The sequence below is a fragment of the Halopseudomonas sp. genome, assembly GCF_038130085.1.
Taxonomy (GTDB): domain Bacteria; phylum Pseudomonadota; class Gammaproteobacteria; order Pseudomonadales; family Pseudomonadaceae; genus Halopseudomonas.
On sequence record NZ_JAYPMU010000020.1, the window covers coordinates 1 to 53,876 of the forward strand.

The window sequence follows — 53,876 nt, forward strand, 5'->3', positions numbered from 1 at the left end:
TATACTCGGGGCTGGGTACTCAGGCAGATGGCTGATTTGTGCAGCGTTTCCTTAGCGCTTTGGGTGTGTGAGCCCTTTGACGGGCAGCCGGCGTCGGTCGGCAACGGGGTGATGGTGGCCCTTGCCGCGCCCGACTGGAAGTCGGTTCGTGCCTTTCATGCCGCTGCGCTGGCAAACGGTGGCAGCAGTGAAGGCGAGCCGGCGTTGCGCGAGCACTACAACCCGGATTTCTACAGCACCTACGTGCGCGACCCGGACGGTAACAAGCTCGCGGTGGTGTGCCGAGGATTTGTCCACGATCCGGACTGAGGGTGGGGTCACCAGACTGGACAACGCAGAGCGTTGCGTGTCGACTTGGGAAGGGATGATGCCCAAGGAGCCCTCTTCATGCACCACGCTCAGCTGATAGCCTTCGCGCGCTACAACCAATGGATGAACCAGCGGCTCTACGGCCTTTGCGAGGGGCTGGGGGAGGCCGAACGGCGCGCGCCCCGAGGCGCCTTCTTCAGTTCAATTCACGGCACCCTTAACCACCTGTTGCTCGCCGACCACCTGTGGATGGGGCGCTTCACCGATGAGCCTTTTGCCGCGACGGCGCTGGACGCAGAGTTGTATGCCGACTTCTCCGACCTGCGCAGCGAGTGTGACGCGTTGGATGCGCGGATCATCGACTGAGTCGACAACCTGCCACCGAGCCGCCTGACGGCCGAGTTGCGCTACACCAGTCTGGTGAATCCAGAGCCACGTAGCTACCCGCTGTGGCTGGCGCTGACCCACTTCTTCAATCATCAGACCCATCACCGCGGGCAGCTCACGACGCTGCTATCGCAATTGGGAACCGATCCGGGTGTAACTGATCTGATCCAGATGCCGGGGCTTGCCGCGGTTACTCAGAAGATTGATCAGGAGACGGTGATGTCTGCAGCTGATGAAGTACTGGCATTCTGGTTCAGTGAACTGCAGCCCGCCCAGTGGTGGAAAAAGGACCCGGAGCTGGACGGTCTGATTCGCAACCGTTTCGGTGAGGTGCATGAACGGGCGGTACGCGGCGAGTTGATGAACTGGCGCGGCACGGCGTTGGGCAGGTTGGCCGAGATCATTGTGCTCGATCAGTTTTCACGCAACATCTGGCGCGATACGCCGCGGGCGTTTGCCAGTGACGGGATGGCCCTGGTGCTGGCGCAGGAGGCGGTTGCCGAGGGTGCCGATCAGCAGCTACCGGTAGCGTGGCGTGCCTTCCTGTACATGCCGTTTATGCACAGCGAATCGTTGCCGATGCATGAGCAGGCGCTGAAGTTGTTCAGCACGCCCGGCCTGGAAGATAACCTGCGCTTCGAGCTGCGGCACAAGGAGATTATCGAGCGCTTCGGCCGCTACCCGCATCGCAATGCGATTCTGGGCCGGCCCAGCAGCGCGGAGGAAGCGGCCTTTCTGCGTACCAAGGGCAGCTCTTTCTAGAAACTGTACCGGTGGTCGTGCGGCAAATTGTGCCGCGACGAACCTGCGCGGGCTGACGTAAGTTGGAGTTTTTGCCGGAGAAACGCCATGCAACTGCCGATCTATCAGGTCGACGCCTTTACCGACACCCTGTTTGGTGGCAACTACGCTGCCGTTGTGCCCTTGGCAGACTGGCTGCCGGTTGCGCAGATGCAGGCGATTGCCGCCGAGAACAATGTTTCGGAAACCGCCTTTGTGATCGCTCTGGGCGATGGCGCCTATGCGATCCGCTGGTTTTCGCCGCTGGCTGAAATCGACTTCTGCGGTCACGCCACGCTGGCCGCCGCGTTTGTGTTGTTCCGACTGAACCCGAACGCGCAGCTTCTGCGCTTCCGAGCCCCGGCGGTGGGCGAGCTGAGCCTCAGCCGCGAGGCCGACGGACTGATCCACATGGATGCGCCGCGACTGGCGCCGGAGCCGGTACAGGAGCCCCCCGCGCTGCTGTTCGACGGGCTGTCGATGAGGCCTGAAGCGGTATTGGTCAACCGCCAGGCCTGGTTTGCGGTCTACGCTGACGAGGAGCAGGTGCGTGCGGTCGAACAGGATCCGGAGCTGATCCGTCAGTTGGCTCCGCGCGATGTTGTGGTTACCGCGCCCGGGCACGACTGTGACTTTGTCTCGCGTTATTTTTGGCCCGCCAATGGTGGGCTGGAAGATATGGTAACCGGGTCTATTCATGCCGGGCTGGCGCCCTACTGGGCCGAGCGGCTCGGGCGTACCGAGTTGAAAGCGTTGCAGGCTTCCGCCCGCGGCGGCGTGCTGTATTGCAAGGTGGAGACCGAGCGGGTCCGCATCAGCGGCTACGCAGTGCTCTATCTCGAGGGCTGCATTCATTTGCCGGATTGAGACCCAGGCAACCATGCTGGGCCTGGTGAACGGCTATGCTTGCAGCATTGAACTGGACATGGAGATGCAGGATGAAAGCAAGACAGGCGGCTCTGGCGGCCGGCATGATCAGCGCCGCGTTGCTGGCAGGGTGCAGTAACCTTGAGTCAACCGAGCCGGAGGTGGTCGCGCCCGAGCAGGGCATTCCGCAGCGTGGGGTCATGATTCTGCAGTGTGGTGGCGCACCGGTGCGGGTCACCCTGACCGGTGAGCAAGCACTGATCGAGGCGATGCAGGGCCGGTTTCTACTGGAGCGAGTGGTAACGGCATCTGGCGCGCGCTACGAAGCGCCGAGCGACAGTTCGACCAGTTTCTGGAACAAGGGCGACAAGGGCCTGCTGACTATCCGCGGCGAAAGTCTGCCGGAATGTGAGCCGGCCGGTGCGCTGGTGTTGCAGGCGGGTGAGTGGGTGGTCGAGGACATCAACCGAGGCGGCATCATTGACAGCTCGAGGGTGACCCTCAATTTCGGCAACGATGGCCGCGTTACCGGCCGCGCGAGCTGCAACAACTACGTCGGAGCCTATCAGGTCGATGGTCGCAATCTGCAGTTGAGCCAGCTGGCAACCACGCGCCGTGCCTGCGCGCCAGCGCTGGACCAGCAGGAAAGCCGCTTTGTGCAGACCCTTGAGCAGATTGACCGCTTCCACCTCGACGAAACCGGCGCCTTGCTGCTGGAGAGCGACGAGGGCGGTTCCCTGAAAGCGCGGCTGGAGTAAGATGGCAGCGCCGCTATCGGGCGGCGCACCATAACCATAACAACGGAGTACCGTGATGCTGCTGCTGATTCTGGGCCTGATTCTCTTTCTGGGCATGCACTCCGCCCGCCTGTTCGCCGCTGAAAAGCGCGCGTCCTTCATTGCCGCCAAGGGACCGCTGGCCTGGAAAGGCATCTACGCTCTGGTCTCGATCGTCGGTTTCGTCCTGATCATTTACGGTTATGGTCAGGCGCGGATGAGTCCGACCTGGCTGTGGATCTCGCCGGTCTGGACACGCCATTTGGCCGCGTTGCTGACCATTCCTGCTTTTATCCTCATCGTCGCGACCTATATCCCGGGCTCTTGCATCAAGGCGCGGGTAGGCCATCCGATGCTGCTGGGGGTCAAGTTCTGGGCGTTGGCGCACTTGATCGCCAATGGCTCGCTGGCCGACCTGCTGCTGTTCGGCGGCTTCCTCGCTTGGGCGACCGCGCTGTTTGTGGTCTCGCGCAAACGTGATCGTGTTGCCGGTGTCAGCTACGGCAAGGGCAAACCGATGATGGATGCGGTGGTTGTGGTGGTTGGCCTGGTCGCTTGGGCAGCCTTCGCGTTCTATCTGCATGGGGCCTGGATCGGGGTGAAACCGATGGGTGTGTGATCTAGGCAGGCACAAAAAACCCGCAGTGATGCGGGTTTTTTGTTGGTTGATCGGGGTTGTCGAGGTGATCGTCACTTTCGGTTGACCGCTTTCTGCACCGGGCTGTTGTCGAGCCTGATTTTCGCCTTCCCGGCGAGCCAAGGGGGGCTGCTTGCCCAGCCCCCCTTAGCGATCCCCCGGGGCACCCGGCTACGCGGCCCTGCGGGTTCGCTGTGTTGCTCGGCCTGACGGGGAGTCATAAAACTCGTCGCTGCGCTCCTCAGACATCCTATGACTCTTTTTCCCGTCAGGCCTGCGCTACTCGCCCGCGCAGACGGGAGGAACCCCGGTGCCCACTTCACCATTCGAGCATTTGGCAAATCGCCCCGGATATATACTCCGGCGTATCTCCCGGGCCTGATCGAAAAAGCGATAAAAACCCGCATCGCTGCGGGTTTTTAGTTTGCTCAAATCAGACTGACATTACTGCCCGGTCTTGATCCGGTTCCAGGCGCGGGTGCGCACACGCTCGGCGGCCAATGGCAGCGGTTTGAGCGTGAACAGGCGGGCCTGTACCTCTGCTGGCGGGTAGGCGCCGGGGTTGTTGCGCAGGCTTTCGTTAACCAGTTCGGTTGCCGCTGCGTTGGGGTTGGCGTAGCCCACCAGGTTGCTGATTTCGGCAACCACGTCGGGTTTGAGCAGGTAGTTGATGAAGGCGTGGGCTGCAGCCGGGTTGGGTGCGTCCTTCGGAATCGCCATCAAATCGAACCAGACCTGTGCGCCTTCCTTGGGAATCCGGTATTCCAGGTGAACGCCGTTGTTCGCTTCCTGAGCACGCGAGTTGGCCTGCAGGATGCTGCCCGACCAGGCTACTGCAACGCAGATTTCACCGTTGGCGATGTCGTTGAGAAAGCGCGAGGAGTTGAAGTAGCGCACGTAGGGCTGGATCTTGCTCATCATCGCGACCGCGGCGTCGTAGTCTTCGCTCTTGGTGCTGTTCGGGTCCAGACCCAGATAGTGCAGGGCGCCCGGCAGGATTTCTGATGGTGAGTCAAGGAAGGCCACGCCGCACTCGGCCAGCTTCTCCATGTTCTTTGGATCAAACACCAGTGCCCAGGAGTCGACCGGGGCGTCATCGCCGAGCACTGCGCGGACCTTCTCCGGGTTGTAGCCGATACCGTTGGTACCCCACATGTAGGGCACGGCGTACTGGTTGCCGGGGTCGCTGCCTTCGAGCACTTTCATCAGGTCGGCATTGAGGTTGCCAAGGTTCGGCAGCAGGTTTTTGTCCAGCGGCTGGAAGGCGCCGGCCTGACGCTGTTTGGCGAGAAAACTGTCGCTCGGGACGACCACATCATAGCCTGACTGGCCCGACAGCAACTTGGCTTCCAGCACCTCGTTGGAGTCGAAGGTGTCGAGGGTCGGGGTGATGCCGGTTGCGGCCTGGAAGCCGTCCAGGGTGGTCTGCGGGGTGTAGTCGAACCAGTTGTAGATCTTCACCTGATCGGCGGCCATGGCACTGAATGACAGCGCCGCCAGCGGGGCGATTAGCCCCAGTTTGCTTGCCAGTTTCATTGTGCTGCTCCTTGAGTCGATACAGTAGCGTCAAAAGCGGTGAGGACGTTGACGGCGTTGATGCCGATCTCTTCGACGGCGTAGCCGCCCTCCATGACAAACAGTGTTGGCAGCCCCAGCCCGGCAATCAGCTCGCCCATCTTCAGATAGTCGGGGCTGTCGAGTTTGAAGCTGGAGATCGGGTCGGCCAGGTAGGTGTCCACGCCGAGCGAGACGATCAGATAATCGGCGCCAAACCCGGCGATCTGCCGCAGCGCATCGCGCAGTGCCTGCGACCAGACCGTCCAATCGCTGCCGGCGGGCAGCGGGTAGTTGTGGTTGTAGCCAAGCCCGGTGCCTTCGCCGCGCTCGTCGGCGTAGCCGGCAAAACAGGGGTACTCGTTGCGCGGGTCGCCGTGAATCGAGGTGAACAGCACGTCCGGGCGCTGGTAGAAAATGTCCTGGGTGCCGTTGCCGTGGTGGAAGTCGACATCGAGGATGGCGACCTTGCTGGCGCCCTGATCGAGCATGGCCTGCGCGGCAATGGCGGCGTTGTTCAGGTAGCAGTAGCCGCCCATGTAGTCGATACCGGCGTGGTGCCCCGGTGGGCGGCACAGGGCGAAGGCGCTGTGGGCACCGGCGCACAGGTGAGCCTGGGCGCTGAGCGCGACCTGAGCGCTGCTGTAGATGGCCTGCCAACTGCCCGCCGTCAGCGGCGCGCCGACGTCAAAGCTGTAGTAGCCAAGCTGACCGTCGATGTCTTCCGGGCAGCGTGATGGCATGCGCCGCGGCGGCCAGGCCAGTGGCAGCATGTCGTGGCTGCGGCCGATAGCGCTCCAGCGCGGCCAGGCGCTTTGGATAAAGTCGACAAAATCCTGGCTGTGCACCCGCTTGATCGGCCCCAGACCAAAGTCCTGCGGCTCGCTGATCGGCCCTAAACCGGTTCGTTTCACCTGTTCCAGCACCATATCGGCGCGTGAGGGCATCTCGAAGCAGGGCATCAGCTGGCCGTTGTTCAGTTCGGCGTTGGCGTGGTGCAGTCGATGGTCGTCACTGTAGAACGTCTGCATGGTAAATCCTGTGGCTGGTGACTCGGTTGCCATTGATCATGGCGCGCACCGTGGCCGCAGGAAATGCTGCAGAGGGACAGAAAAGGGATCGAAACGGACAGCAATGTGGCCGGCGAAATCCGTTTTGATCGCGTCAGAGTTGGCCGTAAGCGTGGGGGTGGTTCTGCCGCCAGGCACGAGGCGTGGTGCCGGACCAACGCTGGAAGGCATGGCGGAAACTGGCGGTTTCGCTGAAACCGAGTTGTTCGGCAATCGCGTAGATGGGCATCTGCTCGTGGTTGAGCAGCAGCTTGGCGCGCTGGAAGCGCAGTTGGTCAAGCAACTGCTGATAGCCGCAGCCAGCACGCTGCAGGTGCCGACGCAGGGTGCGGGTGGTGCAGTGCATCTGATTGGCCAGCTGCTCCAGCGTTGGCGGTGCTTCGAGCTGTTGCGCGAGCTGCGCGCTGAGCTGGCTGACCAAGGCCGAGGGTTCCGGACGGAAGCTGTCCTGTACGGTCTGGCAGTGGCGTTTGGCTTCAAAGTGGGTAACCGGTTCTGCCAGCGGCAAGACCGCATCCAGCGAGCCCGGCGCAAACACCAGCCGCTCAGCATCCTGGCCGGTATGCAGTGGGCAAGAACCGAAATAGAGCGGGTAATGATCACCGTGGGCGGGCTGATTACTGCTCAGGTGCACCGCGCTCAGTTGCAACTGGGCGCCAAGGGCGTCATCCAGCATCGCCTTGATTGACGACAGACACAGCTCGACGTTGAACAGGCGCAGGCTGGGCGACTCGTGATAGTGGTCGGCCCGCAAGGCCAGTTGGCCATCGGCCAGAGTTTCCAGTTGCAGGCGGAAGTAGCTGCCGAGCAGCACCGGAAACGCCAGCATGACCTGCAGGGCATCGAGCAGTGTGGGTGCCGAGAGCATCGCGTAGCCCAGCTGACCATAGGCCGAGACGCGCATGCGTTGGCCGAGCTTCAGGCCGATCAGCGGGTCGGCCGTCAGCGCGACTGTATTGGCAAATACGATCTGTTCCTGTTCCGGGGTGATCAGCAGGGCAGGGGTTTGCAGGTCCGCCTGGCTCAGGCCGCTGCCTTCCAGCACCGGCTCGACCGGCAGGCCGTGTTCTGCCAGCCAGCAGGCAATCAGACAGGTGCTTTGCAAGCTGATCAGTCGCAGGTCTGGTGCCTGACAGGAAATGTCGTGATGGGTCATGGTGACTCTCTTGCTGCTCTGCTGCTTTCAGTGAAGCACAAAGGGTGCCAGTCCACCGGCCAGCGCTGACCGTGCAGCGACCGGGTGGATGTGCTATGACTCCTCAGGCTTGCTACACCGCTGACAAGGACACCTGCATGCGACTGACTGCGATTCCCTCACGTTATCTGACCTGGCTGCTGTGTGCGCTGGGCGCCCTGATCAGCCTCGGCCTGACTTTACTCTCGCCGCTCTGGTGGTTGCTGGCGGCGCCGCTGCTGGCGTTGGCACTGCTCGGGGTGTGGGATGTGGTGCAGCGCAAGCGCACGGTCAGTCGCAATTACCCGGTGGTCGCGCACTTCCGCTACCTGCTCGAATCCATCGGGCCAGAGCTGCGCCAGTACTTCATTCAGTCCGACACCGATGAGCTACCGTTCTCCCGTGAGCAGCGCAGCGTGGTCTACCAGCGCGCCAAGAATGTGCTGGATAAAAAGCCGTTCGGCTCCTTGGTGCACATGAACGAAGACGGCTACGAGTGGCTGAACCATTCGCTGGCGCCGGTGCACATTGCCGACAGCAACTTCCGGGTGCGGGTTGGCAGCCACCCGAAAACCACCCAGCCCTACGACGTCAGTGTGTTCAATATCTCGGCGATGAGCTTTGGCTCGCTGTCGGCCAACGCGATTCTGGCGCTCAACACCGGGGCGAAGAAGGGCGGCTTTTATCACGACACCGGCGAGGGCTCGATCTCGCGCTACCATCTGCGGCCCGGTGGTGATCTGGTCTGGGAAATCGGCTCGGGATACTTCGGCTGTCGCGCGCCGGACGGCAGCTTTGACGCGGAGCTGTTCGAGCGCAACGCGCGGCTGCCACAGGTGAAGATGATTGAAATCAAGCTGTCGCAGGGCGCCAAACCCGGGCACGGCGGTATTCTCCCGGGCGCCAAGGTGTCGGCAGAAATCGCCGAGGCGCGCGGAGTGCCGCAGGGGCAGGACGTGGTCTCGCCGGCCGCCCACTCGGCCTTCCGCACGCCGCTGGAGTTGATGGCGTTTATCGCCAGACTGCGTGAGCTGTCCGGCGGTAAACCGGTCGGCTTCAAGCTGGCGATCGGGCACCCGTGGGAATGGTTCGGTATCGTCAAGGCGATGATCGAGACGGGCGAGCACCCGGACTTTATCGTGGTCGACGGCGGTGAGGGTGGCACCGGGGCAGCGCCACTGGAGTTCATCAACCGTCTCGGTACGCCGATGACCGATGGTTTGCTGCTGGTGCACAACACCCTGGTCGGAGCCAATCTGCGGGAAAAGATTCATATCGGTGCCGCCGGCAAGATCACCACGGCGTTCAATATCGCTCGCACCCTGGCTATCGGCGCTGACTGGTGCAACGCGGCGCGTGGCTATATGTTTGCGCTGGGCTGCATTCAGAGCCTGAGCTGTCACAGCGGCAAGTGCCCGAGCGGTGTGGCAACGCAGGACCCTGACCGCAGCGCCCGGCTGGATGTGGCCGACAAGAGTGAGCGGGTCTATCACTTCCATCGCAATACCGTGCTGGCGCTGGCGCACATGCTGGAGGCCGCGGGTCTGAATCACCCGAGCGAGCTGGGGCCGGAGCATATGATCCGGCGAGTCTCACGGGCAGAGGTGCGGCCTTACAGCGAGCTGTTCGAGTTTCTTGAACCCGGCGTGCTGCTGGACGGGCGGGCGGAAATTCACCTGTTCAAGAAGTACTGGGCCCAGGCCCGGTCCGACAGCTTTGCGCCGCCGGACTACATGCTCAAGCTGCGCGAAACCAAAGTGCGCTGATCTGACAGGTTTATTTCGTCGCGGCTTCCTGTGCCAGCAGGGCAAAGGTCGCCAGCCAATGGCTGCCCATATAGTCGTCCTGCAGATGGTCAATTGCGGCAGCCAAGTGGGCGTCGGCCGCAGCGCGCAGGGATGGACGTGTTGCTGAGAGTTGGAACCAGCACCAGGCGCGGCTGAGGTTGAGTCCGTCCAAATGGGCGAGCTTGCCGTCGCTGCGCTCACCTGCATTGACTGGCTGGAACAGGGTGGCCGGTTGCTGCTTGGCAAGCTCTGGCAGAAACGCTGCCAGCCAGTCGTCGAAGGCCTTTCCCTCGAGCAACTGCTGCATCAGCACCGCCTGCTGCAGCGCTGGGGACAGAAAGTCCTCACCACCCGGTTCACCCCAGGCCGTGCAGTGGGTGTCGGCAGCAAACCAGTCGAGAGCGCGCTGGCGCAGCAGCGCATCGAGTGCCGTGTCGCCCGTTGTCGCGGCGTAGTCCAGTGCCAGCAACAGGGCAAAAGCGGTGTTGTTGTGCTGGCCGCTGCGGATGGGGTAGGGCAGGCGCGGAAGGTAGTCCAGCAGGCGCTTGCGCAACAGCTCAGCCAGCGGTTGCAGCCGCTTGGCGGCCTGCCCGGCGACTGGCTCATTGCTGCGCAACAATTCGGCCTGCAACTGCAGCAGCCAGGCCCAGCCGTAGGGGCGCTCAAACCCGGCGCCCTGGCGCTCGAAGGTGGCCATTTCGGTGGCGACAGCGTGGTCGCTGATGCAGGCGAGACGCTGGCGGATGGCATCGGCTTCCGGCAGCGCAGCCGCGCGGTTCAGCACCCGAACCAGCAGCCAGTGGCTATGCACGCAGGAGTGCCAGTCGTAGCTGCCGCAGAACACTGGGTGGGCTTGCTCGGGTGGTTGCCAGTCGGCAGCGCGCAGCAGGCGTTGCGGCCCGCTATGCGGATAAGTGCGGGTGATGTGTCCGAGAGCGATGTGCGCCAGTGAGGCGTAGGCCGGCGCCGCGGTCATCTCAGCGTACCGGCTGCCAGTCGATGTCGCGCAGCAGCCAGCGGCCGTCCGTGTCTTCCCACAGCAGACGAATATCGTACTGGCCTGCGCTGTTGGGGATCAGACGCTCGGCACCGGTCAGGGTGACGCGGGCCTGGCTTTCGGCGCGTTGGCTGTAGGTTGGATCTATCTCTGTTTGCTGGCGCGTGACCAGCACGTTGATGCGTTGGTTGCGCAGAAACATCAGCCGCAGGGTGCGGTCGGCCCAGTCTTGGTCGTACTGGCTCTGGGCAATGAACTCGGGGTGCAGCAGGTCCATGACTGCGCGCCGGTCGCGCTCTTCTATGCCGTTCTGCAGTTGGTCGATGGCCTGATTCAGGCGTTCGTCCGGGCTGGACGCGCCGCAACCGAAGAGGCTCAGGGCAAGCAGGGCGGCAAGCAAAAAACGCATAGGTGACAGCGGCCTCGCGGGTCAGTAATGTTGGGGCTTCCAACGTGAGGCGCGCGGCGATGGTGCCGGCGCAGGCCAGGGAGCCCATCATGCAGCTGTTGTATCCGGAGATCAAACCTTACGCCCGCCATGAGCTGGCAGTAACACCACCCCATGTGCTTTACGCGGATGAAAGCGGTCAGCCCGATGGCCTGCCGGTGGTGTTCATTCATGGTGGTCCCGGAGCTGGCTGTGATGCGCTGAGCCGCCGCTTCTTCGACCCTTCGGTCTACCGCATTGTGACCTTCGATCAGCGCGGCTGTGGCCGCTCCACGCCGCACGGCAGCCTGGAAAACAATACCACCGCGGATCTGGTCGCCGACATGGAAGCGCTGCGTGAGCAGCTGGGCATCGAAAAGTGGGTGTTGTTCGGCGGCTCCTGGGGCTCGACGCTGGCGCTGGCTTACGCTCAGGCGCACCCTGATCGGGTACTCGGCATGGTGCTGCGCGGCATCTTCCTGTGCCGTGAGCAGGACATCCGATGGTTTTATCAGGATGGCGCCAGCCATGTGTTCCCCGATTACTGGGAAGACTATTTGAGTCTGATTCCTGAGGAAGAGCGCGCCGACATGGTCGCCGCCTACTATCGTCGGCTGACCGGTGACGATGAAATCTGCCGCATGCACGCGGCCAAGGCGTGGTCGGTCTGGGAGGGGCGCTGCGCTACTCTGCGCCCCAGCCCGCAGGTGATCGAGCGCTTCAGCGATGCCCGCCGTGCCTACGCGATTGCCCGCATCGAGTGTCATTACTTCGCCAACAAGACCTTCCTTGCTCCCAATCAGTTGCTCGACAACATGGACCGCATCGCCCATATCCCGGGCATCATCGTGCACGGCCGTTATGACATGGTCTGCCCGCTGGATAACGCCCACGCGCTGCATCAGCGCTGGCCCGGCAGTGAGCTGAACATTATCCGTGATGCCGGTCATGCCGCCTCCGAACCGGGTATTGCCGATGCGCTGGTGCGGGCTACCGGCGATATGGCCCGTCGGCTGCTTAATCTGACACCGCAGGCCGAGTGATATGAAGGGATTGCTGCAACGGGTGCGTCAGGCCCGGGTTGAAGTCGACAGCGAGATTGTCGGGGCAATTGATCAAGGGCTGCTGGTGCTGGTTGGTATCGAGCCGCAGGATACCGAGGCCAGTGCCGACAAGCTGCTCAAGCGCCTGCTTGAGTATCGCGTCTTCACCGATGCAGACGGACGCATGAACGATTCGCTGACCGACGTGCAGGGCGGCCTGCTGCTGGTGTCTCAGTTCACCCTGGCGGCGGATACCCGCAAGGGGCGTCGCCCCGGCTTCTCCACCGCTGCGCCGCCGGATCGGGCCGAGGCGCTGTTCAATTATCTGGTAACGCAGGCGTGCGCCCTGCACCCGCAGGTGGCGACCGGGCGTTTCGGGGCCGACATGCAGGTGCATCTGGTCAACGACGGGCCGGTAACCTTCATGCTGGAGATCTGAACGCCTTTGGTTCAGGCAACCGGGTACACCCGGGTCCAGACAGTCAGCAGCATGGCTGCGGCCAGCGCCCATGCCAGCGCGCCCAATGCCAGGGTCACGGCCAGTGTAAAGCGTTCACTCAGCAGCACGATTGAGCACAGGTAAGCCGCGTAGGGCAGCAGCGACCAGAGGCCGAAGATCGCCGTACTGCGCAGGTCACTGGCCAGTCGCTCGCTGCCGACAATGTAGTGGGCAATGATCGCGAAGGTCGGAAACAGCGGCACCAGGCCGGCTACATAAAAGCTCTTTGTCTTCGCCAGCAGGGCAATCAGCAGCACTGCGAGCGCACCCAGCACACATTTGAGGGCAAGGGACAGCATGTGGATAGATCCGGGACAGTAGGGACAGGGAATCCCTGAGCAGGGGCAGGACGCCAGAACGCTGCTCATCGGTGGCGAATGTATGCCGCGCCGAGATCGCCGTCAATCAGCTGCAGAGCGGGTGCTGACGGCAGGCGACCAACGGCAGCCCCGCGGCCACCGTCGGTGTGTTGGGTCAGCTGCGGGCGGCCGCTTCGATCCAGTCCAGGCGGTCTTGGCCGAAGAACATTTCACCATCCACAAAGCAGGTCGGTGCACCGAACACGCCGCGACTAATCGCTTCCTCGGTCGCGCTCTTGAGCTGTTCCTTAACGGCCGGGGCGCTGGCCTTGGCCATCACCTCGGCAGGGTCAAACCCGGCCTCGATCAGCACCTTGCCGACCACCTCGGGCTCACCCATGTTCAGCTCGTTGACCCACATGGCGTTGAAGGTTGCCGTCAGCAGACGGTCGAACTCCGGCGTGCCCTGATAAGCCGTGATCGCGCGCATCAGTTGCAGGGTGTTGATCGGGAAGAAGGGATTCTGGTTCAGAGTCACGCCATAGCGTTTGGCGTAGCGCTGCATATCAATGCGCGAATACGCGCCCTTGGCTGCGACGGTCGCCGGCGAGCTGTTGCCGGTGGCCATGAACACACCGCCGAGCAGCATGGGCTTCAGGACCAGGTTGGCACCGGTACGTTCGGCAATCGCCGGGAGCTGGGTCCAGGCCAAATAGCTGGCCGGGCTGCCGACGTCAAAATAAAACTCGATGGTCTTGCTCATGTGTCTCTCTCCGGAGCGGGATTAAAAGGTTTCCATCCACGGACGCAGGTCCAGCTCGTGGGTCCAGCTGTCACGCGGTTGCGCGTGAATGGCCCAGTACTGGTCGGCGATATGATCGGGGTTGAGGATGCCACCCTGATCTTTCAGCGCATACCGCTCGGGGAAGTTGTCGCGGATGAAGGCGGTATCGATGGCGCCGTCGATGATCGGGTGGGCGACGTGGATGCCCTGCGGCCCCAGCTCGCGGGCCATGCTCTGGGCCAGCGCACGCAGGGCGAACTTGGCGCCGGCGAACGCGGAGAAACCCGACCCGCCGCGCAGTGAGGCGGTGGCACCGGTGAAAATGATCGTGCCCTTGCCGCGCGGCAGCATGACCTTGGCGGCTTCACGGCCGGTAAGGAAACCGGCGAAGCCAGCCATCTCCCAGACCTTGCGATACACCCGGGCGGTGGTGTCAGTGATGCCAAAGCGGACGTTGGCACCGATGTTGAAAATTGCCACTTCAATAGGGCCGATCTCTCGTTCTATGTGCTCGAACAAGCCAACCATTTCTTCTTCGCTGCGGGCGTCGCAGCCGAACGCGTGGGCCTTGCCGCCGTCCGCCTCGATCTGGCTGACCAGTTCGCTCAGGCTGTCGGCATTGCGGCGGGTCACACAGAGGGTAAAGCCTTCTCGAGCAAAGCGGCGAGCGATAGCGCCACCGGTGGCATCACCGGCACCGATCACTACCGCTACGGGTGTGGCTGCAGTCATGAGAGATTCCTCGATTATCTATGGTTCTTTTTTGGAACTGACTTGATAGTGGGTTTCATTTTGGAACTTGTCAAGCTACGCTGCAGACAGTAACCGGAGGAGATACTCATGCGCTGGGAAGAACTGGGCGAGCAGCCCTGCTCGATGTCACGCACGCTCGCCGTGGTTGGCGACCGCTGGACGCTGCTAATTCTGCGCGACTGCTTTCTCGGCGTGCGCCGCTTTGATGCCTTCGAGCGGCGCATTGGCCTGACCCGCCACCTGCTGGCTGATCGGCTGAAGAAACTGGTCGAGCATGAGGTACTGGTCAAGGTGCCGTATCAGCAGCGCCCGCTGCGTGAAGAGTATCGATTGACCGACAAGGGGCTGGCCCTGCATCCGGTGATTCTGTCGCTGGTCAGCTGGGGTGATACCTGGATGGCCGATGAGCGCGGCGCGCCGATCGAGCACTACCACAAGGGCTGCGGCCAGCGCATGAAACCGGTGATGGTCTGCTCCGAATGTGCTGAGCCGGTTGGCCCGCGGGATGTCGAGGTGCGTGCCGGTGCGGCCTTTGGCGAGGACGTGGAAAAGCTGCTGGCGGGCTGAGCGTCACGCAGCCCTACCTTGCGCTGCTATAGCTCGTTTGCGAATTTCCTCCTCAAGCTGTTGTGCGCTGATTTTCAGGCCGTTGAGCGCGATTTGAAAAGGCGGGGCTGGTTTGTTTTTTCGCTCGCCCAGTAGCCAGCGTCTGGCGGGAGAAAGCCGCTGCAGATAGTCTTGGGGATTGCGCACCCAGACCATTACAAGCTTGATGTTATGGCCTTCGACAGCGCGAGCGAAAATGATGTCGCTCCAGTAGATCGTACCGACCTTCAGATATTTATAGGTCAATCCCCTGTTGTCGAGAACCAGTTCCGGACCGGCGTTAAGAAGACGGTACAGCGACCCAAAAAACATGAGCAGAACCGCCAGCAGACTGACCCAGAACAGGGGATCGGATCGTTGCTCCTGGCTTGCGGACATGAACAGAACGATACCTCCCAGGCTGGCGAGGTTGATAAGTGAGAACTGTAGTTTTGAGACATGGATGTTGAGCGTGTCCATCGGGCGCTTCCTGTGCCGTGATTGGATTCCCTGCCGCGAATGCGACTGACGACTATACCCGATCTGGTTTGCAGCAGGTTGCGGTGGGTGTAGATGGCTCTGGGTTGTGCGAGGAAGGACTTGGAAAGAGCGTCCGGTCGACAGGCGTCGACCGGAGCGCGGGGCATCAAGGCATGCGGTACATCGCGCACAGCTTGTTGCCGGACGGGTCGCGCAGGTAGGCCAGATACAGCTTCATGCCGTTGCCTTCGCGTACGCCCGGCGGATCTTCACAGTCGGTACCGCCCGCAGCCAGACCAGCAGCGTGCCAGGCGTCGGCCTGTTCCGGGCTCTCCATGGCAAAGCCGATGGTGCTGCCGTTGCCGCAGCAGGCCGGCTCACCATTGATCGGTTTGGTGATGGCAAAGACGCCGGTGGGAGTCATGTAGAAGATGCGGCCCTTGGGGTCGGCAAAGCCGGGCTTGCAGCCGACAACGCCGAGGGTGGCATCGTAGAACGCCTTGGATTTTTCCAGATCATTGGCGCCAAGCATGATGTGACTGAACATCGGGTGGTCCCTTCTTGTTGGTGTTGTTTTGGTGCTACTTCGCCTCAAGCCTCCGCGTAAGCCGCGTTGGCGTCAATGCCTCCGTAGGGGGAGATTGATCGGCCATAAGGCGCATTTATTGATCAGTCACTGCTGTGCAGCGCGAACAGTTCTTCGCCGGTGAGCTGCTCGGTGCGCTGGGCGAAGCAATAGAACGCAGGCTTCTGATCAATGAAAACTTCACGGTTAAGCTGCCAGCCCTCCTGCTCGTCGAACAGACCGACCGGAATGGCGTAGAAGGCGTGCTCGCGCAGACGGTAAAACAGGTGGGTGCCGCACTCCTTGCAGAAGCCGCGCTCGGCCCAGTCCGATGAGGCATACACGCCGATATGCTGCTCTCCGCTGCAGTCGACTGGCTGATCGCTTTCGACCGCGAGCAGCGGGCCGCCGCCCCAGCGTCGACAGGTCGAGCAGTGGCAGGCACCTACCTGATCGTGGTTGATGGAGGCGCGCAGGGTAACCGCGCCACACAGGCAATGCCCTTCGAGGGTTTTGATCGGTGACATGGCTTGGCTCCCAGTGATGATGCCGGACTCACGTCAGCATAGCTGAGCCAGCCCCGTGGCGGGGCTGGCGGGCGCACCTGGTTCTGGGATGGGGCGTCAGGCGATCAGGTCGGCGAACGGGGTGTCGCCCTGATACAGCTCGTAGATGGTGTTGCGGCTTTGCCCGGTCTTGACCACGTGGGCGATGATGCGTGCGGTATCGGCGCGGCTGATGTGCTGGCGCTCGGCATCTTCAGGTCGACGGGTGGTAATGCAACCGGTGGCCGTGTTGTCGGTCAATCGGCCCGGACGCAGAATGGTGTAAGGCACGCCTGAGCGTTGCAGGTATTCATCGGCAAAGCACTTGGCAATCAGATAGGGCTTGATTGGCGAATTGCCGCGGTCGGGGTTGTCGGCTCCTCGTGAGCTGACCATGACGAAGTGCTTGAGGTGGTGTTTGAGGGCGTAGTCGACGGCCTTGCGCGCAGCCCAGAGATCGACCAGCAGGGTCTTGTCTGCGCCGGTGCTGGCGCCGGAACCCGCAGTAAAAATGACGCGATCACAGCCGGCAAAGGCGTGTTCGAAGTCGCTTTCCAGATCGCCCTCGATGATCTCCAGCCCGTCGATACCAGCCAACTTGCCGGGATTGCGGGTCAGGGCGACGACGTTCAGGCCTGCCTGCTGCAGCAGCGGCAGCAACTGCAGCCCAATTTGACCGGTACTGCCGATAACCAGTGTCTTGCTCATGGAGCGACATCCTCACCTGTGTTTCACACCCTCGGGGAGTGCGTTTGTTGTTATTGGCGCATCGTCGACGGTGATGGTCAGCGGATGCGGGTAATGCGTACCAGGCGGTTCCCTTCGAACTCAAGGCTTTGGTAGTTGCCGCGAATCTGGTAGATCCATTCCTCAATGTTCATGACTCGTATGCGGTCATTCAACTGCACACTGTCGACGTAGCCGATGACCTCGCGCGATATGGGCTCGCCGCAGGACTGCAGCACCTCGAACTTGAGATCGCCCTCGTCGACGATATCGGTACCACAGCGTAGCGCGTGGGCAGGCAGGTTGAAAAGGGTTGTCAGCAACGCGGCCAACAGGGCCGTTCGGCGTGATCTGGTTAGCATCCCGGGGTCCTCCGGTCGATGGCTGTGCCTGTCCCGATAGTCCCACCGGCTCCGGCCCCGTGCAAGGGCCGGAGTCGAGCACAGTGATGGCGCAGAGCGCTCTTCAGAGCGCCGCGGCTTCTGCCTCGTAGTTGGCGTAGGAGTGCTTGAGGGTGGCGTGGTTGAGCAGCATTTCGGCTTTGAGTACCTCGCCGCTGGCGTCATAGATGCGCGACAGCACCCAATAGGACTCGGTGCGCTTGCTCTCGGACAGGGCGACGATTTCGCGGCGAATCAGGTAGTCCTCGCCGACCAGCAGCGGGCCGTCGATCATGCGGATTTCCTGATCGGCGAACAGACCGATAACCGGTTGTTTGACGGGAAACTCGGCTTCCTTGCTGGTGTACTCGGCGAGCACGCTGACCATTTCGGTGGGGATCACCGCTCGGCCCCAGGGCGTGCTGCTGGCGTCGGAATACCAGGGCGAGTTTTCGGTGATGCCGGCCAGCTTCTGGTTCAGTGAGAACGGATAGAGTTTGCCCATGTGCTGATCGGGGTCCATGCGTACTTTCTCGTCTGCGGCGCCTTTCATGCCAACGTGCAGATCCGCCAGGATCACCAGCTTCTCTGGCGCTCGCAGCTTGGCCATGCGCTCGTACAGCAGGCTTTCGCCCGGCGCAGCGCCGATACTCGCACTGGCTTCCAGAACCGGCGTGCCGTCGGCCTTCTCGGCCCAGCAGCGCACGCGGGTCTGGCCCGGGGCGGGGCGCTCGACGAAGGCACGTACCTGTTCGCCTTCGACCACCATGTTCTGGAAGTGCGAGGAGAAGCAGCCGCGCTCAAACCACGCCTGGCCCCAGATTTCTACCAACAGCGGGGTGAACTGGCTGAAGTGGGTCGGACCTTCGATCGGGCCGGCGCGAAAGCCCAGCTTCTCGGCCATGCTGTCGTCGTGGATCGAAGAGTGACCGCTGTATTCCTGGTCGGCCAGCATCTGCTTGGGCTCGCGCAGCGGGCCGCAGAGGTAGAGGGGAGTATCGAAGCTCATGAGGCTGTCTTCCTGAAAGGGTGGATAGCTGCACGGCCATTGGCACGTGCCTGAATGAACGATCGAGTTTAGGCGGCAGCTCGGGATGGCGGCAAATGCTCTGTGGCGCGCTATTCATCGGGGTTATCGACATGCTCGGGAGAGCGCAGGTCAGGGTTTGGACGGTCGCACTATCGGGTTATGATGTCCGGCACGCCGCCGCTGCGGTATTGCTCAAGGAGCTTCACATGAAACTGTTCAAGTACAGTGCCCTGCTGGTTGCGGCCGCACTCCTCAGCGCCTGCGGCGGTCACGACTTCGAGGGCGTCTACGAGAGCCGGGCCGGCTCCAGCAACGAGGTGCTCAACGCCTTTGCTGAGATGGCTGGGGCGGATCGTCTGGTGATTGGTGACGACTACATCGAGTCCGAAGGTAAGCGCACGACCTTCGATGATATCTTCGAGCGCGAGTCGGCGGGCAAACGCTATCTGGTGTTCAAGAGCGGCGAGACCGAAGAAGTCTGGACCATCGTCGATGACAAGACCCTGATGCAGGGTAACGAGCTGGTCAACATCAAGCTGGTGCGAGTGGAATAGTCCCTCGCCTCAGCAGGCCGGACGGCTTGGTAAAAAGGGTTCCGTAGTATGGCGACTCAAAGCGCTGATTTGACCTTCCCGGCACTCAGCGGGGAGATGTTGCAGGCCTATAACAACCTGGTTGGCACGCTCTACCGCTGCCTGCACGACAGCTCTGGTTTTGAGCCCTTCTTCAACGCCTTTCGGGAGCATTTCAAAGCCCTGCAGGGCGGCATTCTCGGTGTTTCCAGCAAACCTCAGCGGCTGATCTACGGCTGGACCTTCGGTTATCCGGAGGGCTTTGAGGCCTGGTATATGAACAGTGATCTGCCGGAACGGGACGAAGCGCTGAGTCGCTACGTGCAGTTGCCTCCACGTCAGTTTGATTCGTTCATGCGTGGCAGCACCGAGGGCACCATTCTCGACATCCTTGGCCCCGAGAGCCGCGTCTGGGCTGAGCAGGTCGGCATGGGTGATAGCGCCGGGATGCTGGTTGCCCGTGACCCCGGCAGTAATGTTGTATTCATGGCCAATCGGCACCGGGATCATGGACCCTACACCCATGACGAGTTGATGCAGATGAACTTGCTGGCGCCGCATATCGAGAACGCGGTGGCGCTGCATCTGAAGCTCTATCAGTCGAGCAACAACAATGAAAATCTTGCGCTGGCGATGAATCACGTTAACAAGCCGTTAATCGTATTCAACGCCCTGGCCAGCGTCGCACAGGCGAATGACGCCGCCCGAGCGCTGCTCGAGCGCAGCGGCACACTGTACATTGACGATCATCAGCGGTTGCAGAGCCGGAACCCACAGGTGGCGCGCAAGTTGGGTGCCGCGCTGAGCACCTGCATCCTTCACTCGCATCAGGGCACGCTGGATACCCGCACTCTGTTTGTTGAAACCGGCGAGGAGCGGATTGCACTTTGCCTGACGCCCCTGGTGGCCGAGAGTGTCGAGAATAACGGCGTGCTGGTCGAACTGTTCAGTTTCAGCAACCATCAGGCGCCGGATCTGCAGCGACTGCAGCAACTGTTTGACTGTACCCCGGCAGAAGCGGGGGTAGCGGGCGACCTGATTCAGGGGCTGAGTGCCAACGATATCGCCGAGAAACGTTTCATCTCGGTCCACACCGCGCGGCAGCACATCAAGAACCTGCTCGGCAAAAACGGCTACCGCAAGCAAACCGAGCTGGTTTCCATGCTGGTTCGGGCATTGGGCTAGTTGTAGTCGAGCAGAATCTCGCTACCTTGCAGGTCGTCAGCCGATGCCGCTGGCTGCAGCGACGGGTTGAGCGGATAGCCTTCGGCGGTCGCCTTGAGCACCACATTGCCCTGACCCTTGGCGTGCACTATCAGGTCCCGCCAGCCCGCACTGTGCTGCGTGGACACCGACAGCGGTAGCTGCACGACCGTGCTTCTGGACAGCAGCGAGAAACCCTCGGGACTGCCCTTGAACACGAACAGCGTGCAGCCGGCCGACCCGCACCAGTCAGAACCCAGCGCATAGACCAGAGCATCATCGAAGCCGTCGGCGTTGAGGTCGATGACTGCACGCTGATGCGCCGGCACGTCCTCACCGAACTGATCAGCAAGCGCACTTTCTAGAGGCGGCGGTGATTCCGCTGAAGCGCAGGCGGACAGCGCAGCAACGATGACGAATAGAGCAGCTTTCATATCTTCTGGCTCTCTAGGAAGGAGCTATAAGCATAATCCGGCGCCTTGCAGTGTCAACGCGGCTCTGCTGTCACCAGCGGATGACTGCAAGGCTCAGCAATCGGTAATCAGCGCGTCGCCAAAGCTCCAGCCCAATCGGTATTTGATATGCCCCGAGCGCGCGTGGAAACCGTCTCGCTCTGTGCGGCCGGGGGCGGCGGACTCGCGGCCGTTCCAGTTGGCACCACTGGTGTGGGTGTAGCAGTAGCTGACGTACACGGTTTGGCTGCAGCTGTTGTTGAGGGTTAATTCAAAACGATCCCCTTCATCGTGCTCAACGCTGATTCGAGCGCAGTTGTCAGGGCCGGCCTGCGCCGCTGCTGAGGCGAGTAGGAGTGTGGTAAATACCAGAGCCTTTTTCATGCTGGTGTTCCTTGATGTGATGTAGTCGTAGGCACAGTCAAGGTACGAAGCAGGCTGCGACTGGCGCATCCCTAAAATGCGGTGTTTTGCGGATCCATCCCTGCTCGTTGCTACAGGCGGATGCCACACAGGCTCAGCAGCCAGAGTAGCATCAGATAGCAGATGACGGTGGCGCAGGTTGCTGCGGCCAGACTGAGGTAGAAGCCCCATCCGGCCTTGAGCATGACCGGCAGCAGTGCGAACAGCGCCAAAGATGGCAGCACCAGCCAGAACACGCCGCTCGCCAGTTTGCTGATGCGCTCAATGTCGTGGGTGTCGATGTAGAGCCAGATCATGGCCAGCACAGACACCAGAGGGATGGAGGCGAGGGTGGCTGCGGCGAGCGAATTGCGCTTTGCCAGCTCGGCAACAGCGACCACCAATACGCTGGTAAACAGCACCTTGAGCAGGTAAATCATGCGCAGCCCTCACGTTTGCTCTACAGACTATAGCTGGCGGGGGAGCTGCGTCGGTGTCAGAACAGTCGGGAGATCAGCGCGGTGACCGCGGTTTCCACGCGCAGGATGCGATCGCCTAACTGCACGGGTTGCATGCCGGCTTCGATCAGCTTGTCCACTTCGTAGGGAATCCAGCCGCCCTCGGGGCCGATGGCCAGAGTCAGTGGCTGGTCGATGCCGCGCGGGCAAGTGGGGTAGGCGCCGGGGTGCGCAACCAGCGCCAGGCGGTCGTCAATGATGCCCGGCAGGCAATCTTCGACGAAGGGTTTGAAGCGCTTCTCGATGCGCACGGTCGGCAGTACTGTGTCGCGCGCCTGCTCCAGGCCCAGCAGCAGATTTTCGCGTACCACTTCCGGCTGCAGAAAGGGCGTCTGCCAGAAGCTTTTTTCCACCCGCACGCTGTTGAGCAGGATGATTTCCGGTACACCGAGGGTGGCGCAGTGCTGCAGGATGCGGCGGAACATCTTGGGGCGCGGCATGGCCAGCAGCAGGGTCAGCGGCAGTTTGGCTGGCGGCTGTTCGCTAAGCTCGACCTTGAGCAGTGCGCTGCTCTTGTCTAATTCCAGCACCGAGCCTTGACCCATCAGGCCGTTGATGCGGCCAACGCGCAGGCTGTCGCCGACGCTGACCTGCTGGATTTCCAGCATGTGAGCAAGGCGCCGCCCGCTCAGGCGCACATGATCAGCGTCGATGAAATCGGCGTCGTCGAGCAGCAGCAGGTTCATGCCTGCGGGCTGTCCTGCTGCTCTTCTGGTGTGCGCGGGCGAACCAGTCGACTGAACAGGATGCCGACTTCATACAGCAGCCACATCGGCAGCGCGAGCAGGGTCTGGGAGATCACGTCCGGCGGGGTCAGGACCATACCGACGGTAAAGCAGCCGACCACCACGTAGGGGCGAGCCTTGCTCAGGCTCTGCACATCGACGATGCCGACCAGTACCAGCAGCACGGTGGCGACCGGAATCTCGAACGACAGGCCGAAGGCCATGAACAGGGTGAGCACGAAGTCGAGGTAGCTGTTGATATCGGTCATCACCGCGACGCCGTCCGGTGCGGCGCTGGTGAAGAAGCCGAATACCAGCGGAAAGACCACGAAGTAGGCGAAGGCCATGCCGCCATAGAACAGCAGGATGCTCGATACCAGCAGCGGGATGGCGATGCGCTTCTCATGCTTGTACAGCCCGGGTGCGATAAAGCCCCAGATCTGGTGCAGCACGAACGGCATGGCGATAAACAGCGCGCTGACCAGGGTCAGTTTGAACGGGGTCAGAAACGGCGAGGCGACATCGGTGGCAATCATGCTGGTGCCGGGCGGCATCAGGGCGCGCAGTGGCTCGGAGATGAAGGCGTAGATGTCGTTGGCGAAGTAGAACAGGCCGGCAAAGATCAGCAGCCAGATCAGCACGATGCGCAACAGACGTGAGCGCAGCTCGGTCAGGTGGGCGACCAGCGGCATGTCACCGGCAGGCTTCACGGGTGGCTGTTCAGGGTTGCTCATGGCGGGTGTCTTGCTGCTCATTGACGGGCTCGGCGCTGGGTTTATCGGCGGTCGGGCCAGTTTGCGACGGCTGTGTGACGGGCTTGTTACCGGCGGGGCTGTGCTGCTGATTGCTCGGGCTGTTGGCGTTCAGGCCCTGTTTTTCCAGCTCCGCGAGGATGCGCTCGTTGTGCAGCTGCTGACGAATCTCGTCGGCACCTATCTCACGCTCGACCTGACTGCGCACCTCGGAAAAGCCGCGCTTGATGCGGCCCACGGTCAGGCTGACGGTGCGGATGGCACCGGGCAGCCGTTCGGGGCCAAGTACCAGCAGGGCGATGATCGCCACCACCAGCATTTCCATAAAGCCGATGTCGAACATGAGACGGAACCTGTCGGCGGGTTACTGCTTGTTGGACGGGGTGTCCTGCTTGTGCTCTTCGGCCTTGGCGTCGAGTGTTTCGCCCGGCTTGTTCTCGACCGATGGCTTGTCTTCATCGTTCATTGCCTTGCGGAAGCCCTTGATCGCGCCGCCCAGATCGCCGCCGATATTCTTCAGCCGCTTGGTGCCGAACAGCAGAATGACGATGACCAGGACGATCAGCAGTTGCCACAGACTAATGCCACCAAAACCCATGTTTGCCTCCGGGGCCTATTGCCCAGTTTATTTGCTGCGAGACGCCTTTTCTTCCAGACCGGAAAGGTCGAAGCGGCGCGCCAGTTCTTGCAGGATGTCGTCTGGACCGAGCCCGAGATGACTGAGCATGACCAGTGAGTGGAACCACAGATCAGCGGTCTCGTAGATCAGGTCGGACTTGTCCTCGCTGTGCTGACAGTCCTTGGCGGCTAGCAGTGTCTCAGTGCACTCTTCACCGACCTTCTCGAGAATCTTGTTCAGGCCCTTGGCGTGCAGGCTGGCAACGTAGGAGGTGTCGGCAGACGCCTGCTTGCGTTGCTCCAGTACGGCGGCCAGTTGGCTCAGGATGTCAGACATGTTTTGGGTGCTCGTATAACTCTTTGGGGTCCTTGATGACGGCGTCGACGGTCTGCCACTGGCCATCCTTCAGTACCCGGTAGAAACAGCTCTGCCGGCCAGTGTGGCAGGCAATCCCGCCAATCTGCTCGACCTGCAGAATGATGACGTCCGCGTCACAGTCCAGACGCAGCTCGTGCAGCTTTTGCACGTTGCCGGACTCTTCGCCCTTGCGCCACAGGCGCTGACGTGAGCGCGACCAGTAGATGCCGCGGCCTTCCTGCACGGTGAGCTGGAGGGATTCGCGATTCATCCAGGCCATCATCAGGATGCGCTGAGTGTGCACATCCTGCGCAATGGCGGGAACCAGGCCGTCAGCATCCCAATTGATGCTGTCGAGCCAATCGCTGGCGGGGATCGAGTCAGTCATGGCGGGTCGTCGTTCGTTGAATGTCGCAAGTGTGCCAGTTATGTCCGGTGCTGACTATCCGCGGTGCAGAATCAGCCAGCCACCGAGAGTAATCAGGCCCCACTGTGTCGGTGCTGCGTTGAGCCACAGTTGCGGGTCGCTGCCGCCGAGGGCACTGGCGCCAAATATCACCAGCGCTATGCCGGCCAGTTGCAGCGGCCAGCGGGACCGTCGCTGTGGCTCGCCAGTAGCGGGAGCCTTGGCGATGTTGTCCAGCGCCTGATGGGCGGTGTCGATCAGAGCAGGCACCCGCTCCAGGTGCTGCTGCCAGTTCTTGACCTGATTCTGTGGCAGCATACGCTCGCGCATCCAGCGCTCCAGATACGGTTGGCCGGTGTTCCACAGGTCCAGATCGGGAGATAGCTGCCGGCCCAGGCCTTCGATGTTGAGCAGGGTCTTCTGCAGCAGCACCAGTTGCGGCTGGACTTCCATGTTGAAGCGGCGGGCTGTCTGGAACAGACGCAGCAGCAGTTGGCCGAAGGAAATGTCTTTCAGCGGGCGCTCGAAGATCGGTTCGCAGACACTGCGGATCGCTGCTTCGAATTCGTTGACCCGGGTGTCGGCCGGAACCCAGCCCGAGTCGATATGCAATTGCGCCACGCGGCGGTAATCGCGCTTGAAGAAGGCCATCAGGTTGCGTGCCAGATAGCTCTGATCTTCCGGCGTCAGGCTGCCGACGATACCGAAGTCGATGGCGATGTACTGCGGCTCCCACGGGTGCTTGCGGGAAATGAAGATGTTGCCCGGGTGCATGTCGGCGTGGAAGAAGCTGTCGCGGAACACCTGGGTGAAGAAGATCTCGACACCGCGCTCGGCCAGCTTCTTCATGTCGGTACGCTGGTCGGCCAGGGTGTCCAGGTCGGTCACCGGAATGCCGTCGATGCGCTCCATCACCAGTACCTTGTGACGGCACCAGTCCCAGTAGATGCGCGGAATGTAGAGTAGCTCCGAGCCCTCGAAGTTGCGCCGCAGCTGCGAGGCGTTCGCGGCTTCGCGGTACAGGTCCAACTCGTCGAAGATGGTGCGCTCGTAGTCCTCGACTACTTCGACCGGGCGCAACCGGCGGCCTTCGGTCGACAGCCGCTCCAGCGTGCGTGCCGCGAGGAACAGCCACTGGATGTCCTGATTGATGGTTTCGCCGATGCCGGGGCGAATGACTTTAACCACTACCTCGGTACCGTCCTTCAGCCGCGCGGCGTGCACCTGCGCGACCGAGGCGGAAGCCAGCGGCTGGTCGCTGAACTCGGCAAAGACGTCTTCGATGCGCTCGCCCAGCTGTTCCTCGATGCGGGCGCGGGCCTTGGGGCCTGGGAACGGCGGAACCTTGTCCTGCAGGTGAGCCAGTTCCAGGGCGATGTCGTCCGGCAGCAGGTCGCGGCGGGTCGACAGAATCTGACCGAACTTGATGAACACCGGGCCGAGGTCTTCGCAGGCTTTGCGCAGCCGTGCGCCACGGCTGAGGTCGCGCGGGGCCGGGCGCAGTCGCCACGGGCCGAGCTGCAGGGCTAGGCGCGCGAGCCAGGGCAGCGGCAGCGCCAGCAGGATCTGGTCCAGGCGGTAGCGGGCGAAGATGTGCAGAATGCGCAGCAGGCGCGAAAAGGCGGTGAGTCTCATGCGTTGGGTGAGTCCGGTGCGGTAGGAGTGAGCAGCGCGACCCGGGCTTCCAGACGGTCGAGCTGCAGGCGCAGTTCGTGCAGCTGTTCGGCGCGGGCGCGGGCTTCGGCCTGGCCGACTAGCTGGCGGCTTTCTTCGGTGAGATACTCGGCCAGGGTCTGGCGCAGACTGGCGCGGCTTTCACGGCCCCACTGATGACTGCGACGCAGGACGCTGCCGATGGCGTGACCGGCAACCGGGCCGAGCCAGCGGGCCAGTTCGGCTTCGCCGTCAAGCTGCAGGTCGGCCATGATGTTCTGCAGGGTCACCAGCAGCTGGCTGTCGCCGACCAGCTCGACCTCTGGCTCTTGCAGCAGCGCCTTGCGGTCACTGCTGACCAGCAGGCGGGCGAGCAGGGCGCTGGTTGCGTGCAGCTCGCAATCGGCGGGCTGGTCGCAGCTGGCGCGCAGGGCAATCTCACCCTCGGCGGGCAGCAGCCAGACCTGCCAGTCGGGATCGCGGGCTGAAATCAGCAGGCATTTGCCCTGCAGTGCGGCGAGCCGTCTGGCGGTCACACTGTCACGGGCCAGCGCCGCAGCGATGCTGCGTTCGGCGGCCTTGAGCAGCGCAGCGGTCAGCATCAGGGCTTGATGCCGCGGTGCAGGGCGACGATGCCGCCGGTCATGTTGTGGTAGGTCACCCGGGCAAAGCCGACTTCTTCCATCATCGCCTTGAGGGTTTCCTGATCCGGGTGCATGCGGATCGACTCGGCCAGATAGCGGTAGCTCTCGGCATCGTTGGCGACCAGCTTGCCCATCAGCGGCAGGAACTTGAAGCTGTACTGATCGTAGACCTTGGACAGCAGTTCGCTCTTGGGCTTGGAGAACTCCAGCACCAGCAGGCGGCCGCCCGGCTTGAGGACGCGCAGCATCGAGGCGATGGCGGTGTCCTTGTGGGTCACGTTGCGCAGGCCGAAGGCGATGGTGATGCAGTCGAAGTAGTTATCGGGGAACGGCAGGGCTTCGGCATCCGCCTGAACAAAGCGCACGTTGCCGGCAACACCCAGATCCAGCAGGCGATCGCGGCCCACCTTGAGCATCGAGGCGTTGATGTCGGCCAGTACCACTTCACCGGTCGGGCCCACGCGTTTGGCGAAGCGGCGGGTCAGGTCGCCGGTGCCGCCGGCGATGTCGAGTACCCGGTTGCCGGTGCGTACGCCGGACAGCTCGATGGTGAATCGTTTCCAGAGGCGGTGAATGCCGCCAGACATCAGGTCGTTCATGATGTCGTATTTGGCGGCTACCGAGTGAAAGACCTCGGCGACGCGCTGGGCTTTCTCGGACTCGGCTACCGTCTGGTAACCGAAGTGGGTGGTTTTTTCGCTGTCGTGTCGGTCGCTCATGGATTCCGTCTGCGCTGGCAAATTCGGCCCATTCTAACCATTTTTTGCCCTCGGGAGCGCAGCTCAATTGCCGCGGTCTGCTGTTCGGCGGCATCGGGCGACCGCTGGCAGCGCGGGTGATGACGTACAGCTGTATTTGCGGCATTCTGGCGGGCCCTGATAACAACACTGGATGGAACAGCCGATGCCGACAGTAGACATTACCCGCGAACACAGCCTGGGCAAGGAAGAGGCGCGTCAGCGCGCGCAGCAGCTCGCCGACAAGCTGGTTCAGAAGCTGGATGTGAAGTGCAGCTGGCAGGGTGATCAATTGACCTTCAAGCGCAGCGGCGCGGACGGGTGCATCACCGTCTCCGACGCCGACGTACGGGTACAGGTCAATCTGGGCATGATGCTCACCCCGATGGCCGGGATGGTGAAGAGCGAAGTGCAAAAGGCACTGGAAAAATACCTGGCCTGATCACTGCGTCAGCGTGTCGCAGGCTCGGACTGCAACTGCTGCCCCAGAGCCTGCGCATTTACCCTCGCGGACAGGCTGTTCTGCCCGGTCCCGGTTTTTAGTATGTGTTTTCTAATTTTGCCGCGTAATTTCGTCTCCAAGGATCGGTAACCGGTCCATTGCAGTATCCCAATCTACTGAACTGGAGTTACGAACATGGCCAAGAACACCGCAAAGAAAATCGAAGAAAGCACCGCTGGTTTTGCTGCTGACGTGAAGAAGTATGCCCATCAGATCTGGCTGGCAGGCCTGGGTGCCTATGCCAAAGCCGGCAAGGAAGGCGCCGACTACTTCAAGGCGCTGGTGAGCGAAGGCGAAGCTGTCGAGAAGCAGGGCAAGGAGTTGGTTGCCGGTCAGGTTGAAGCTGCTAACAGCCGCATCGAAAGCTTCAAGGAAAAGGTCCAGGAAAAGACTGGCGGTCGCTTCAGCAAGGTCGAAGAAGTATTCGACGAGCGCGTTGCTTCCACCCTCGGCCGCATGGGCATTCCGAGCAAGAAAGACATTGATCAGCTGTCTGCTAAGCTGGATGATCTGAGTGCTGCACTCAAGTCGCTGCAAAGCAAGTAAGGTCACAGAGGAGTTGCTCCATGGCGGGTAAGAAGAAGGACAAGGATCCAAGTTGGGTTGCGGATATCGAAAGCTATTCGCGACAGATCTGGCTGGCAGGTCTGGGTGCCTACGCCAAGGTCGGGAAGGAGGGCGTGAAGCTCTTTGAAACCCTGATCAAGGACGGTGAGGTTGCCGAGAAGAAAGCCAAGGCCGAGATCGACAAGCAGGTCGAAACCCTCAAGGGTAAGGCCAAGGCCAGCAAGAATCCGCTTGATGAAGCCAAGACCAAGGCCGAGAAGGCCAAGGGTAAGCTGACCGGCAAGTGGAACGAGCTGGAAGAAGCCTTCGACAAGCGTCTCAACAGTGCTGTTTCCCGCCTTGGGGTGCCCTCACGCGATGAAGTGAAGGCGCTGAACGACAAGGTCGACGAGTTGACCAAGCTGATTCAGGGCATGGCCTCTGGCAAGGCTCCGGCTGCCAAGGTTGCGCCCAAGGCCAGCCCGGCTGCGGCCAAACCGGCTGCCAAGCCGACGGCGGCTGCGGCGAAACCCGCAGCTAAGACAGCGGCCAAACCGGCTGCTGCCAAGCCTGCGGCGAAACCGGCAGCCAAGCCGGCTGCGAAGCCTGCTGCGGCCAAGCCCAAGGCACCGGCTAAGCCGAAAGCGCCGGCCAAGCCGAAGGCAACGCCCGCTGTGAAGGCGCCTGCCGCGGCGGCACCTGCTCCGGCGCCTGCAGCACCAGCTGCGGCACCGGCGGCAGACAAGCCCACCGACGCCTGATCACGCTCAGTCGTACCCGACCCCGCACTGCTTCGGCAGTGCGGGGTTTTTTATTGCCTGCGTGAGAGTGGACGATCAGTTGTAGCGGTCGATCAGCAGCTGCATCCACTCGGCGGTTTCCTCGTCGAGGCAGGGGCGCAGCAGCCCAAGCATCTGCTGCACGCCGCTGGCGGCATCAAGGTCGTCGCCGGCGACGCGTTGGTAGTCGAGCCAGAACAGGGTGGTTTGGCACAGTGCGTCGAGCAGGCGCTGCTCGGCGTCCTCGTCGCAGGTCAGGTGGCCACTGTCTCGCAGGGCCTGCAGCACCTGATCAAGACGCAGACGCAGCGCCGCCAGCCAAGGGCGCATGGCCTGACGCAGAAACGGGTAGCGGCCCATCAGATTGGACAGATCCTGAAACAGGAAGCGGTGCGTGGCGATGGCTTCGAACAGCAGGTGCAGCAGCAGCCACAGGTCTTCCGGAGTTGCCGCTTCGGGCTCCTCGGCGCTGATCAGCAGGCCGCGGGTGGTCAGCAGAAAGTCGTCGACCAGCGATTCCAGCAACGCTTCCTTGCCCTTGAAGTGGTAGTAGAGATTACCCGGGCTGATCTCCAGCTCATTGGCGATGTCCAGTGTGGTGACGTTTGGCTCACCGTGGGTGTTGTACAGCTCAAGGGTGCAGAGCAGGATGCGATCGCGGGTTTTCATCGGGCACTCATTGCTGTTGAACGTATTGGCCAGGCGCAGGGCCGTGGCCACCGTCGGCATGAACCGGTGCATCGACCAGCGCGCCGCTGTGCGACGTCAGCCAATCGGTCCAGGCTGGCCACCAGCTGCCACGTTGCTCCTCGGCTGTGTCCAGCCAGTGTTCGGCCGAGTTGTTGCTGGCAGCGCCGTGCAAAAAGTGCGCGCGCGGATGGCCGGGCGGGCATAGCAGCCCCTGGATGTGGCCACTGTGGCACAGATTGAAGACTTTCTCGCCCCCCAGACGGGTGCCCGGGTAGGTGTTTTGCCACGGCACGATGTGATCGCGCCGAGCGGCCAGGTGCCAGCTGGGCAGGGTGACGGCGCCAAGGTCGATGGCTTCGCCGTTGAGCTGCAAGCTGCCGGGGTGGCCGAGCGGGTCGCGGTCGAACAGGTCGAGCAGGTCTTCGACCAGTTGGGCTGGCAGGCGCGTATGGTCGTGGCCCCAGGTGGTGACGGGGCTTTGCTCAAGCTCCTTGCCGAGCGCATAACGGGTTACCGCGGGAGTCCAGACCAGTTGCTCGGGGCGCATCCGGCCGAACGCCGCACCGCTGCTGCGGGCATCCAGATAGCCGTCGCGCCAGACCCGCTGGCGCAGGCGCTGCCGGGTGGCCGGTCCGCTCAATCGCATGATGTCGGTTTGCAGGCGGGTATCTAGTGGCGTCACCAGCAGGCTGAGTGCGCTGAGCTGCTGCGTGTGGCCGCTTGCCTGTTGCCAGGCGCAGAGCAGGGCGGCAATCAGGCCGCCGCTGCAGATTCCAGTGAGGGTCGCCTGGCTGCTGGCGCTGTGCAGCAGGCATTCGTTTAGCGCGCGCTGGCTGGCACTGACGTAGCGGCCCAGCCCCCAGTTGCAGTGGCTGGGGTTGGGGTTGCGCCAGCTGATCAGATAGACCTGCAGCCCCTGTTGCAGGGCGTAGCGGATCAGGCTGGTGTCCGGGGTCAGGTCGAGCAGGTAGAAGCGGTTGATCGGTGGCGGCACGATCAGTAGCGGCTTGCCATGCACGCGCTCGGTTAATGGTTGATAACAGAGCAGCTCAAACTCGGCGTGACGGGCGACCACCTGACCCGGGCTGCAGGCGATGTCGCGCCCGAGCAGATGGCTGGTGTCCAGATTGGGTTGGGCGAAGGGGCGGCCGCTGGCCAGATCGTGCCACAGGTTGTGCCCGCCGCGGCATAGGCTTTGGCCGCGGCTCTGGCGGGCTGCGTCCAGCACCTCGGGGTTGAGCAGGCTATTGCTCGGTGCGGCCGCCGCCGCCAACTGGTCCAGCAGCCAGCGCAGCTGTGCGCGCTCGTGTTCTGCAACGTCCAGTCCGCCAAGCCAGTCAGCCAGCGGCTGTTGCCAGGCTTGCCAGAGCTGCAGGGCGCGCTGGGGCAGGGGGCGTTGCCAGTCGGGATGGGCAAAACGCGGGTCGTCGTCGAGTGGGCTGAGATCAAGCCGGCCCTGCAGTGCCAATAACACTTTGCCCAGACTGTTGCGCACATATTCGGCGTGGTGGCAGGGCTGGCGAATCAGGCTGCGCAGCAATGACAACAGGCTGCTGGAAAGATCACCCCCAACGGTGCTCGTCGGTAGTCGTCCTTGGGGGTGTTCGGGCATCCAGCGTTCCTGATCCAGATAGGTGTCTCGTGTTCTGGCCTAGCGCAGAGGTGCTGCGCGGTGGCCGGTATCACAGGGGCTGCGGCGTCTGGCGCGCGATTGCTCAGCCATGGTTGGGCGCTCGCTTGGTCGCCGGGGCGTGACGGATCACCGCGCGCTGTTTCTCCTCGGAGAGGAACGCCATGATCATCGGCGCAACGCTCTGCGCCCTTGTTACCAGGAACAGGTGGCCGTCGTCGATCACGTGCAGCTCGGAGTTGGGGATGCGCCAGGCCAGCAGCTTCATATTGATCAGCGGGATGATCGGGTCATCATCTCCGGCCAGAATCAGCGTCGGTTGGCGAATCTTGTGCAGCCACGGCAGGCTGGTCCAGCCGAGTCCGGCGAACAGTTGCCAGTAGTAGCCCAGCTTGCCGGAAGAACGCACCTTGGAGGCGTGCTTTTCCGCCAGATGCGGGTCGCGGCGGAAGGCACCACCGTAGATGTCCGGTGCAATGGCAACGCCATGCGACGGCTGTACGTAGCGTCGCGGGCTGGCCATCTTCAGCAGCACTGACGGTCGCCCCGGTACCATGACGGCGCCGGCCGAGGTGGCCGCCAGAATCAGCTTCTTGCAGCGCTCGGGGTGGCTGTAGGCAAACTGCTGCGCCAGCGCACCACCCCAGGAGACGCCGATGACGTTGACCTGCGAGTAGTCGAGGTAGTCCAGCATCCGCGCCGCCAGTTTCGCCAACCCTGGGAAACGGAACGGTGTCATCGGGGTTGATGAGCCACCCACGCCGGGTACGTCAAAGGCAATGACTTCCAGGTCCGGGTCCAGTGCTTCGACAAAGGGGAACACCAGTTCCAGGTTGGCGCCGATACCATTGAAGACCAGCAGCGGCGGCAGGGCGCTGTTGCCCGGGCGCACGGCCGTACGCAGGTACTGACCGTCCAGCTCGATGGTGCGAAAGACAAAGGACTGAGGCATAGGCGGGTCTCTGTTGGGCGCCGATTAGCGCTCGTGAACGTAGGTACCCGGCGCCGGTTCGAGCGCTGGATGGTTGTCGTTGCCGAGCACCGCCGGCGCAGCCTTGCGCTTACCGCCGCGGGCATGCAGCCAGTCGCGCCAATACTGCCACCAGGAGTCGGACTGCTTGGTGGCGGTTTCCAGCCAGTGCTTGGCGTCGCCGGTCATCTCGCCGCTGGTAAAGAAGCGTGCCTTGGGGTTGCCCGGCGGGTTGAGGATGCTCTGGATGTGGCCGCTGGAGGACAGCACAAACTCGCACTTGCCACCGAGCAGCTGCGCCGAGCTGTAGCAGGCCTCCCAGGGGGTGATGTGGTCGTTCAGGCCGGCGATGACAAAGTAGTCGCTCTTGACCTGCTTGAGGTCGATCGGTGTGCCGCAGACTTCCAGCGCGCCGGGGCGGGTCAGCGGGTTGTTCTTGAACAGCTCCAGGAACTCGCCGTGCAGTGCGGCCGGCAGGCGGGTGGTGTCGTTGTTCCAGAACAGGATATCGAATACCGGCGGCTCGTTGCCGAGCAGGTAGTTGTTGACCCAGTAGTTCCAGATCAGGTCGTTTGGCCGCATCCAGGCGAAGATGCGAGCCATGTCACGGCCCTCAAGAACGCCGCTCTGGTAGGACATGCGGCGGGCAGCTTCGATTGAGCGTTCATCGGCAAACAGCGCGACCTGAGTCTTGAGTTCGGTATCCAGCACGCTGACCAGCAGGGTGTAGGAGTGCACCTTCTTCTCTTTCAGCGCCGCGTAGTGGCCGAGCAGGGAAACCGTAGTGATGCCGCCGGAACAAGCGCCGAGCATGCTCAGGTCCTTGCTGCCGGTGACGTCCAGCACCACGTCGACGGCTTCTTTCAGTGCGTCGATATAGGTGCTCAGCCCCCACTCGCGATGGCTCTTGGTCGGGTTGCGCCAGCTGACCACGAAACCCTGCATGTGGTTGCTGACCAGATAGCGCGCCAGGCTCTTGTCCGGCGACAGGTCAAACACATAGAACTTGTTGATCTGTGGGGGAACGACCAGCACCGGGCGTTCGTAGACCTCTTCGGTCAGCGGCTTGTACTGGATCAGCTCCAGCACCTCGTTGCGGAAGATCACCGAGCCCTTGGTGGTCGCCAGGTTGCCGCCCACTTCAAAGGCATTCATGTTGACCTGGCTGGGCATGCCGCCGTTGTGGGCGATGTCCTTGGCCAGGTGGGTCAGGCCGTCCATCAGGCTCTTGCCGCCAGTCTCGAAGAAGCGCTTGAGGGCGGCCGGGTTGAGCGCGGTGTTGGTCGGCGACATCGCCTCGGTCATCAGGGCGATGACAAACTGGGCGCGGCTGACATCCTGCGCAGGCAGATCGGAGCTGGTGATCCAGCTGTTGAGCTCCTTGCGCCAGGCCAGGTAGGTCTGCATATAGCGGCGATAGAGCGGGTTTTGGCTCCAGGTGGGGTCGACAAAGCGCTTGTCGTCAGCGCTTGGGCCCAGCTCGGAGCGGCCGAGCATGACTTCGGTCACGGCCATGCCCAGGCGGCCGATATGACGCATGCTGTGAACGGGTTGCTTGATGGTCTGGCGCATGACCATGCGGGCGGTACTGATGAGGTCGCGCGCAGGCACGCCGACCACCGGGTTGGGGCCCAGAATGTGTTCGCTGGCCTTGTGGCCCAAGTCTTCGTTATTGGTTTTATTACCCATTTTCAACGCTCCAGTCTGAGGCAGGGAAGCCGCTCTGAATGCAGTCCAGCAAGTTTCGAACCAGCTTCCCGGTGTCGCATTCTTGAGACAAGTTAGCACGCAGTTTCGGCGCTGTTAACGCCTTTTTTAGCTAGCAGTCACTAAATCAGATGTTTATGGCAAAGCCATGTAGGAGCGTAGGAAACTCAGGGGATAAAGCGAACAGCGCTGACCGCTGGGTCACGCGATGCACCAGCTTGGTGCAGCCGCTCAAGGTAGCCGTCCCAGCGTTGAGACTGCTGCGTCGCCAGTTGGTAGAGGTAATCCCAGGTGTACAGGCCGCTGTCATGACCATCGTCGAAGATCAGCTTGATCGCATAGCGCCCGGCGGTTTCCACCCCGCTCAGGCCGACGTTCAGTTTGCCGGTTTGCAGCACCGGCTTGCCATGCCCACGCACCTCGGCCGAGGGAGACAACACGCGCAGGTATTCGGCCGGCAACTGATAGGTGCTGCCGTCGGCATAACCTAACTCCAGCGTGCGGGAGGCTTTGTGCAGTTTGATGGTCGTGGGGATGGGGGCGGCCATGGGAGTATCCTGAGCTTCAAGCTTGAAGCTTGTGGCTTGGGTTTAAAGAATATACCGCGACAGGTCTTCGTTGACCGCGAGCTCACCCAGGTGGCTGTCCACGTACGCGGCGTCGATGACCAGCGGCTGAGTTTCGTGTTTGGCGGCCAGATCGCCGGCGCTGAAGGAGATTTCTTCCAGCAGGCGTTCGAGCACCGTGTGCAGGCGACGGGCGCCGATGTTTTCGGTCTTCTCGTTCACCTGCCAGGCAATCTCGGCCAGGCGGCTGATGGCATCGGGGGCAAACTCGATGTTCAGCTCCTCGGTGGCCATCAGGGCGCGGTACTGTTCGCTCAGTGACGCATCGGGCTCGGTCAGAATGCGTTCGAAATCGCTCGGGCTCAGCGATTGCAGTTCTACCCGGATCGGCAGACGGCCCTGCAGTTCCGGAATCAGGTCCGAGGGCTTGGTCAGGTGGAAGGCGCCGGAGGCGATGAACAGGATGTGGTCAGTCTTGACCATGCCGAATTTGGTGTTGACCGTGCAGCCCTCGATCAGCGGCAGCAGGTCGCGCTGCACACCCTCGCGGGACACGTCGGCACCGCCGCCACTGTCGGCGCGCTTGCTGACCTTGTCGATCTCATCAAGGAAGACAATGCCGTTCTGCTCAACCGCAGCAATGGCGCGGGTTTTCAGGTCGTCTTCGTTGACCAGGCGTGCGGCTTCTTCGTCGCGGACCAGCTTGAGTGCGTCGCGGACCTTGAGCGTGCGGGTTTTCTTTTTGCCCTTGCCCAGGTTGGAGAACATGTTCTGCAGCTGGCTGGTCATCTCTTCCATGCCCGGCGGGGTCATGATTTCAATGCCGGCCGGGGCGTCGGCCACTTCAATGTCGATGTCCTTATCGTCCAGCTCACCCTCGCGCAGACGTTTGCGGAACAGCTGACGGGTGCTGCTGTCGGTGCGCTCGGGCTGATCGCCGGTCGCCGGGCGGGCGCCGGGCAGCAGGGCATCGAGGATGCGTTCCTCGGCGGCGTCTTCGGCGCGGTAGCGCACCTTGGTCATTTCCTGCTCACGCAGCAGCTTGATCGCAGCATCCACCAGATCGCGCACGATGGACTCGACGTCGCGGCCAACGTAGCCAACTTCGGTGAACTTGGTCGCTTCAACCTTGATGAAGGGCGCCTGCGCCAGTTTGGCCAGGCGACGGGCGATTTCGGTCTTGCCGACGCCGGTCGGGCCGATCATCAGAATGTTCTTGGGGGTTACTTCATTGCGCAGTGCCTCGGGCAGCTGCTGACGGCGCCAGCGGTTACGCAGGGCGATGGCGACGGCGCGCTTGGCATCCTGCTGGCCGATGATGTGGCGGTCCAGCTCGTGCACGATCTCGCGGGGTGTCATGGACATGGGTATCTCTGAACGCCTCAGGTATTGGCGTCCAGCTCCTCGATGGTTAGGTTGCGATTGGTGTAGATGCAGATGTCGCCAGCGATGTTCAGGCTGGTCTCGACGATCTCGCGAGCCGACAGCTCGGTGTGCATCAGCAGGGCGCGCGCGGCGGATTGCGCGTAAGGGCCGCCGGAACCAATGGCGATCAGGCCCTCTTCGGGTTCGATAACGTCACCGTTGCCGGTGATGATCAGCGAGGCGTCCTTGTTGGCGACAGCCAGCAGGGCCTCAAGCTTGCGCAGGGCGCGGTCGGTGCGCCAGTCCTTGGCCAGCTCGACGGCGGCGCGCACGAGGTTGCCCTGGTGTTTTTCCAGCTGTGCCTCAAAACGTTCAAACAGGGTGAAGGCATCGGCGGTACCACCGGCGAAACCGGCAATGACCTGATCCTTGTAGAGGCGGCGTACCTTGCGGGCGTTGCCCTTCATCACGGTGTTGCCGAGGGAAACCTGGCCGTCGCCACCGATCACGACCTTGCCGTGCCGGCGTACGGATACGATTGTAGTCACGCGCAACTCCTGGTTGGCTGTGGGAAAAAAGGCGGCAGGATCGCTGCCGAGTTTCTGATCTGGGGGCGTGAATCAGAAATTCAAGGCGCGAGAACGGCGGGCGGCAAACGCCCGCCGTGTGTGGGGCATGCTCAGCGCTGCTGCGGTAGCAGGTTGTTGAAGCCGTTGCCCGAGAGGGTGCGCTGGGCCTGATCAAGGCTGTCGCGGGTGTCGAAGGGGCCAACCTGCACGCGGTACCACTGGTTGCCGTTGATGGTGGCGTTTTCCAGTTTAACGTCCATGCCCAGCAACAGAATTTGCGCGCGTACCTGGTCGGCATCGCTGCGCTGGCGGAAGGAGCCGGCCTGCAGGTAATAGTTCACGCTGGTCGCCGGCTTGGTTTCGGGCTCGGCAGTGGTCGGCGCCTCGGGCGCAGGCTGCTGGGGCACGACCACCTCAGACTCGGGCAGCAGGGTGTAGAAGTCGTAGCGCGGCTTTGGGTCAGCTGGCGGCTGCGCGGGCGCAGTGGCTGGCTTGGGCGGCTCGGGGCTGCGCCGGACGCTGTCGCGGCCGGGCTCCAGTTGCAGCAAAAACGCAACGAACAGGCCGATGACCAGGCCGCTGACCAGCCACAGCCAGCCGGGAATCCCTTTGCGGCGTGGTGCTGATTGCGCGCGGCTGGCGCCGCGGCGAGGGGCTTTGCGTCCTTTTGCCATCCCGGTTACATGCGCTCCAGAGTGTTGATGCCCAGCAGGTTCAGGCCCTGCTTGAGGGTACGGCCGGTCAGCGCCGCCAGACGCAGACGGCTGTCGCGCTGGGCCTCGCTGTCGGCAGCAAGGATCGGGCACTGCTCATAGAAGCTGGAGAAACGACCGGCCAGCTCGTACAGATAGGTGCAGAGTACGTGCGGGGTGCCCTCGCGAGCAACGTAATTCAGCGTGGCGTTGAACTGCGCCAGGTGCGCGCCCAACTCGGTCTCGGCGGGCTCGACCAGCGCCAGCGGGGCCAGGTCGTCCAGCTGGGTCATGCTGCGCTCCAGCTTGCGAAACACGCTGGCGACGCGGGTGTAGGCGTACATCATGTAGGGCGCGGTGTTGCCCTCGAAGCTCAGCATCAGGTCAAAGTTGAAGCTGTAGTCGCTGCTGCGGTGTTTGCTGAGGTCGGCGTATTTGACCGCACCGATACCCACTGCCGAGCCGATGCTGCGCAGCTCGTCGGCGGGCAGCTCCGGGTTTTTCTCCTCGACCAGGCGCAGGGCGCGCTGTTCTGCTTCATCCAGCAGGTCGGCCAGCTTCACGGTACCGCCGTCGCGGGTCTTGAACGGCTTGCCATCGGCGCCGTTCATGGTGCCAAAGCCCATGTGCTCCAGCTGCATGTCGGCAGAGACAAAGCCGGCCTTGCGGGCGACCGCGAACACCTGCTGGAAGTGCAGGGCCTGACGCTGGTCGACGAAGTAGAGTACGCGGTTGGCCTGTAGCTCGGCCTGGCGATAGCGCATGGCGGCCAGATCCGTGGTGGCGTATAGATAGCCACCGCCCGCTTTTTGCACGATAACCGGCAGCGGATTGCCCTCGGCGTTCTTGAACTGCTCAAGGAAGACGCACTGGGCGCCGTCGCTCTCAGTCAGCAGGCCGGCGCTGCGCAGGTCGGCAACGATGCCTGGCAGATCGGCGTTATAGGCGCTTTCGCCGCGTACATTGGCGGGGGTCAGGCTGACGCCGAGACGGTCATAAACGGCTTGGCAGTGGCCGAGGGAGATGCTGTTGAAGCGCTCCCACAAAGCCAGGCAGGACGGCTCGCCGGCTTGCAGATCGACCACTCGCTGGCGGGCGCGGGCGGCGAAGTCTTCGCTCTCGTCGAAGCGCTTCTTGGCCTGACGGTAAAAGTTCTCCAGATCGCCCAGCTCGGCTTCGGCGTCGACGCTGTGTTCTTCCATGTAGGCCAGCAACATGCCGAACTGGGTGCCCCAGTCGCCTACGTGGTTCTGACGAATCACCGTGTGGCCGAGGAACTCGAGGATGCGGGCGACGGCGTCACCGATGATCGAGGAACGCAGGTGGCCGACGTGCATTTCCTTGGCCAGGTTCGGCGAGGAGTAATCGACCACCACGCGCTGGGCGGCAACCTCGGCGCGCACGTTCAGTTGCGGATCAGCCAGTGCTCCTTCCAGTTGGCTGGCCAGCCAGCCGGCATCCTGAAAGAAGTTGATGAAGCCGGGGCCGGCGATGTTGACTGATGCCACGGCCTGATGGGCGGGCAGCGCGGCAATCAGCTTCTCAGCAAGATCGCGTGGCTTCATACCGGCCGGCTTGGCCAGCATCATCGCCAGGTTGCTGGCGAAGTCGCCGTGGGCCTTGTCGCGCGCGTTCTCGACCTGAATGGAGGGCGAAAGGTCGGTCGGCAGGACGCCGTCGGCCTTGAGGCGGTCTACAGCGTCGGCAAGCAGTTGGCTGATCAGGTTCTTCATTTAATGGAGTATCCGGCAGGTGCCCAGTGAAAACCCGACATTATCCGTTTTATAGGGCGGCTTGCCAAACCCTGTGGTCGGGTGAAACTGAGTTGCGGCCCGAGAGAGCCGGCCACGGCATTCCGAGAGGAGTTGCGGAATGGCGGGCTAAAGGTCTGATGAAGGCTATTTGCAGAAAGCGCGTACGGTGGAGTGTGCACCCGGGTTCGTCCCGTTTACGCGGGCGAGTAGCGCAGATTTATCGGGAAAAAGAGCCACAGGATGTCTGAGGAGCGAAGCGACGAGTTTTTGAGTGGCCGGCGAGGCCTCCCCGTCAGCCCGAGCAACGCAGCGAACCCGAAGGGCCGCGTAGCCGGGTGCCCCGGGGGATCGCTAAGGGGGGCTGGGCAAGCAGCCCCCCTTGGCTCGCCGTAAAAGGCGAAAGGCTGACTTGACCGTAGCGCGTTGCAGATACCGGGCGAGGGTTTTTTGTCTGTCAGCCAGCCTGGTGTCAACCTTCTAAAACATATCCAGCGGATCAATATCAATCGACCAGCGCACCTTGCGCGCCAGCGGGTGCTGTTCCAGCAGCGGCAGCAGCATATGCACCAACTGGTGCAGGGCCGAGCGCTGGGCCGCTTGCATTAATAGCTGGGCGCGATGGCGACCGGCGCGGCGTTCCATCGGGGATGGGACCGGGCCGAGCAGATCGATCTCGGGCAACTGATGCTGACTGATCAGGCTTTCGGCTTGCTCCAGCGCGGCATCGAGAAACTCCTCGGCGGCGCTGGCCTGGTTAGCCTCGGCGCGCAGCAGCGCCATGAAGCGATAGGGCGGCAGCTGGGCCATTTCGCGTTCGGCCAGTTCGCGCTCGGCAATCGCCGGGTAGCCGCGCTCGGTCAGCTCGATCAACAGTGGGTGCTCGGCCATATGGGTCTGGATGATCACTTGCCCCGGCTTCTCGGCGCGTCCGGCGCGTCCGGCAACCTGGGTAATCATCTGCGCCATGCGCTCGGGGCCGCGGAAGTCGGCGGAGAACAGCCCTCCGTCGGCATCGAGAATGGCGACCAGCGTGACGTTGGGGAAGTGGTGCCCCTTGGCGAGCATCTGCGTGCCAACCAGAATGCACGGTTTGGCGCTCTGGATGGTCTCCATCATGTCCTGCATGGCGCGTTTGCGGCTCATGCTTTCGCGGTCGATGCGCAGCACCGGAAAATGCGGGAAGCGCTCCTTGAGGAATTCTTCCGTCCGCTCGGTGCCGGCGCCGAGCGGACGCAGATCCTCGCTTTGGCATTTGGGGCAGTGGCGATCGAGCGGACGTTGGCTGCTGCAGTGGTGACAGTGCAGGTGCGGCGGCGACTGATGCACGGTCATGCGCGCGTCGCAGCGGCGGCATTCGGCAATCCAGCCGCAGTCGTGGCACATCAGCGTCGGGGCAAAGCCGCGGCGGTTGATGAACACCAGTACCTGATTGCCGCGCTTAAGGTGCTCGCCGACCAATTCGGTCAGCGGGCGCGACAGGCCGCCTTCCAGTGGCCGGCTGCGAATATCCAGGCATTGAAAGGACGGTGCCTTGGCGTTGCCGGCGCGGATGGTCAGGCGCAGGTGTCGATAGCGCCCTTGCTGCACGTTATGCAGGCTCTCGAACGACGGGGTCGCCGAGCCAAGGATGACCGGGACTTGTTCCAGATGGCCGCGGTAGACCGCCAGGTCGCGCGCGTTGTAGCGCAGGCCATCCTGCTGTTTATAGGAAAGGTCGTGTTCCTCGTCGACGATGATCAGACCGGGCCGGGCCAGCGGGGTGAAGATCGCCGAGCGGGTCCCAATAATGATGGACGCGTCGCCGTCGCGCGCAGCTATCCAGGCATCCAGCCGTTCGCGGTCATTCAGGCCCGAGTGCAGAATCACTACCGGGGCACTGAAGCGCTGCTGGAAGCGGCTCAGGGTCTGGGGCGTCAGGCCGATCTCGGGGATCAGCACCAGGGCCTGATGGCCGCTGAGCAGGCAGCGCTCGATCGCCTGTAGATAGACCTCGGTCTTGCCGCTGCCGGTTACCCCTTCGAGCAACCAGGTGTGAAAGCCCTCAGCACCCAGAATCGCGTCCAGTGCAGCCTGCTGCTCAGCGTTGGCGGTGAGGTGTGCCTGCCTTAATAAAGGCAGCGGTTCGGCAATGTGGTGCGGCGAGCGCTCGATACGCTGGACCAGACCCTTACCCTCAAGGGTGACCAGCGTCTCGCGGTTCAGCCCCCACTGACCGATCAGCGCGTGGGACAGACCATGCGGGTGCTGGGCGAGGACTTGCACTGCGTGCTTCTGCTTCGGCGCGCGTTGCACCGCCGGGTGTTCCGGGTAGGCGCCGGGCTGCAACTGCCATAGCTGATCCTGACGGGCCAGCGCCGGCTCACCCTGACGCAGCAGCACCGGCAGGGCGACACTCAGGGTGTCGCCCAGGCCATGTTGATAGTAGCGCGCGGTCCACAGACACAGGCGCCAGAGGCTGTCCGGCAGCACTGGCGTTTGATCAAGCAGCGCCTCGGCGGGTTTAAGACGGTTGGGTGGAACCTCGGTGTGGTCGCTGATGCCGGCGATCATGCCTACCATGGCGCGATTGCCGAATGGCACCCGTACACGCTGGCCTACCTGCAGGTCGGCGGCACTCACTCCCCGCGGCGCGCGGTAGTCGAACAGGCGTCTCAGCGGTGAAGGCAGGGCAACTTGCAGGATGGGTCCGGTCACGCAGATCACTCCATGGGGCGTGGCGGTGATGTTAACACCGACGGGCGGAAAACAATGGTGCTTGCGTCGTGGATGGATTCTGTTATCATCGCCGACCTATTTTCCGGTCACTCTGTATGCGCCGTTTGTAGCATGCAGTCACTTGGCTGGTAGAACAGATTCAGAGTGCGGTGCCCGATCAGGTTGATCCGGTGGCGGCACAAACCAACCGAGGACATACCATGAAAGCTGATTTGCATCCGAAGTACGAAGAAATCGAAGCGACCTGCAGCTGCGGCGCGGTGATCAAGACCCGCTCCACTCTGTGCGCTCCGATCCACCTGGACGTCTGCTCCGAGTGCCACCCGTTCTACACCGGTAAGCAGAAGGTTCTGGACACCGGCGGCCGTATCGAGCGCTTCAAGGCTCGCTTTGGCGCGGTCAGCAGCAAGTAATATCGTCATGCAGGCCCTTGTGGCTCTGGCGAAAGAAAAGAAGGCGTCCCTTGTGGGCGCCTTTTTTCTTGCCTGCGTTTTACTGGCGGGCTGTGTTCCGGCTGAGCCGCCAGCGGCGCTGTGTGCGATGCCAGACGGTGTCGAGACCGTCAGCAGTCACAGCGTGGTTGATGGCGACACCCTGCGCCTGACCGATGGTCGTCGGTTGCGGCTGGCGGGTATCAATACCCCCGAGATTGGTCGCGATGGCGAGCCGTCGGAGCCTTGGGCGCAGGCGGCACGGCGCGAGCTGCTGGCGCTGGTTGAGGGCGAGTCGCTGCAGCTCAAGGTCGGGGATGACCCGCGCGATCATTACGGTCGTACGCTGGGCTATCTGTTCGACCGTCAGGGGCGCAGTGTTGAGGCGCGGTTGCTGCAGGCCGGGCTTGGCTATGCGATTGTGATTCCGCCCAATGATGCACTCGCCGCGTGCTATCTGGCGGCTGAGCACGAAGCACGTCAGGCTCGGCGGGGGCTCTGGCAGTCTGATGCAGTGGCGCCGGTGGCGGAGCTTAAAAGGGGAGGCTTCCAGCTGCTGCGCGGCCGGATCGTAGCGGTCACTCAGGCGCGGCAGCCGCTCTGGATCGACTTGGACGGTCCGCTGACGCTCAGGCTTGATCGCCGGGATCTGGCAAACTTTGCCTCTGCGCCGGATGCCAGTTGGGTCGGACGAGAGGTTGAAGTGCGCGGTTGGGTCGTTGACCGTCGCGCACAGCAAAACGGTTTTCGCCGTTACATGATCGGCTTGCGCCACCCCGCTCAGCTACACCTGCTCAGCACTGACTGACAACGTCAAGATGACTCAAAGTTGTAAGAGAATGTCCTTGACATTGATCTCGTGAATAACCTTGCGGGTGTGTTTCGTTTTATGTACTCTCCGTCGTCCGCATGAGCAACCTGACCGGAAAATAGTGACCATGTCTGATTTGAGAACTGATGCACTCGCCTATCACGCCAACCCGCGTCCAGGCAAACTGAGCGTTGAACTGACCAAGCCGACCGCGACTGCCCGCGATCTGGCTCTGGCGTACAGCCCGGGTGTAGCAGAGCCGGTGCGTGAAATCGCCAAGGATCTGGAAAACGCCTACAAATACACCGGTAAGGGTAACCTGGTTGCCGTTATCTCCGACGGTACTGCCATTCTGGGTCTGGGTAACCTCGGCCCGCTGGCGAGCAAGCCGGTTATGGAAGGCAAGGGTGTTCTGTTCAAGCGCTTCGCTGGCGTTGACGTATTCGACATCGAAGTTGAAGCTGAAAGCCCGCAAGCCTTCATCGATACCGTCAAGCGTATTTCCTGCACCTTCGGTGGTATCAACCTGGAAGACATCAAGGCGCCCGAGTGCTTTGAAATCGAACGTGCTCTGATCGAGCAGTGCGACATTCCGGTATTCCACGATGACCAGCACGGTACTGCGATCGTAACCGCAGCCGCGATGATCAACGCGCTGGAACTGGCCGACAAGGCCATCGAAGACGCCAAGATCGTCTGCTTGGGTGCTGGTGCTGCTGCTATCGCCTGCATGAAGCTGCTGGTCAGCATGGGCGCCAAGACCGAAAACATCTACATGCTCGACCGCAAGGGCGTGATCCACGCTGGCCGTGATGATCTGAACGAGTACAAGGCCATCTTCGCCACCGAGACTGACAAGCGCACTCTGGCTGACGCCATGAAAGGTGCTGACGTATTCGTTGGTCTGTCTGGTCCGAACCTGCTGCAACCGGCTGAACTGAAGCTGATGGCTGAGAACCCGATCGTGTTCGCTTGCTCGAACCCGGATCCGGAAATCAACCCTGAGCTGGCTCACGCTTCACGTCCTGACGTGATCATGGCCACCGGTCGTTCTGACTACCCGAACCAGGTTAACAACGTTCTGGGCTTCCCCTTCATCTTCCGTGGTGCGCTGGACGTTCGCGCGACCCGCATCAACGAAGAAATGAAGATCGCTGCGGTTCACGCTATCCGCGAACTGGCCAAAGAGCCAGTGCCGGAGTACGTTTCCGAAGCATACGGCGGGATTGCTCTGGAATTCGGCCGTGAGTACATCATTCCGAAGCCGATGGACGTTCGTCTGATCGAGAAGGTGCCGGCCGCTGTTGCCCAGGCTGCCATCGATTCTGGCGTCGCCACGCTGCCCTACCCGGCGCACTACCCGCTCAAGTCGGTCGAAGACTGCATCTGAACGGCAATGTGTTGAAAAAACCCGCTTCGGCGGGTTTTTTTGTGCCTGTGTGTTGGCCTCAGAGAGCAGGCTGCTCCACGCTGATCTCGACCCTGCCCTGATGCAGCGTCCCTCGCAGCAGGCTGCCGGGCGGAGCGGCGTCAGCATCGAGCAAGGCCTTGGCGACGGCCGGCTCAAGGTGATGGCGAAAGCTGCGGGCCATGGCGCGGGCGCCGAACCGGCGGTCGTAGCCGCGGGCCCCGAGCCAGTCGCGCAGCACAGGGTCCAGCACCAGTTGGACCTGATGGCGGGCCAGGCGTTGGTTCAGGTGCGCCAACGCCAGTTCGACCAACTGCTGCAACTGGTTGCTGTGCAGTGAGCGGAAGCGAATGCGGTGATCGAGCCGGTTGAGAAACTCGGGGTCGAAGCGTTGCAGCAGCGCTCGTTGTTGCACCCGTTGCTGCAGCTGGTCGCGCCAGCGTGCTGGCAACAGCCGCCCCCATCCCTGCTCGAGTTGTTGCACAGAGCCAGCGCCCAGGTTGCTGGTAAGAAAGATCAGGCTGTTACGAAAATCCAGCGTGCTGTTGCCGGCGCTGAGTCGTAACTGGCCGTTGTCGAAGATGTTCATCAGCGCGCGGATCACCGGGTCGCTGGCCTTTTCCAGTTCGTCGAACAGCACGATGCCGGGTCTGCCGAAGCTGCCTTCGATGGCCTCGCGGTCGAACAGGGTGGTGCCCTCCTTGCTGCCGACGTAACCGGGTGGAGCGCCGGTCAGCGAGGCGGCGTAGTGCTCTTGCGCGAGGGTGTTCATGTCGATCCGGCACATGGCGTCGGCCCGGCCGTGGATTGCTTCGGCCAGCAGGCGCACGGTCTCGGTCTTGCCGACGCCGGTTGGGCCAAGCAGCAGAAATACCCCGAGAGACTTGCGCGGGTCACCGAGTTCCGCCTTGACCACGGCTAGGCTGTCGCTGATTTCTGCGAGGGCGTCGTCCTGGCCGATAATGCGTTGCTGCAGCAATTGCACAACACGCGCAGGTTCAAACAGGAAGCGGCTGGCGCGGGTGGGTGGCGATTGCTGCAGGTTATGTTGCTGGTTCTCGGCCAGCAGGTCGTTGATAAAGGGCATGGTGTCGGCCGCGTCACTGCAGGCGGGGCGCCGTAACTGACGCCCCGGTGTGGTCAGAGTCCGGCTTCACGTTCCTTGCCGGGGTGGGGCAGCTCGCCAACCGGGCAGTCGGCGACGCCAATGGTCTTGCGGGTCATGGCTTCGACGTTGTCACGTGCTTTCTCCGCGTCCAGGACCCAGGTGCGATAGAACTCGAATGGGCAGTCAGCTACGCCGCGGTCGCCGTCGCCGGAGTTGTACATGCCGGTGTAGCCGCGGTGCAGCAGCTTGAACAGATGGTTTTGTGATTGATCGTTGGCGCGTGCATCACGAATCTGCGAGACCGACAGCTGGGCGTACTGCACGCCCATGTCCTCCTCGCCGCATTCACCGAGCGTGCGGCCATCGAAGCCGATGATCGCGGAGTGGCCAAAGTAGCTGTAGACGCCGTCGAAGCCGGTGGCGTTGGCCACGGCGACATAGCAGTTGTTAGCCCAGGCCATGGTCTTGGCCATCATTACCTGCTGGTCCTTGGCCGGGTACATGTAGCCCTGACAGCGCACAATCAGCTCGGCGCCCTTCATCGCGCAGTCACGCCAGATTTCCGGGTAGTTGCCGTCGTCGCAGATGATCAGGCTGATCTTCAGGCCTTTCGGGCCTTCGCTGACGTAGGTGCGATCGCCCGGATACCAGCCTTCGATCGGACACCAGGGAATGCACTTGCGGTACTTCTGCACGATCTCGCCCTGGTTGTTGATCAGTACCAGCGTGTTGTACGGCGCCTTGTTGGGGTGCTCCTCATGCCGCTCGCCGGTCAGCGAGAAAATGCCCCAGGTGTTGGCCTTTATGCAGGCCTCGCTGAAGATCCGGGTCTCGTCGCCGGGCACGGTGGTGGCGGTGGCCATCATTTCGTCGCCGTCGTACATGATGCCCATGGTGCTGTACTCCGGAAACACCACCAGGTCCATGCCCGGCAGGCCCTGCTTCATGCCGATGATCATGTCGGCGATCTTGCGCGCGTTGTCGAGCACCTCTTCGCGGGTGTGCAGGCGCGGCATCTTGTAATTGACGACGGCCACACCAACGGTATCGGGACTGCTGGAAATATCTCCGTGACGCATGGGTAACTCCTTCGTTGTGGTTACGTTGCAGTTAGTTGCGCCCGATGCCGAGCTTGTCGACCCGATAGCGCAGTTGCCGCAGGCTGATGTTCAGGCGCCGTGCGGCTTCGGACTGGTTGTTGTTGGTCTGCGAGAGCATGGCGCGAATGCGGTCGGCCTCGTCTTCCTGCACCCAGTTGTAGGAACGCCCGTACTGCCGGGGGGTGCTGTCGCCGGGTGCCGGGGCGGCGGCCTCGGCGGTGGCCTGTGGCTGACGGTTGCCGGGGATCGCGATCGAGCTTTCCGACGCCAGCGCCTGACGCAGCTTGTCGGCATCAATCAGCTCCTGATCGCTGGTCAGCGAGGCTCGCTCGAGTACGTTCTGAAGCTGGCGGATGTTGCCGGGCCAATCGAAGTTCTCCAGCACGGAAAAGGCGTCGCCACCGAGGCTCCAATTGCGTTCGTAGTGATGGTTCAGTTCGTTGAGAAAATGCAGTGCCAGTTGGCGAATATCTTCCTGGCGTTCGCGCAGCGGTGGCAGATGGACCGGCACCACGTGCAGGCGATAAAACAGATCCAGGCGGAAAGCGCCCTGGTTGACCGAGGCTTGCAGGTTGACGTGGGTCGCGGTGATCACGCGGAAGTCCACCGAGATCGGGTCGTGACTGCCGATCGGGTCGACCTTCTTCTCCTGCAGCACGCGCAGCAGCTTGGCCTGCAGCGACAGCGGCATGTCGCCGATCTCGTCGAGAAACAGGGTGCCGCCGTCGGCCTGAACGATCTTGCCCTGCTTATTCTGCGACGCACCGGTGAAGGCACCCTTGGTGTGTCCGAACAGTTCGGACTCGAGCAGGTCTGCCGGAATGGCCGCACAGTTGATGCAGATGAACGGCTTTTCCCGGCGATCGCTCTGCTGGTGAATCATCCGGGCGAACTTTTCCTTACCGGTACCAGACTCGCCAAGCAGCATCACGGGGGCATCGCTGTGGGCGACTTGAATCGTTGAGCGCACGGCGTCCATCAAGGCCGGACTGCTGCCGAGAATGCCGTGGGCGAGGCTTTGTTTGAGCATGCCCTCGACCGCAATGCTGTGGCGCAGACTCTGGTTTTCCTTGACCAGGTGCTCGGTCTGTTCGACGACAAACTGGTGAATGCGCAGCACCTGACCGATCATCGCCGCTGCGACGCGCAGCAAGCTGATATCTTCGTCAAAGGGGCGCTCGTGCATGCCTTCGCGTTGCACCGAAAGCACGCCAATCGGGGTGCCGGATTCAAGAATCGGCACAGCGATAAACGCCATGCGGCCGCCGCTGTGGTGTGACAGCTCGGTGATGCGGCGGACAAACAGGGGTTCGTCGTTGACGTCCGGCACCAGACCAATCGAGCCGGTACGCATGACGTAGCCGGTCACGCCTTGATTGATGTCGACGTTGAAGCGGCCGGCCTTGAGGTCATCGACCGACAACCCGTACGAGTACTTCACCTGCAGCGACTGAGAGTTTGCTTCCGGCAGGCTGACGCGCCCGCAGTTCAGTCCATAGAGCTGAGACAGCAAACGCAGGATGCCCTGAATGGTGCGCGGGGCATCCAGAGGTTTCTCGAGTAGCTTGGCCATCTCCAGAATGACGACTAATTCGCGCTTCATCATCTGTTGGGCTGTCCGTTTCTGTATGGCATTCAAGATGAACAGGTCCTCCGCGTTGGTTTGATGTCCACGCGACCTGTCATCGCTGTACTGCTGACTGGGTAAGCGGTCTATACCGAGCCTGATCTAGTGGCTGATCATCCAGGGTCGTCGTGGACCAGACTGTTGTTTGAGGGCAGGAGGTTCTCCCTCCTTGCGTTTGGTGTGCTGGCAACTACCGGAGCTGCAACAACTGTGCCCGTGGCTGACCCTGGGGGCGTGGGCGCTGCGCTCGTTGGTCTCGTGCGCCTTGCGCTGATGGGCGCTGAGAGTCTGCAGGCGTGGTGCGCTGATGCGGCGCTGCATGGGCTGCGAGCAGATCGGGCAGGCGCGTGGCAGGTTGCGCTCGCTGCTTGGCAGCAGCGCTTCGAAGGGTCCGCAGTCAGTACATTCAAAATCGTATAGAGGCATTTTCTGCTCCTGGAAAGTGCGACCTGAAGGGTGTGGCCCGACCATGCTGGTGCGGGCCACTGCTGTGCTATCAGCCTTTCCAGAGGGCTGTCGGTACTTCCGGGCTGCTCACCGCGATGGTCGGTCCTTCGGCGTTCGGCATGATGTCGAAGTCGAAGATTTCGGTCGGAATCCAGATGGTGGCGCAGACGTTGGGCACGTCGACGATGCCGCTGATATGGCCCTGCACCGGCGCGGTACCAAGCAGCGAGTAGGCCTGGGCGCCGCTGTAGCCGAACTTCTTCAGATACTCGATGGCGTTCAGACAGGCCTGACGGTAGGCAACGTGCGCGTCCAGATAATGCTGCTTGCCGCTTTCGTCGACCGAGATGCCTTCGAAAATCAGGTGCTTCTTGTAGCTCGGCGCCATATCGCTCGGCTGGAAGATCGGGTTCTTCACGCCGTATTTCTTACAGCCGTCCTTGATGACGTTGACGCGGATATGAATCCAGCCAGCCATTTCGATGGCGCCGCAGAAGGTGATTTCGCCGTCACCCTGGGAGAAGTGCAAATCACCCATCGACAGGCCGCCACCCTTGACGTAGATCGGGAAGAACACGCGTGAGCCCTTGGTCAGATCCTTGATGTCGCAGTTACCACCGTGTTCGCGGGGCGGTACCGTGCGCGCACCTTCGGCGGCGACCTTGGCGGCTGCATCACCGGTGGCGCGGCCGACGTGGGCGGTCGGTGCGTAGGGCGGGTTGGCCAGCGCCGGTACGCGATCCGGGTCGGTATCGATCAGCGCTTGCTCGCGGCTATTCCATTCATCCAGCAGCTCCTGTGACGGCAGGCAGCCGATCAGGCCAGGGTGCATCAGGCCGATGAACTCGACGCCCGGGATATGGCGCGACTTGGTGTAAATGCCGTTGAAGTCCCAGATGGTTTTGCGTGCTTCCGGGAAGTGCTCGGTCAGGAAGCCGCCGCCGTTTTCCTTGGCGAACACGCCATTGAAGCCCCACATCTGATCGGCAAAGGCGCCGATGTCGAGAATATCGACGACCAGCAGGTCGCCTGGCTCGGCACCTTCGACCGCAATCGGGCCGCTGAGGTAATGCACCTTGCTCAGGTCGACGTCGCGCACGTCTTCGGCACTGTCATTGTTACCGATCTGGCCGCCGGTCCAGTCCATGCATTCGACAATGAAATCAGAGCCGGGCTTGACCGTAGCAATCATCGGAACGTCCGGGTGCCAGCGGTTGTGGATGTTGTCGTGCTCCTGAGGGCTCTTGCTCAGATCGATCTTGATCAGTGTTTCAGCCATGACGGGGATTCCTCTGCGTCGTCGGGTGGTTTGTCAGGCCGATGGGCGGCCCGTGTCCAAGCCAGAGCAGAAGCCGTGCCAGCTTTGTAATGTTTTTAAATATGCATATAAATCAATTGCTTATGTATTTTCTGTGTGACTTTGTCAGTTGTTCGTACCGATGCGAATGACAATGTCAAAGGCCGGCGGCTGACATTGTCATGACATTGTTAAATCCGCTTTGTCATTTCTGCGCTATCGGAGCTGACATTGTTTGTCAGATGGCCTTCTTTTGGGGTTGGTGGGTATTTTTAACTTAATGATATGTAAGGGGTTTTAGTGATTTCTTAGGGTGATTTGGCAATCCGGTCAGGGCGGCTGGCACAGTGGTTGCTGTGGGGCTTGTGACAGGCGCGGCGGGCCGGGGAGAAGGGTTCGCCAGTCGGTTCTACTCACACTAAGGAGATTCACCCTATGCAAGACTCAAAACGCAGCAAGCCGGCCTGGAAGCGCCGGATACTCGGTCTGGCGCTGAGTACCGGTCTGGGCTTCGCCAGCCTCGCTGGGGCAGCAGACATGCCGACCGCGCAGGTCAACACGACCGGTCTGGCGGTGACCGATGACACGGTCAAGGTAGGTATTCTCCACTCCATTACCGGCACCATGGCAATCAGTGAAACCGGTTCGGTAGAGGCAGAGATGCTGGCCATCGAGCAGATCAACGCCATGGGCGGTGTGCTGGGTCGTCAGATCGAAATCATCCAGGAAGACGGCGCCAGCGACTGGCCGACCTTTGCCGAGAAGGCCCGCAAGCTGCTGGTTCAGGATCGCGTTGCCTCGGTTTTCGGCTGCTGGACCTCAGCCTCGCGCAAGGCCGTACTGCCGGTCTTCGAGAAAGAAAACGGCATGCTCTACTACCCAACCTTCTATGAAGGGCTCGAGCAATCCAAGAACGTGATCTACACCGGCCAGGAAGCGACCCAGCAGATCATCGCCGGTCTCGACTGGATCGCGCAGGAGAAGGACGCCAAGACCTTCTATCTGGTCGGTTCCGACTATATCTGGCCGCGCACCTCCAACAAGATCGCCCGCAAGCACATTGAAGACGTGCTGGGTGGCGAAGTGGTTGGCGAAGAGTACTACCCGCTGGGCAACACCAACTTCGGTTCGCTGATCAACAAGATCCGCCTGAAGAAGCCTGACGTCGTTTACTCCAGCATCGTTGGCGGTTCCAACGTCGCCTGGTGGAAGCAGCTCAAGGCCGCCGGCATCACTGCTGACCGCCAAACCATCATGACCATCTCGGTAACCGAGGACGAAGTACTGGGTATCGGTGGCGAGAACATGGAAGGTTTCTACTCCGCGATGAAGTACTTCCAGTCGCTGGACAACGAAAACAACCAGGCTTTCGTCGAAGCGTTCAAGGCGCGCTGGGGTGAAGACAGCGTCATCGGTGACGTGACTCAGGCCGCTTACCTGGGCCCATGGCTGTGGAAAGCAGCGGTTGAGAAGGCCGGCAGCTTTGACGTCGACGCCGTGGCTGCAGCTTCCGCCGAGATTGAGCTGACCACTGCGCCTGAAGGCTACGTCCGCGTTCACCCGAACCATCACCTGTGGAGCAAGCTGCGGGTTGGTCAATGGGGTGCTGACGGTCAGGCCACCGTGGTTTACGAGTCCGACCTGATCGAACCGAATCCCTTCCCGGAAGGCTACCAGTAAGACGTCCGTTTGAAGTGATGCAACAGGGTGCGGTCCAGGTGGCCGCACCCGTCCGAAGTCGAGGGTCTGTTGACATTTCGTTCACGCGCCTGCCGGAGGCCATTTTTCGGTCAGGCAAGGCGGAGGGAGCGAGGTGTGGTCGCTCCACACAAGCGACCGACAACGCAGCGTGACCGAAAAATGGCCCGGGCCCTTCGGGTTGCGCCTGTAAAGCCGACACTCGGCGTCACTCGTCGCTTATTTGGAATGACCAAACTACGCTCCTCGCTCCTTGATTGTCGGCTTTACAGGCTGCAACAGGCGGGCGAACGAAACGTCAACAGACCCTGGGAGAGCAATTATGGGCGGATATTCAAGTCAGGAGCTCGTGGCCATTTTCGTGATGCAAGGATTCAGTGGCCTGAGTCTGTTCTGCGTCTTTCTGCTGATGGCCCTCGGGCTGGCGATCATCTTCGGGCAGATGGGCGTGATCAACATGGCCCATGGTGAATTTCTTACGCTGGGCGCCTACATCACCTGGATGGTATCCAAGCTGGCCACCGAGACCTGGCCCTGGATGCAGCAGTTTTACTTTCCGCTGGCGGTCCTGCTGGCGTTCCTTGGGACTTTCATTCTTGGCTATCTGGTCGAGATGCTGTTGATCCGGCGGCTGTATGCACGCCCGCTCGATACGCTGCTGGCGACCTGGGGTCTGGGGCTGATCCTGCAGCAGATTTACCGTTCGACCTTTGGTCCGCGCGAGGTCAGTGTCGTCATGCCGGATTGGCTGATGGGCTCCTGGGCGCCGACCGACATTATCGATATTCCGCTTAACGGCCTGTTTGTCATGGGTATCACCGCGCTGATGACGGTGCTGGTGGTCATCCTGCTGTACCGCTCGCGTTGGGGTATCAAGGTACGTGCTACCACGCAGAACCGGATGATGGCCAATGCCGCGGGTATCAATACCCAACGGGTGGACCGTTTCACCTTTGCGCTTGGTTGCGGTATCGCCGGTGTTGCGGGTGCGGCCTTTACCACTATCGCCTCGACCGGCCCGACTACCGGCTCGCTGTATATCGTCGACACCTTCCTGGTAGTGGTGTTCGGTGGTGCTGCCAGCCTGTTCGGCACTGTGGTGTCGGCCTTCGGTATTGCCCAGTCGCAGTCGATTCTCGAGTTCTTCCTCAGTGGTTCCATGGCCAAGGTGATCACCTTGCTGACCGTGGTCGCCATTTTGATGTTCCGTCCCCAGGGACTCTTTGCAAGCAAGGTGCGCCGCTGAGCGGCGTGCTGGCTGGAGGTTATTGATATGGAAAAATGGATAGCAGCATTTGGGGGGCGGCAACGCTTGCTGCAGTTGCTGGCGCTGGCCGTCCTGCTCATGGTGATCCTGCCGCTGACGCTGGACATCTTTCGCCTGAATCTGGTCGGCAAATACCTGACCTATGCCTTCGTTGCGGTGGGGCTGGTCCTCTGTTGGGGCTACGGCGGGATTCTTAGTCTGGGGCAAGGGGTGTTTTTCGGGATTGGTGGCTACTGCATGGCGATGTTCCTCAAGCTGGAAGCGTCCAGCCCGGAGAACACCGCGATTCAGAGTACCCCGGGTATTCCTGACTTCATGGACTGGAACCAGATCACGGAGCTGCCGCTAGGCTGGATGCCGTTTCACAGCCTGACACTCACCGTCTTGTTGATTCTGACGGTGCCGGCGTTGGTTGCTTTCCTGATCGGCGCGGCGATGTTCAAACGTCGGGTCGGTGGCGTGTATTTTGCGATCATCACTCAGGCGATTGCCTCCATCGCCACCATTCTGATCATCGGTCAGCAGGGCTATACCGGCGGCATCAACGGTATTACCGACCTGCGCACCATGCTGGGGTGGGATATTCGTCCAGACAGCGCCAAGTACCTACTCTACTTCCTCTGCTGCATCCTGTTGATCGCCTGTTTGCTGGTGGGGCAGTTCGTGTTGAACAGCCGCTACGGCAAATTGCTGATCGCCATGC

General features: G+C 62.0%; 60 protein-coding genes and 2 pseudogenes (1 of these 62 running past the window's edge). 21 read left to right on the forward strand and 41 right to left on the reverse strand.

Annotated elements, in window-relative coordinates; genetic code table 11:
• From AAFM31_RS13810 to AAFM31_RS13835, 6 genes and pseudogenes are all read left to right on the forward strand, one after another.
• Positions 1-309: pseudogene (locus AAFM31_RS13810) on the forward strand (VOC family protein); the annotation flags it as partial.
• 78 nt (positions 310-387) lie between these two features.
• A pseudogene (locus AAFM31_RS13815) lies at positions 388-855 on the forward strand (DinB family protein); the annotation flags it as partial.
• A 60-nt stretch (positions 856-915) separates the two neighbouring features.
• Complete coding sequence (locus AAFM31_RS13820; protein WP_341708567.1) at positions 916-1,458, forward strand: DUF924 family protein; 543 nt, start codon at positions 916-918, stop codon at positions 1,456-1,458.
• Positions 1,459-1,557: 99 nt separating this feature from the next.
• The gene (locus AAFM31_RS13825) at positions 1,558-2,343 is read left to right on the forward strand and encodes a PhzF family phenazine biosynthesis protein (protein ID WP_341708568.1); all 786 of its coding nucleotides are present in this window, start codon (positions 1,558-1,560) and stop codon (positions 2,341-2,343) included.
• A gap of 71 nt (positions 2,344-2,414) precedes the next feature.
• The gene (locus AAFM31_RS13830) at positions 2,415-3,101 is read left to right on the forward strand and encodes an META domain-containing protein (protein WP_341708513.1); all 687 of its coding nucleotides are present in this window, start codon (positions 2,415-2,417) and stop codon (positions 3,099-3,101) included.
• Between the two features lie 55 nt (positions 3,102-3,156).
• The gene (locus AAFM31_RS13835; RefSeq protein ID WP_341708514.1) at positions 3,157-3,738 is read left to right on the forward strand and encodes an NnrU family protein; all 582 of its coding nucleotides are present in this window, start codon (positions 3,157-3,159) and stop codon (positions 3,736-3,738) included.
• 462 nt (positions 3,739-4,200) lie between these two features.
• Here the strand turns inward: AAFM31_RS13835 and AAFM31_RS13840 are convergent, their stop codons facing one another.
• The 3 genes from AAFM31_RS13840 to AAFM31_RS13850 form a co-directional block, all read right to left on the reverse strand.
• Positions 4,201-5,292, reverse strand: coding sequence for a polyamine ABC transporter substrate-binding protein (locus tag AAFM31_RS13840; RefSeq protein WP_371833039.1), 1,092 nt, complete (start codon positions 5,290-5,292; stop codon positions 4,201-4,203).
• Entirely contained in the window at positions 5,289-6,341 is a 1,053-nt protein-coding gene (locus AAFM31_RS13845; protein WP_341708515.1) for a histone deacetylase family protein, read from the reverse strand. Before AAFM31_RS13845 ends, AAFM31_RS13840 begins: the two co-directional genes overlap by 4 nt.
• A gap of 133 nt (positions 6,342-6,474) precedes the next feature.
• Complete coding sequence (locus AAFM31_RS13850) at positions 6,475-7,536, reverse strand: AraC family transcriptional regulator (protein WP_341708516.1); 1,062 nt, start codon at positions 7,534-7,536, stop codon at positions 6,475-6,477.
• Between the two features lie 137 nt (positions 7,537-7,673).
• On the opposite strand from AAFM31_RS13850, the gene AAFM31_RS13855 reads away from it, so the two are divergent.
• The gene (locus AAFM31_RS13855) at positions 7,674-9,320 is read left to right on the forward strand and encodes an FMN-binding glutamate synthase family protein (RefSeq protein ID WP_341708517.1); all 1,647 of its coding nucleotides are present in this window, start codon (positions 7,674-7,676) and stop codon (positions 9,318-9,320) included.
• A 10-nt stretch (positions 9,321-9,330) separates the two neighbouring features.
• Here AAFM31_RS13855 and AAFM31_RS13860 read toward each other — a convergent pair whose 3' ends face one another.
• Complete coding sequence (locus AAFM31_RS13860; RefSeq protein WP_341708518.1) at positions 9,331-10,317, reverse strand: DUF2891 domain-containing protein; 987 nt, start codon at positions 10,315-10,317, stop codon at positions 9,331-9,333.
• A gap of 1 nt (position 10,318) precedes the next feature.
• Positions 10,319-10,747, reverse strand: a complete 429-nt coding sequence (locus tag AAFM31_RS13865) for a hypothetical protein (RefSeq protein ID WP_341708519.1) — start codon at positions 10,745-10,747, stop codon at positions 10,319-10,321.
• Between the two features lie 89 nt (positions 10,748-10,836).
• On the opposite strand from AAFM31_RS13865, the gene pip reads away from it, so the two are divergent.
• Positions 10,837-11,808 (forward strand): prolyl aminopeptidase, encoded by a 972-nt coding sequence (pip, locus tag AAFM31_RS13870; protein WP_341708520.1) that lies wholly within the window; start codon positions 10,837-10,839, stop codon positions 11,806-11,808.
• A 1-nt stretch (position 11,809) separates the two neighbouring features.
• Entirely contained in the window at positions 11,810-12,247 is a 438-nt protein-coding gene (dtd, locus tag AAFM31_RS13875; protein ID WP_341708521.1) for a D-aminoacyl-tRNA deacylase, read from the forward strand.
• An 11-nt stretch (positions 12,248-12,258) separates the two neighbouring features.
• On the opposite strand, the gene AAFM31_RS13880 is transcribed toward dtd, so the two are convergent.
• The 3 genes from AAFM31_RS13880 to AAFM31_RS13890 form a co-directional block, all read right to left on the reverse strand.
• On the reverse strand, positions 12,259-12,603 hold the full coding sequence (locus AAFM31_RS13880; protein WP_341708570.1) for a GlpM family protein: 345 nt from the start codon (positions 12,601-12,603) through the stop codon (positions 12,259-12,261).
• 178 nt (positions 12,604-12,781) lie between these two features.
• The gene (locus AAFM31_RS13885; RefSeq protein WP_341708522.1) at positions 12,782-13,369 is read right to left on the reverse strand and encodes a 2-hydroxychromene-2-carboxylate isomerase; all 588 of its coding nucleotides are present in this window, start codon (positions 13,367-13,369) and stop codon (positions 12,782-12,784) included.
• A gap of 21 nt (positions 13,370-13,390) precedes the next feature.
• Entirely contained in the window at positions 13,391-14,122 is a 732-nt protein-coding gene (locus AAFM31_RS13890; RefSeq protein WP_341708523.1) for an SDR family oxidoreductase, read from the reverse strand.
• A 108-nt stretch (positions 14,123-14,230) separates the two neighbouring features.
• Here AAFM31_RS13890 and AAFM31_RS13895 point away from each other — a divergent pair, with 108 nt between their 5' ends.
• Entirely contained in the window at positions 14,231-14,710 is a 480-nt protein-coding gene (locus AAFM31_RS13895) for a helix-turn-helix domain-containing protein (protein ID WP_341708524.1), read from the forward strand.
• 3 nt (positions 14,711-14,713) lie between these two features.
• Here the strand turns inward: AAFM31_RS13895 and AAFM31_RS13900 are convergent, their stop codons facing one another.
• The 6 genes from AAFM31_RS13900 to AAFM31_RS13925 all read right to left on the reverse strand — a co-directional run bounded on the left by AAFM31_RS13900 (position 14,714) and on the right by AAFM31_RS13925 (position 18,433).
• Positions 14,714-15,208 carry an STM3941 family protein gene (locus tag AAFM31_RS13900; RefSeq protein ID WP_341708525.1) on the reverse strand — a complete coding sequence of 165 codons (495 nt, stop codon included), beginning with the start codon at positions 15,206-15,208 and terminating at the stop codon, positions 14,714-14,716.
• A gap of 166 nt (positions 15,209-15,374) precedes the next feature.
• A complete protein-coding gene (locus AAFM31_RS13905) occupies positions 15,375-15,755 on the reverse strand; it encodes a VOC family protein (protein ID WP_341708526.1) in 381 nt (126 codons plus the stop codon).
• Positions 15,756-15,877: 122 nt separating this feature from the next.
• A complete protein-coding gene (locus AAFM31_RS13910; protein ID WP_341708527.1) occupies positions 15,878-16,300 on the reverse strand; it encodes a GFA family protein in 423 nt (140 codons plus the stop codon).
• A gap of 96 nt (positions 16,301-16,396) precedes the next feature.
• Positions 16,397-17,026 (reverse strand): SDR family oxidoreductase, encoded by a 630-nt coding sequence (locus AAFM31_RS13915; protein WP_341708528.1) that lies wholly within the window; start codon positions 17,024-17,026, stop codon positions 16,397-16,399.
• 77 nt (positions 17,027-17,103) lie between these two features.
• Entirely contained in the window at positions 17,104-17,406 is a 303-nt protein-coding gene (locus AAFM31_RS13920) for a DUF2845 domain-containing protein (RefSeq protein WP_341708529.1), read from the reverse strand.
• 103 nt (positions 17,407-17,509) lie between these two features.
• Positions 17,510-18,433 (reverse strand): hypothetical protein, encoded by a 924-nt coding sequence (locus tag AAFM31_RS13925; protein WP_341708530.1) that lies wholly within the window; start codon positions 18,431-18,433, stop codon positions 17,510-17,512.
• A 227-nt stretch (positions 18,434-18,660) separates the two neighbouring features.
• On the opposite strand from AAFM31_RS13925, the gene AAFM31_RS13930 reads away from it, so the two are divergent.
• Positions 18,661-19,008, forward strand: a complete 348-nt coding sequence (locus AAFM31_RS13930; protein WP_341708531.1) for a hypothetical protein — start codon at positions 18,661-18,663, stop codon at positions 19,006-19,008.
• A 48-nt stretch (positions 19,009-19,056) separates the two neighbouring features.
• Entirely contained in the window at positions 19,057-20,211 is a 1,155-nt protein-coding gene (locus tag AAFM31_RS13935) for a helix-turn-helix transcriptional regulator (protein ID WP_341708532.1), read from the forward strand.
• Here AAFM31_RS13935 and AAFM31_RS13940 read toward each other — a convergent pair.
• The 12 genes from AAFM31_RS13940 to ubiE form a co-directional block, all read right to left on the reverse strand.
• Positions 20,208-20,663: a hypothetical protein gene (locus AAFM31_RS13940; RefSeq protein WP_341708533.1), complete on the reverse strand. Its 456-nt coding sequence runs from the start codon at positions 20,661-20,663 to the stop codon at positions 20,208-20,210. The genes AAFM31_RS13935 and AAFM31_RS13940 overlap by 4 nt on opposite strands.
• A gap of 93 nt (positions 20,664-20,756) precedes the next feature.
• Positions 20,757-21,065, reverse strand: coding sequence for a hypothetical protein (locus AAFM31_RS13945; RefSeq protein ID WP_341708534.1), 309 nt, complete (start codon positions 21,063-21,065; stop codon positions 20,757-20,759).
• Positions 21,066-21,175: 110 nt separating this feature from the next.
• Positions 21,176-21,523: a DUF3147 family protein gene (locus AAFM31_RS13950; protein ID WP_341708535.1), complete on the reverse strand. Its 348-nt coding sequence runs from the start codon at positions 21,521-21,523 to the stop codon at positions 21,176-21,178.
• 56 nt (positions 21,524-21,579) lie between these two features.
• Positions 21,580-22,287, reverse strand: coding sequence for a 16S rRNA (uracil(1498)-N(3))-methyltransferase (locus AAFM31_RS13955; protein ID WP_341708536.1), 708 nt, complete (start codon positions 22,285-22,287; stop codon positions 21,580-21,582).
• Positions 22,284-23,060, reverse strand: coding sequence for a twin-arginine translocase subunit TatC (gene tatC / locus AAFM31_RS13960; protein WP_341708537.1), 777 nt, complete (start codon positions 23,058-23,060; stop codon positions 22,284-22,286). The genes AAFM31_RS13955 and tatC overlap by 4 nt, the downstream gene beginning before the upstream one ends.
• Positions 23,047-23,421: a Sec-independent protein translocase protein TatB gene (gene tatB / locus AAFM31_RS13965; protein ID WP_341708538.1), complete on the reverse strand. Its 375-nt coding sequence runs from the start codon at positions 23,419-23,421 to the stop codon at positions 23,047-23,049. Before tatB ends, tatC begins: the two co-directional genes overlap by 14 nt.
• A 21-nt stretch (positions 23,422-23,442) precedes the next feature.
• Positions 23,443-23,676, reverse strand: a complete 234-nt coding sequence (gene tatA / locus AAFM31_RS13970) for a Sec-independent protein translocase subunit TatA (RefSeq protein ID WP_341708539.1) — start codon at positions 23,674-23,676, stop codon at positions 23,443-23,445.
• A gap of 27 nt (positions 23,677-23,703) precedes the next feature.
• Positions 23,704-24,033 (reverse strand): phosphoribosyl-ATP diphosphatase, encoded by a 330-nt coding sequence (locus AAFM31_RS13975; RefSeq protein WP_341708540.1) that lies wholly within the window; start codon positions 24,031-24,033, stop codon positions 23,704-23,706.
• A complete protein-coding gene (hisI, locus tag AAFM31_RS13980) occupies positions 24,026-24,442 on the reverse strand; it encodes a phosphoribosyl-AMP cyclohydrolase (RefSeq protein WP_341708541.1) in 417 nt (138 codons plus the stop codon). Before hisI ends, AAFM31_RS13975 begins: the two co-directional genes overlap by 8 nt.
• A gap of 54 nt (positions 24,443-24,496) precedes the next feature.
• Positions 24,497-26,095 carry a ubiquinone biosynthesis regulatory protein kinase UbiB gene (ubiB, locus tag AAFM31_RS13985; protein WP_341708542.1) on the reverse strand — a complete coding sequence of 533 codons (1,599 nt, stop codon included), beginning with the start codon at positions 26,093-26,095 and terminating at the stop codon, positions 24,497-24,499.
• On the reverse strand, positions 26,092-26,715 hold the full coding sequence (locus AAFM31_RS13990; RefSeq protein ID WP_341708543.1) for an SCP2 sterol-binding domain-containing protein: 624 nt from the start codon (positions 26,713-26,715) through the stop codon (positions 26,092-26,094). The genes ubiB and AAFM31_RS13990 overlap by 4 nt, the downstream gene beginning before the upstream one ends.
• Positions 26,715-27,476, reverse strand: coding sequence for a bifunctional demethylmenaquinone methyltransferase/2-methoxy-6-polyprenyl-1,4-benzoquinol methylase UbiE (ubiE, locus tag AAFM31_RS13995; RefSeq protein WP_341708544.1), 762 nt, complete (start codon positions 27,474-27,476; stop codon positions 26,715-26,717). The genes AAFM31_RS13990 and ubiE overlap by 1 nt, the downstream gene beginning before the upstream one ends.
• Positions 27,477-27,660: 184 nt before the next feature.
• Here ubiE and AAFM31_RS14000 point away from each other — a divergent pair, with 184 nt between their 5' ends.
• From AAFM31_RS14000 to AAFM31_RS14010, 3 genes are all read left to right on the forward strand, one after another.
• On the forward strand, positions 27,661-27,936 hold the full coding sequence (locus tag AAFM31_RS14000) for a polyhydroxyalkanoic acid system family protein (RefSeq protein WP_341708545.1): 276 nt from the start codon (positions 27,661-27,663) through the stop codon (positions 27,934-27,936).
• Positions 27,937-28,131: 195 nt separating this feature from the next.
• Complete coding sequence (locus tag AAFM31_RS14005) at positions 28,132-28,542, forward strand: phasin family protein (protein ID WP_341708546.1); 411 nt, start codon at positions 28,132-28,134, stop codon at positions 28,540-28,542.
• A gap of 20 nt (positions 28,543-28,562) precedes the next feature.
• A complete protein-coding gene (locus tag AAFM31_RS14010; RefSeq protein WP_341708547.1) occupies positions 28,563-29,303 on the forward strand; it encodes a phasin family protein in 741 nt (246 codons plus the stop codon).
• A 75-nt stretch (positions 29,304-29,378) separates the two neighbouring features.
• Here the strand turns inward: AAFM31_RS14010 and AAFM31_RS14015 are convergent, their stop codons facing one another.
• From AAFM31_RS14015 to AAFM31_RS14060, 10 genes are all read right to left on the reverse strand, one after another.
• On the reverse strand, positions 29,379-29,990 hold the full coding sequence (locus AAFM31_RS14015; protein WP_341708548.1) for a TetR/AcrR family transcriptional regulator: 612 nt from the start codon (positions 29,988-29,990) through the stop codon (positions 29,379-29,381).
• Between the two features lie 7 nt (positions 29,991-29,997).
• Positions 29,998-31,623 (reverse strand): class II poly(R)-hydroxyalkanoic acid synthase, encoded by a 1,626-nt coding sequence (locus tag AAFM31_RS14020; protein ID WP_341708549.1) that lies wholly within the window; start codon positions 31,621-31,623, stop codon positions 29,998-30,000.
• Positions 31,624-31,726: 103 nt separating this feature from the next.
• Positions 31,727-32,593, reverse strand: coding sequence for a poly(3-hydroxyalkanoate) depolymerase (gene phaZ, locus AAFM31_RS14025; protein ID WP_341708550.1), 867 nt, complete (start codon positions 32,591-32,593; stop codon positions 31,727-31,729).
• Positions 32,594-32,617: 24 nt separating this feature from the next.
• Entirely contained in the window at positions 32,618-34,300 is a 1,683-nt protein-coding gene (phaC, locus tag AAFM31_RS14030; RefSeq protein WP_341708551.1) for a class II poly(R)-hydroxyalkanoic acid synthase, read from the reverse strand.
• Positions 34,301-34,485: 185 nt separating this feature from the next.
• On the reverse strand, positions 34,486-34,866 hold the full coding sequence (locus tag AAFM31_RS14035; RefSeq protein WP_341708552.1) for a DUF971 domain-containing protein: 381 nt from the start codon (positions 34,864-34,866) through the stop codon (positions 34,486-34,488).
• 42 nt (positions 34,867-34,908) lie between these two features.
• Positions 34,909-36,249, reverse strand: coding sequence for an ATP-dependent protease ATPase subunit HslU (gene hslU / locus AAFM31_RS14040; protein WP_341708553.1), 1,341 nt, complete (start codon positions 36,247-36,249; stop codon positions 34,909-34,911).
• A gap of 17 nt (positions 36,250-36,266) precedes the next feature.
• Positions 36,267-36,797 carry an ATP-dependent protease subunit HslV gene (gene hslV, locus AAFM31_RS14045; protein WP_088276135.1) on the reverse strand — a complete coding sequence of 177 codons (531 nt, stop codon included), beginning with the start codon at positions 36,795-36,797 and terminating at the stop codon, positions 36,267-36,269.
• A gap of 131 nt (positions 36,798-36,928) precedes the next feature.
• On the reverse strand, positions 36,929-37,492 hold the full coding sequence (locus tag AAFM31_RS14050; protein WP_083724865.1) for an SPOR domain-containing protein: 564 nt from the start codon (positions 37,490-37,492) through the stop codon (positions 36,929-36,931).
• 5 nt (positions 37,493-37,497) lie between these two features.
• Positions 37,498-39,243, reverse strand: a complete 1,746-nt coding sequence (gene argS, locus AAFM31_RS14055) for an arginine--tRNA ligase (protein ID WP_341708554.1) — start codon at positions 39,241-39,243, stop codon at positions 37,498-37,500.
• Between the two features lie 498 nt (positions 39,244-39,741).
• Complete coding sequence (locus AAFM31_RS14060) at positions 39,742-41,958, reverse strand: primosomal protein N' (protein WP_341708555.1); 2,217 nt, start codon at positions 41,956-41,958, stop codon at positions 39,742-39,744.
• Between the two features lie 221 nt (positions 41,959-42,179).
• Here AAFM31_RS14060 and rpmE point away from each other — a divergent pair, with 221 nt between their 5' ends.
• From rpmE to AAFM31_RS14075, 3 genes are all read left to right on the forward strand, one after another.
• On the forward strand, positions 42,180-42,392 hold the full coding sequence (gene rpmE, locus AAFM31_RS14065) for a 50S ribosomal protein L31 (protein WP_088276158.1): 213 nt from the start codon (positions 42,180-42,182) through the stop codon (positions 42,390-42,392).
• Positions 42,393-42,399: 7 nt separating this feature from the next.
• A complete protein-coding gene (locus AAFM31_RS14070; protein ID WP_341708556.1) occupies positions 42,400-43,218 on the forward strand; it encodes a thermonuclease family protein in 819 nt (272 codons plus the stop codon).
• A gap of 130 nt (positions 43,219-43,348) precedes the next feature.
• A complete protein-coding gene (locus AAFM31_RS14075; RefSeq protein WP_341708557.1) occupies positions 43,349-44,611 on the forward strand; it encodes a malic enzyme-like NAD(P)-binding protein in 1,263 nt (420 codons plus the stop codon).
• Positions 44,612-44,669: 58 nt separating this feature from the next.
• On the opposite strand, the gene AAFM31_RS14080 is transcribed toward AAFM31_RS14075, so the two are convergent.
• From AAFM31_RS14080 to fmdA, 5 genes are all read right to left on the reverse strand, one after another.
• Positions 44,670-45,716 carry an AAA family ATPase gene (locus AAFM31_RS14080; RefSeq protein ID WP_341708558.1) on the reverse strand — a complete coding sequence of 349 codons (1,047 nt, stop codon included), beginning with the start codon at positions 45,714-45,716 and terminating at the stop codon, positions 44,670-44,672.
• A gap of 53 nt (positions 45,717-45,769) precedes the next feature.
• On the reverse strand, positions 45,770-46,816 hold the full coding sequence (locus AAFM31_RS14085; protein WP_341708559.1) for an aliphatic amidase: 1,047 nt from the start codon (positions 46,814-46,816) through the stop codon (positions 45,770-45,772).
• Positions 46,817-46,847: 31 nt separating this feature from the next.
• Positions 46,848-48,443 carry a sigma 54-interacting transcriptional regulator gene (locus AAFM31_RS14090; protein WP_341708560.1) on the reverse strand — a complete coding sequence of 532 codons (1,596 nt, stop codon included), beginning with the start codon at positions 48,441-48,443 and terminating at the stop codon, positions 46,848-46,850.
• A gap of 123 nt (positions 48,444-48,566) precedes the next feature.
• The gene (locus AAFM31_RS14095; protein WP_341708561.1) at positions 48,567-48,890 is read right to left on the reverse strand and encodes a zinc ribbon domain-containing protein; all 324 of its coding nucleotides are present in this window, start codon (positions 48,888-48,890) and stop codon (positions 48,567-48,569) included.
• Between the two features lie 70 nt (positions 48,891-48,960).
• Complete coding sequence (gene fmdA, locus AAFM31_RS14100) at positions 48,961-50,190, reverse strand: formamidase (RefSeq protein WP_341708562.1); 1,230 nt, start codon at positions 50,188-50,190, stop codon at positions 48,961-48,963.
• A 555-nt stretch (positions 50,191-50,745) separates the two neighbouring features.
• Here fmdA and urtA point away from each other — a divergent pair.
• From urtA to urtC, 3 genes are all read left to right on the forward strand, one after another.
• Positions 50,746-51,888: an urea ABC transporter substrate-binding protein gene (gene urtA, locus AAFM31_RS14105; RefSeq protein ID WP_341708571.1), complete on the forward strand. Its 1,143-nt coding sequence runs from the start codon at positions 50,746-50,748 to the stop codon at positions 51,886-51,888.
• A 340-nt stretch (positions 51,889-52,228) separates the two neighbouring features.
• Positions 52,229-53,152, forward strand: coding sequence for an urea ABC transporter permease subunit UrtB (gene urtB / locus AAFM31_RS14110; RefSeq protein WP_341708563.1), 924 nt, complete (start codon positions 52,229-52,231; stop codon positions 53,150-53,152).
• A gap of 27 nt (positions 53,153-53,179) precedes the next feature.
• Positions 53,180-53,876, forward strand: partial view of an urea ABC transporter permease subunit UrtC gene (gene urtC, locus AAFM31_RS14115; protein WP_341708564.1) — the 5' portion only. The gene runs 446 nt beyond the window's last position; the window shows 697 of its 1,143 coding nt (coding positions 1-697); the start codon lies at positions 53,180-53,182; its stop codon lies beyond the right edge, outside the window.

Excerpts from the sequence above, each read along its gene's own strand:
- fmdA (WP_341708562.1), bottom strand. The coding sequence starts at position 50,190 with ATGGCTGAAACACTGATCAAGATCGATCTGAGCAAGAGCCCTCAGGAG.
- phaZ (WP_341708550.1), bottom strand. The coding sequence starts at position 32,593 with ATGCCTCAGTCCTTTGTCTTTCGCACCATCGAGCTGGACGGTCAGTAC.
- AAFM31_RS13910 (WP_341708527.1), bottom strand. The coding sequence starts at position 16,300 with ATGTCACCGATCAAAACCCTCGAAGGGCATTGCCTGTGTGGCGCGGTT.
- AAFM31_RS14050 (WP_083724865.1), bottom strand. The coding sequence starts at position 37,492 with ATGGCAAAAGGACGCAAAGCCCCTCGCCGCGGCGCCAGCCGCGCGCAA.
- AAFM31_RS13930 (WP_341708531.1), top strand. The coding sequence starts at position 18,661 with ATGAAACTGTTCAAGTACAGTGCCCTGCTGGTTGCGGCCGCACTCCTC.
- rpmE (WP_088276158.1), top strand. The coding sequence starts at position 42,180 with ATGAAAGCTGATTTGCATCCGAAGTACGAAGAAATCGAAGCGACCTGC.
- AAFM31_RS13975 (WP_341708540.1), bottom strand. The coding sequence starts at position 24,033 with ATGTCTGACATCCTGAGCCAACTGGCCGCCGTACTGGAGCAACGCAAG.
- AAFM31_RS13885 (WP_341708522.1), bottom strand. The coding sequence starts at position 13,369 with ATGAGCAAGACCATCGAGTTTTATTTTGACGTCGGCAGCCCGGCCAGC.
- ubiB (WP_341708542.1), bottom strand. The coding sequence starts at position 26,095 with ATGAGACTCACCGCCTTTTCGCGCCTGCTGCGCATTCTGCACATCTTC.
- hslU (WP_341708553.1), bottom strand. The coding sequence starts at position 36,249 with ATGTCCATGACACCCCGCGAGATCGTGCACGAGCTGGACCGCCACATC.
- ubiE (WP_341708544.1), bottom strand. The coding sequence starts at position 27,476 with ATGAGCGACCGACACGACAGCGAAAAAACCACCCACTTCGGTTACCAG.
- AAFM31_RS14020 (WP_341708549.1), bottom strand. The coding sequence starts at position 31,623 with ATGCCCGAACACCCCCAAGGACGACTACCGACGAGCACCGTTGGGGGT.
- AAFM31_RS14085 (WP_341708559.1), bottom strand. The coding sequence starts at position 46,816 with ATGCGTCACGGAGATATTTCCAGCAGTCCCGATACCGTTGGTGTGGCC.
- AAFM31_RS13845 (WP_341708515.1), bottom strand. The coding sequence starts at position 6,341 with ATGCAGACGTTCTACAGTGACGACCATCGACTGCACCACGCCAACGCC.
- AAFM31_RS13895 (WP_341708524.1), top strand. The coding sequence starts at position 14,231 with ATGCGCTGGGAAGAACTGGGCGAGCAGCCCTGCTCGATGTCACGCACG.
- AAFM31_RS14090 (WP_341708560.1), bottom strand. The coding sequence starts at position 48,443 with ATGATGAAGCGCGAATTAGTCGTCATTCTGGAGATGGCCAAGCTACTC.
- AAFM31_RS13850 (WP_341708516.1), bottom strand. The coding sequence starts at position 7,536 with ATGACCCATCACGACATTTCCTGTCAGGCACCAGACCTGCGACTGATC.
- AAFM31_RS14000 (WP_341708545.1), top strand. The coding sequence starts at position 27,661 with ATGCCGACAGTAGACATTACCCGCGAACACAGCCTGGGCAAGGAAGAG.
- dtd (WP_341708521.1), top strand. The coding sequence starts at position 11,810 with ATGAAGGGATTGCTGCAACGGGTGCGTCAGGCCCGGGTTGAAGTCGAC.
- AAFM31_RS14080 (WP_341708558.1), bottom strand. The coding sequence starts at position 45,716 with ATGCCCTTTATCAACGACCTGCTGGCCGAGAACCAGCAACATAACCTG.
- AAFM31_RS14015 (WP_341708548.1), bottom strand. The coding sequence starts at position 29,990 with ATGAAAACCCGCGATCGCATCCTGCTCTGCACCCTTGAGCTGTACAAC.
- AAFM31_RS13905 (WP_341708526.1), bottom strand. The coding sequence starts at position 15,755 with ATGTTCAGTCACATCATGCTTGGCGCCAATGATCTGGAAAAATCCAAG.
- AAFM31_RS14070 (WP_341708556.1), top strand. The coding sequence starts at position 42,400 with ATGCAGGCCCTTGTGGCTCTGGCGAAAGAAAAGAAGGCGTCCCTTGTG.
- AAFM31_RS13890 (WP_341708523.1), bottom strand. The coding sequence starts at position 14,122 with ATGACTGCAGCCACACCCGTAGCGGTAGTGATCGGTGCCGGTGATGCC.
- urtA (WP_341708571.1), top strand. The coding sequence starts at position 50,746 with ATGCCGACCGCGCAGGTCAACACGACCGGTCTGGCGGTGACCGATGAC.
- AAFM31_RS13860 (WP_341708518.1), bottom strand. The coding sequence starts at position 10,317 with ATGACCGCGGCGCCGGCCTACGCCTCACTGGCGCACATCGCTCTCGGA.
- AAFM31_RS14010 (WP_341708547.1), top strand. The coding sequence starts at position 28,563 with ATGGCGGGTAAGAAGAAGGACAAGGATCCAAGTTGGGTTGCGGATATC.
- pip (WP_341708520.1), top strand. The coding sequence starts at position 10,837 with ATGCAGCTGTTGTATCCGGAGATCAAACCTTACGCCCGCCATGAGCTG.
- AAFM31_RS13950 (WP_341708535.1), bottom strand. The coding sequence starts at position 21,523 with ATGATTTACCTGCTCAAGGTGCTGTTTACCAGCGTATTGGTGGTCGCT.
- tatA (WP_341708539.1), bottom strand. The coding sequence starts at position 23,676 with ATGGGTTTTGGTGGCATTAGTCTGTGGCAACTGCTGATCGTCCTGGTC.
- AAFM31_RS14005 (WP_341708546.1), top strand. The coding sequence starts at position 28,132 with ATGGCCAAGAACACCGCAAAGAAAATCGAAGAAAGCACCGCTGGTTTT.
- AAFM31_RS13920 (WP_341708529.1), bottom strand. The coding sequence starts at position 17,406 with ATGCTAACCAGATCACGCCGAACGGCCCTGTTGGCCGCGTTGCTGACA.
- AAFM31_RS13855 (WP_341708517.1), top strand. The coding sequence starts at position 7,674 with ATGCGACTGACTGCGATTCCCTCACGTTATCTGACCTGGCTGCTGTGT.
- AAFM31_RS13955 (WP_341708536.1), bottom strand. The coding sequence starts at position 22,287 with ATGAACCTGCTGCTGCTCGACGACGCCGATTTCATCGACGCTGATCAT.
- AAFM31_RS14095 (WP_341708561.1), bottom strand. The coding sequence starts at position 48,890 with ATGCCTCTATACGATTTTGAATGTACTGACTGCGGACCCTTCGAAGCG.
- AAFM31_RS13865 (WP_341708519.1), bottom strand. The coding sequence starts at position 10,747 with ATGCGTTTTTTGCTTGCCGCCCTGCTTGCCCTGAGCCTCTTCGGTTGC.
- AAFM31_RS13990 (WP_341708543.1), bottom strand. The coding sequence starts at position 26,715 with ATGCTGACCGCTGCGCTGCTCAAGGCCGCCGAACGCAGCATCGCTGCG.
- AAFM31_RS14075 (WP_341708557.1), top strand. The coding sequence starts at position 43,349 with ATGTCTGATTTGAGAACTGATGCACTCGCCTATCACGCCAACCCGCGT.
- AAFM31_RS13935 (WP_341708532.1), top strand. The coding sequence starts at position 19,057 with ATGGCGACTCAAAGCGCTGATTTGACCTTCCCGGCACTCAGCGGGGAG.
- AAFM31_RS13945 (WP_341708534.1), bottom strand. The coding sequence starts at position 21,065 with ATGAAAAAGGCTCTGGTATTTACCACACTCCTACTCGCCTCAGCAGCG.
- AAFM31_RS13830 (WP_341708513.1), top strand. The coding sequence starts at position 2,415 with ATGAAAGCAAGACAGGCGGCTCTGGCGGCCGGCATGATCAGCGCCGCG.
- AAFM31_RS13915 (WP_341708528.1), bottom strand. The coding sequence starts at position 17,026 with ATGAGCAAGACACTGGTTATCGGCAGTACCGGTCAAATTGGGCTGCAG.
- phaC (WP_341708551.1), bottom strand. The coding sequence starts at position 34,300 with ATGGGTAATAAAACCAATAACGAAGACTTGGGCCACAAGGCCAGCGAA.
- AAFM31_RS13835 (WP_341708514.1), top strand. The coding sequence starts at position 3,157 with ATGCTGCTGCTGATTCTGGGCCTGATTCTCTTTCTGGGCATGCACTCC.
- AAFM31_RS13820 (WP_341708567.1), top strand. The coding sequence starts at position 916 with ATGTCTGCAGCTGATGAAGTACTGGCATTCTGGTTCAGTGAACTGCAG.
- AAFM31_RS13840 (WP_371833039.1), bottom strand. The coding sequence starts at position 5,292 with ATGAAACTGGCAAGCAAACTGGGGCTAATCGCCCCGCTGGCGGCGCTG.
- AAFM31_RS14035 (WP_341708552.1), bottom strand. The coding sequence starts at position 34,866 with ATGGCCGCCCCCATCCCCACGACCATCAAACTGCACAAAGCCTCCCGC.
- hisI (WP_341708541.1), bottom strand. The coding sequence starts at position 24,442 with ATGACTGACTCGATCCCCGCCAGCGATTGGCTCGACAGCATCAATTGG.
- argS (WP_341708554.1), bottom strand. The coding sequence starts at position 39,243 with ATGAAGAACCTGATCAGCCAACTGCTTGCCGACGCTGTAGACCGCCTC.
- AAFM31_RS13900 (WP_341708525.1), bottom strand. The coding sequence starts at position 15,208 with ATGGACACGCTCAACATCCATGTCTCAAAACTACAGTTCTCACTTATC.
- tatB (WP_341708538.1), bottom strand. The coding sequence starts at position 23,421 with ATGTTCGACATCGGCTTTATGGAAATGCTGGTGGTGGCGATCATCGCC.
- AAFM31_RS13925 (WP_341708530.1), bottom strand. The coding sequence starts at position 18,433 with ATGAGCTTCGATACTCCCCTCTACCTCTGCGGCCCGCTGCGCGAGCCC.
- tatC (WP_341708537.1), bottom strand. The coding sequence starts at position 23,060 with ATGAGCAACCCTGAACAGCCACCCGTGAAGCCTGCCGGTGACATGCCG.
- urtB (WP_341708563.1), top strand. The coding sequence starts at position 52,229 with ATGGGCGGATATTCAAGTCAGGAGCTCGTGGCCATTTTCGTGATGCAA.
- AAFM31_RS13940 (WP_341708533.1), bottom strand. The coding sequence starts at position 20,663 with ATGAAAGCTGCTCTATTCGTCATCGTTGCTGCGCTGTCCGCCTGCGCT.